Below are 55,017 nucleotides of genomic sequence, written 5' to 3'. Positions count from 1 at the left end.
GCCACCTGGTGCGCCCCTTGCCGAGAAGAGATGCCTCAATTGGGCAAGCTCTACGAGCGCTACCAGGGTGCCGGTTTCCAGCTGCTGGGCGTGAACGTGGACGAAGACCCTGCCGCGGCGGCCGCACTGGCGCAGAAGCTGGGCGTGAAGTTCCCGGTGCTGCTGGACAGTGCCAAGCAGGTCAGCAAGCTCTACGAGCTGAACTCGATGCCATCCACGGTGCTGATCGACCGCGACGGCAAGGTGCGCTTCCTGCACCGCGGCTACCGCGCAGGTTTCGAGCAGACCTACGACCAGCAGATCCGCGCGCTGCTGAAGGAGTGATGGAAATGAAGACCATGCGCGTCCTTCCTGCCCTCTCCGTGCTCGCCGCGGCCGTGCTCGCCGGCTGCAGCACGCCGCAGCCCTGGGTCCAACCTTACGAGCGCGAACGCCTGGCCGACCCGATCATGCAGTTCTCGCGCGACTCGCTGGCCGAGAAGCACCGTGACCACGTCTACACGGTGCGCGAAGGCGGCCGTGGCGCCACCGGCGTGCAGGGAGGCGGTTGTGGCTGCAACTGAGATCCTTCGCCGCATCGGTGCCGCGCTCGGCTCCCTGGGCGCCGGCCTTGCTGCATTGCTGGGTCATGGCGCCGCGCGTGCCGTGGACCTGCCTGCCGACACCGCCGAAGCCATGGTGCACATCTACGACGGCGGTGGCGTCAAGGCCATCGGCCCGGCCTTCCTGGTGCGCAAGAACATTGCCGACAAGGTCTCGCTCAGCGGCACCTATTACGTGGACATGGTCAGCAATGCGTCCATCGACGTGGTGACCACCGCCAGCGCCTACAAGGAAGTGCGCAACGAGTTCGACCTGAGCATGGCCTACGCCACGCGCGACAGCCTCATCACGCTCAGCGGCTCGCACAGCCAGGAGCCGGACTACGTCGCCAACAGCTTCTCGGTCGACGTGTCGCAGGAAATCTTCAGCGGCCTGAGCACCATCTCGCTGGGCTTCACGCGCGGCCAGGACCAGGTCGGCATGAAGGACAACCCGAGCTTTTCCGACAGCGCCCGCCACTGGCAGTACCGGGTCGGCGGCAGCCTGATCCTCAGCCCGCGCTGGGTCGCCAGCGCCAACCTCGAAGCCATTGCCGACGACGGCTACCTCGGCAGCCCGTACCGGCTGGCGCGTGTCTTCGGCTCCTTCATCCACGAGAACAACCCAAGCACCCGCGCCAGCCGGGCGGTCAAGTTCCGCGTGATCGGCGACGTGGGCGAGGCCGGTGCACGCAGCGCCGTGCATGCGGAATACAGGTACTTCTGGGACAACTGGGCGATTCGCGCCAACACGCTGGAGGCCGGCTACACCCGCTACCTGGGCGACGCTTTCCTGGTCGACGGCTTTGGCCGCTACAACCACCAGACCAAGGCCTTGTTCTACAGCGACAACGCGCCGACCGAGACCACCTACTTCACCCGCAACCGCCAGCTCGGCACCTTCAACAGCATGTCGCTGGGTGCCCACCTGAGCTGGAACGCGGCCAGCGTGCCAGGCAAGTACGACGTCAAGCTGCACGGTTCCTGGGAGATCGTGCGCTTCGACTACCAGGACTTCACCGACATCCGCACCGGCAAGCCCTATGCCTTCACCGGCCATGTGGTGCAGCTCTACATGACCGCCACGTTCTAAGCACCATGCCCAAGACCTTCCCCCAAGCGCTGCGCCATGCGCTGGCCGCTGCCGGCTGCCTGCTGGCCCTGGCCGCGCCACTCACCAGCTGGTCGCGGGCCGCCGTGCCCGAAGCTGCCGCATCCGCGCCCTCGGCAGCATCGGCCCCGGCCGATCCGGTGGCGCTGGACGCTCGCGTCGAAGGCCTGAAGTCCGACGTGATCCAGCTCAACCGCGACCTGCTGCTGCTCGAAGAGGAACTGCTGTTCCCGGCCAGCACCCAGGTGGCCGTGTTTGTTTCCAGCGACGTGGGCGACCTGTTCATGCTGGACTCGGTGCAGGTGCTGCTGGACGGCAAGGAAGTCGGCAACCACCTCTACACCGAGCGTGAGCTGGTGGCGCTGCGGCGCGGTGGGGTGCAGCGCTTCTACCTTGGCAACCTGCGCAGCGGCGAGCACACGCTGGTGGCGTTTTTCGTCGGCAAGGGCCCACACGAGCGCGACTACAAGCGTGGCACCACGTTGAAGTTCGAGAAGGGCAGCGAACCCAAGTACGTCGAGCTGCAGATCAAGGACTCGGCCCGCACGCTGCAGCCGGTGTTCGACGTCAAAGTCTGGCAGTGACCGCGGTTGTGAAAGCTCCTTTGCTGCGCCGTTGGGCGGCAGCAGCTGCCTGCGGTGCGTCGCTGGGCGGCATGCTGCCGTGCAGCTCGCTGGCGGCCGAGCCGCCCTCGCCCACCATCACCGTGCAGGCGCCGCACTATGGCGACGCGCTGTTCTATTTCTTCCAGGACCAGTACTTCACCGCCGTCACCGGGCTGATGGTCTCGCAGACGCTGCACCGGGTCGCCCCGCATGACGACGAAGCCGAAGTGCTGCGCGGCGGCCTGCTGCTGTCCTACGGCCTGCACCGCCAGGCCGCCCAGGTCTTCGAGCGCCTGATCGAGCGCGGCGCCGAGCCGGCCACGCGCCGCCGCGCCTGGTACTTCCTGGCCAAGATCCGCTACCAGCGCGGCTTGGTGCAACAGGCAGCGGACGCACTCGCCCGCATCGACGGCCCGCTGCCGCCACAACTGGCCGACGACCACGCGCTGCTGCAGGCCCAGGTGCAGATGGCGCTGGGCCAGTACGGCCCGGCCGCCGATGCGCTGCGTGGCCTGGCCGGCCGCAAGCCTGCCGCCCGGGCGTCGGGCTGGGCGTCCGTCTGGACACTGGGCTGGTTCGGCCAGCAGTACGCCGACGACGAGAACGACCGCGCCACCCGCTATGCCCGCTTCAATCTCGGCGTCGCGCTGATCCGCAGCGGCCAGCGCGACACCGGCGTGAAGATCCTCGACGAACTCGGCCAGCAAGCCGCCGGCAACGAGGAAATGCGCGCACTGCGCGACCAGGCCAACGTCGCACTGGGCTACAGCGCACTGCAGGCCGAAGAGCCGGAGAACGCCCGCAAGTGGCTGGAGCGCGTGCGCCTGAACGGTCCGGCGTCGAACAAGGCGCTGCTGGGGTTCGGCTGGGCCGCGCTGTCGCTCAAGCAGCCCAGGCTGGCCCTGGTGCCCTGGACCGAACTCGCCAAGCGCGACAGCGACGACGCCGCGGTGCTGGAAGCCCGCCTGGCCATGCCCTACGCGCTGACCGAGCTCGGCGCCATCGCCCCGGCTGCGGCACAGTACGAACAGACGCTGGGCCAGTATGCGCAGGCCGACCAGCAGCTCGACGACTCCATCACCGCCTTGCGCGACCCGCGCTGGCTGGACGCGCTGCTCACGCTGAATCCCGGCGAGGAGATGGGTGCGCTGCGCCAGATCTCGCGCCTGCCGCAGATGCCGGCCGCCGGCCACCTGCGCCTGGTGATGGCCCGGAACGACTTCCAGGAAGCCTTCAAGAACCACCGCGACCTGCGCTTCCTGCAGACCAACCTGGCCGACTGGCGCAGCAAGCTGGCCAGCTACCGCGCGATGCTGGACCACCGCCGCGAATTCTTCGACAAACGCCTGCCGATGCTGCACGCGCAGACCGGTGGCATTGACCTCGCACCGCGCAAGCAGCTGCGCGACCAACTGAGCGCCGAGCTGGCCCAGGCCAGCACCGATGGCGACGGCCTGGCCTTTGCCGACACCCGCCAGCGCGGCCTGCTCAGCCGCGCCGGCACCGCCCGCGACACGCTGGACCGCCTGGGCGCCGCAGCGGACGCCCCCGACACCGCCGCCCAGCGCGAACGCCTGCGCCTGCTGTCGGGCGTGCTGAACTGGGAACTGGCCGAAGCCTACCCCGAACGCGCCTGGCAGGCCCGCAAAGGCCTGCAGCAGCTGGGCAAGGAACTGGACTCCGCCGGCCACCGGCTGGAGGAACTGCTGCAAGCCGAAGGCAGCGAACGCCAGCGCCTGGATTCGCTGGGCCAGCGGCTGGACCTGATGGCCCAGCGCGTCGAGCAGCTCGCGCCTCAGGTTGCGGCCCTCAGCGGCGTGCAACAGCAAGCTCTGCAGGCCATGGCGATTGCCTCGCTGCAGCAGCAGAAGGAGCGCCTGGCCGGCTACACCACCCAGGCGCGTTTTGCGCTCGCCCAGCTGCACGACCAGGCGCTGGAACGCAGCCCCGGCACGAACGACAGCCCGGCCAAGCCGGAGGGCCCCAATGCGAAGCCCTGACGCGATGAACTTCCTGCACACGCCCTTGGCTGCCGCTGCCCTGGCCGTCCTGCTGACCGCGTGCGGTACCAAGCCCAGCTCGCCCGACAACGAACCCACGCTGAAGGCACTGGCCGGCCGCACGGTGGACCTGCCGGCGAGCGGCCAGCCGATGAAGAGCAGCGAGTCGCAGGCGATTGCCGCTTACACCGCGCTGCTGGCCGCCGGCCCGTCGCCCAAGCAGCGCGCCGAAGCGCTGCGCCGACTGGGCGACCTGGAAATGGACCGCAGCGACCGCGCCGCGGCCGCCGCCAGCGGCCCCGAAGCGACCCAGGAATACAAGGCCGCCATCACCCGCTACCAGGACTACCTGCGCGCCTATCCGCAGGACCCGGGCAACGACAAGGTGCTCTACCAGCTGGCGCGTGCGCATGAGCAGGCCGGCGACCTCGAAGCCGCGCAGAAGGTGCTGGACCGCCTGGTCGCCCAGTACCCGCAGACCCGCTACCGCGACGAGGCCGAGTTCCGCCGCGGCGAGCAGCTGTTCACCGCCCGCCAATACCCGGCCGCCGAGACCGCCTACGCCACCGTGCTGGCCGGCGCCAAGGACAACCCGTACCGCGAGCGTGCGCTCTACATGCAGGGCTGGGCCCAGTTCAAGCAAGGCCGGCTGGACCAGGCGCTGGCCTCCTTCCTCGGCGTGCTGGACGGCCGCCTGGCCGGCAAGCCCGACGACGTGCCGCTGGAAAAACTGCCCGACCTGACCCGCGCCGACCGCGAGCTGGTCGAAGACAGCTTCCGCGTCACCAGCCTGGCGCTGCAGAACCTGCAAGGCGCGGAAAGCATCCCGGCCCTGATCCAAAGCGACGCACGCCGCAGCTACGAGGTGCGGCTGTACCAGCAATTGGCCGCGCTGTACCTGAAGCAGGAACGGCCGAAGGACGCTGCCGACACCTACCTCGCGTTCGCCCGCCTGCACCCGCAGCACGGCCAGGCGCCGGTGCTGCAGGCGCGCGTGATCGAGATCTACGAAAAAGCCGGCTTCATGCAGCAGGCGCTGGCCGAGAAAAAGGCCTTTGTCGGCCTGTACGGCCCGGGCAGCGCGTTCCAGAAGGCCAACCCGGCCGCGTGGAAGCAGGCTCAGCCGCTGGTCAAGACCCACCTGGCCGCGCTGGCCGCGCACTACCATGCGCTGGCCCAGGCCAAGCCGGCCCCCGTCACGGCAGCCAACCGCGGCCCGACCGACGCCGAGCTGGCGGCGCAGCACACCGCCGCCGTCACCGAAGCCGTGCAGTGGTACCGCGCGCTGCTGGCCGCCTTCCCGGACGACACCGAAGCCGCACGCAACCGCTTCCTGCTGGCCGAGCTGCTGTTCGAGAACAAGCGCTTCGCCGAAGCCGCGACCGAATACGAGCGCGTGGCCTACGCCGCAGCGCCTGCGCCCGCCACCGCTGCCTCGGCGCCCGCTGCCACGCCAGCCGGCAACGCGGATGCCGGTTACGCCGGCTTGCTGGCCCACACCGAACAGGCCAAGGCCGCGGGCGACGACCAGCGCACGGCGCTGCAGCGCGAAACCGTCGCCAGCGGCCTGCGTTTTGCCAAGCGCTACCCGGCTGACCCGCGCACCCCCGCAGTGCTGGCGAACGCCGCCGACACGCTGCTGCGCCTGGGCGACGCGCCCGCCGCAGCCGATGCCGCCCGCCAGTTGCTCGCGCTGCAACCCGCCGCACCGGACGCCCAACGCCGCGTCGCCTTCACCGTGCTCGGCCAGACGGCGTTCGATGTCAAGGACTACGCCGCTTCCGAGAAGGCCTACCGCGACAGCCTCGCGCTCACGGCCGCGAACGCCGCCGACCGCAACGGCCTGAGCGAGCGCCTGGCTGCCGCCATCTACCAGCAGGGCGACCAGGCCCGCGCCGCAGGCCGCAGCGCCGAGGCAGCGGGCCACTTCGAGCGCGTGGCAGAAGCCGCGCCGCAGTCCAGCGTTCGTGTGAATGCGCAGTACGACGCCGCTGCCGCGCGCCTGGCGCAAAAAGACTGGGCCGGCGCGGTGCGCCTGCTGGAAGACTTCCGCCAGCGCTACCCGAACCACCCGCTGCAGAAGGACCTGCCGCCCAAGCTGGCATTGGCCTACACCGAACTGGGCCGCTGGGCAGAAGCAGCCGCCGAGACCGAACGTGTGGCCGCCGCCACGCCGGACGCCGAACTGGCCCGCGCCGCGCGCTGGCAGGCCGCCGAGCTGTACGAGAAGGCCAATGCCACGCCGCAGGCCGCTGCAGCCTGGGAACGTTATGTGCGCCAGTACCCTACGCCGCTGGACGCTGCCATCGAAGCCCGCTCGCACTTGGTCAAGCTCAACGCCGGCAACCCGACGCGCGCGCTGGCCTGGCAGCAGGAGATCCTGCAGGCCGACCGCGCCGGCGGCAGCGCCCGCACGCCACGCACCCGCGTGCTGGGCGCCCAGGCAGCGCTGGCGCTGGCCGAGCCGGTGGCGGCACGCTACCGCGCGGTGGCGCTGGTCGAGCCGTTGCAGGCCGCGCTGAAGCTGAAGAAAACCCGGTTCGACGATGCGCTCAAGGCCTATGCCCTGGCGACCGAAGACGGGGTGGCCGACACCGTGACCGCTGCCACCTACCAAACCGCCATGCTTTACCAGGACTTCGGCCAGGCCATGCTCAGCTCCGAGCGGCCCAAGAAGCTCTCGAAGACCGAGCGCGAGCAGTACGACGTGCTGCTGGAGGAGCAGGCCTTCCCGTTCGAGGAAAAAGCCGCCGAGCTGCACACGCTGAATGTCCAGCGCACCACGCAAGGCCTGTACGATGACAGCGTCAAGCGCAGCTTTGCCGCGCTGCGAACGCTGCGCCCGGCCCGTTACGGCAAGGCAGAACGCAGCAACGACGAGCTCAGCGCACTGCCGCCCCAGGCGACCGAAGCCGCGCGCCAGCGCGAGGCCGGCCAGCTGGCCGAGGCACTCGCCAGTGGAGATGCTGCGTTGACCGCCAAGCCCGACAGCGCGACCCTGCACGAACAGCGCGGCATCACGCTGCGCCTGATGGGCCGTTTCGCCGACGCACGCGCCGCTTACGAAAAAGCCCTGGCGCTGGATGCCAACCATGCCAACGCCGCGCTGAACCTGGGCGTGCTGCTGGACCTGTACCTGGACGATGCCGCCGGCGCCATGGCCCAGTACCAGCGCTACCTGGCACTCACGCCCGCTGGCGACCCGGTGGTGGCCAAGTGGGTCACCGAGCTGAAGAACCGCAAGCCGGCGCCTGGCGCCGCAAAGAAGGAGGCTACCTGATGCGCCCTGCCCGCTGCCTCACCTTGTTGAGCCTGGCCGCCGCCTGCGCCATGCCCGCGTGGTCCCAAACCAAACCGGCCAAGCCGGCGGCCGTGCCCGCCTCGGCCGCCGCGCCGGCGGACAGCGGCACCACCGACCACGCCGACCTGGAGACCACCCAGATCATCGGCAACCGCGAGCTGCCCAAGGTGCTTTACATCGTTCCGTGGAAGCGCCCGGTGCCGACCGCCTTGTCCGGCAAGCCGCCCGGCAGCGTGCTGGACGAGGCGCTGGCCCCGCTGGACCGCGACGTGTTCCGCCGCGAGGTGGCCTACGGCGCCAATGCGCCGGACGCCAAGGCGGCAGCGAAACCAGACGCGGCCAAGTGACGCCGAGCCGCGCCCACCCGATTCAGATTCCTCTTTTCTTCCTGACTTTGCCTGTACCCGGAGCCTCCCGATGAATGCCATCAGTATTGCCATCAAGTTCATCCAGGACTGCGGCCTGTTCATCTACCCCAGCCTGCTGATCATGGCGCTGGGCGTGTCGATCGCCATCGAACGTTTCATCTTCCTGCGCCGCGCGCGCAGCGAAAACCGCAAGCTGTGGGAGAAGGTGCAGCCGCTGCTGCAGGGCGGCCAGTGGAAGGAAGTCAACAGCCTGGCCTCGAAGAGCGACGCGGCCATCGGCAAGTTGGTGCACAACGGCCTGGCCCGCATGCAAAGCTCGCGCAAGCGCGACGACATCGACGCCGCGATGGAAGAAGGCATGATGGAGATCGTGCCGCGCCTGGAAAAGCGCACCCACTACATCGCCACCTTCGCCAACGTCATCACGCTGGTCGGCCTGCTGGGCACCATCATGGGCCTGATCAAGGCCTTCACCGCGGTGGCGCAAGTGAACCCGGCCGAGAAGGCAGAGCTGCTGTCGGCCTCGATCTCCATCGCGATGAACAACACCGCCGTCGCGCTGATGGTGGCCATTCCCTTCCTGCTGATCCACGCCTTCCTGCAGGCCCGCACCGCCGAGATCGTCGACGGCCTGGAGGCCGCGAAGATCAGCTTCCTGAATGTCGTGCAGCGCCTGGCGCCCGAAGGCAGCGCCAACCGCCCCGCCACCGCTGACAGCGCGGGTCGGCCGGCATGAGGGTGCGCCGACTCCGCAAGGAAACGGCGCACCTGGAAGTCACTGCGTTCATCAACCTGATCGTGGTGCTGGTGCCCTTCCTGCTGTCCACCGCCGTCTTCACCAAGCTGGCGGTGATGGACCTGTCGCTGCCCGCGCCGGCCGCCGGTGTGATGCAGCTGCAGGTCGACAAGCTGCAACTCGAGGTGGTGATCCGCCCGGACGCGCTGGACGTGGGTGACCGCGTGGGCGGCCTGATCCTGCACATCCCGAACACCGCAGACGGCGCCTACGACTTCAAGGCGCTGAACGCCGAGATGCTGGTCATCAAGCAGCGCTTCCCGGACGAAAAGGCCGCCAGCGTGCTGGCCCAGGCCAACACGCCGTACGAAACGCTGGTGCAGGCGATGGACGCGATGCGCGCCACGCCCACGCCAGACCCGGCCCACCCCGGCCGCTCGGTCAGCACCGAGCTGTTCCCGGCGCTGGCCATTGGCGACGCGCCGGTGAAGTCGGCCGGCGCCGCGGCGCCTGCGGCAGCCACCGCGCAAAAAGGCAAGTGAGGACCGCATGAAACTCACGCCGCTGCAAAAACGCGCCGCCCGCAAGGCGCGCAACCAGACCGGGTTGGACATGAACCTGGTCTCGCTGATCGACGTCTTCACCATCCTGATCTTCTTCCTGCTGTCCAACTCCACCGAGATCGACATCCTGCCGAGCAACAAGGCGGTGATGCTGCCCGAATCGGTGGCCGAAACCTCGCCGCGCGAGACGCTGATGGTGCTGGTCAGCGCCAGCGAGATCATCGTCGGCAGCAAGGTCGTCGCTTCGGTGCCCGAGGTGATGGCATCCAGTGAAGACCTGATCGCCCCGCTGCACGCCGAGCTGGTCGCACAGCAGGCCAATCGCAAGCCGGTGCAGACCGACGACCCTGCGAAGCTGGCCCAGTCCCAGGCCATCACCATCCTGGGCGACAAGGCCATCCCCTACCAACTGCTGCGCAAGGTGATGACCACCTGCGCCAGCGCGAACTTCACCAACGTGTCGTTTGCGGTGCGGCAGAAAGTGGGAGCCGCATCATGAGCGCTGCCATGACGTTCCGAGCTGGTGTGCTCGCCTGGGACCATGCGCCTGATGATTTGGCGCGGTATCGGCGCACGCAGGCCACGGTGCTGGCCATCGTCGCGCTGGTGCTGCTGCTGGCCCAGGTGCTGCCGCCGCCGGACATCCTGCGCGAGATCGTGCCGGCGCCGCTGCCGGCGCCCATGGCCAAGCTGATCCTGGAAAAGCCGGTGCCGCTGGTCCTGCCGGCGGCCAAGCCCAAGGTCGAAGCGCCGGTCGCGAAGGCCGAGGCCAAGCCGGTCGAGCCGGTGGTGCCGCCGAAGGCGCCACCGAAGCCACAGGTCGCCAGCCAGCATGACGGTGGCAAGCCCGTCATTGCCGAAGCGCGCAACCCGGTGCCGGACAAGCCGCCGGGCGAGGCCATCGACGCCGCGCGCCGCAAGGCCACCGGCGTCGGCCTGCTGGCGATGAAGGACACGCTGGCCGAGATGCATGGCGCACCGACTGCCGTGCAGCTGAACCAGAACATCAAGCCCGGCGCGGGCGTGGGCAGCGGCAGCGGCCCCGGCGTAGGCGCTGGCACCGAGCCCGGCCTGCCCAGCCGCGCGATGATCACCGCCAATGCCGGCCAGGGCAGCGGCGGCATCAACACCGGCAGCCTGAGCCGCGACAGTGGCGGCGGCGGCCTGGCCGGCCGTTCGACCACGCTGGTTGCTGGCGTGGCCGGTGGCGGCGGCGGCGGTGGCGCCGGTGTGGGCGGCAAGGGTGGCAGCGGTGGCGGCACCGGCAGCGGCGTGGGCACCGGGTCCGGCAACGGCGCCGGTGGCACGGTGCAGCGCGGTGGCGGCGGCAAGGCGGCGCGTTCGCTGGAGGATGTGCGCCTGGTGTTTGAGCGCAACAAGGGCGCGATCTACGCGATCTACAACCGGGCGCTGCGCGAAGACCCTTCGCTGCAGGGCAAGGTGGTGCTGGAGCTGAAGATCGCACCGAGCGGCCAGGTCGAAGGCCTGCGCATCGTCTCGACCGAGCTGAAGGCGCCCGAGTTGGAAGCCAAGCTGCTGGCCCGCATCCGCCAGTTCGACTTCGGCGCCAAGGACGTGGAGCCGATGAGCGTCAACTACCCGCTGGACTTCCTGCCGTCGTGAAGGCGGCCGCCAGCTGGCGGTTTCAGCCTTCGCGGCGGCTCAGCAGCTTGTCGCGCTTGAGCAGGGCCATCAGCGGCCGGTCCGCCTGGGCGCGCAGCACCGGCGCAACCCGCTTGAGGATGCTGCGGGCGCTGGCGCGGTCCCCGGCGGCATTCAGCGCAATGGCCTGGTCGCAGGCGCACAGCGCCAGCGCGGTCCACACGGCAGGTTGTTCGCTCTGGCGCAGGAACTCGGCCAGGGCCTGGTTCAGCACGTGGATGGCGTCGGCACTGCCACGGCGCATCGCGATCAGCCCTTGTGTCCACAGCACCTTGCCTTCGCTCTGCGGCGGCAGCACCGGTGCGGCGTCCACGCGCGCCATCAAGGCCTCGGCCTCGGCCAACTCGCCAAAGCGGGCCTGCGCCAGCGCATGGTCCAGCACCCGCGAGGCCTCGTCACCCGAAGCGGCCTGGGCCTTGCCCATCAGCCGCACGAAGCCGGTGCGGTTGCCGGCCGCGGCATGCACGCCCGCCACCCGCGCTTCATACGAGCCCGCGCGTTCGGACTGCTGGCTGCGCCACGGGGCCAGGTCTTCGAGCGCGCCGTCCAGGTCGCCCTGGCGCGCACGCAAGGTGGCCACGCGCACTTCCAGGTCAAAGTCCAGCTGGCTGGTGAAGCGGCCACTGGCGCGCAACTGCCCGGCCAGGCCCACCATCTCGGACCAGCGACCCAGCGCATCGGCCTTGAGCAATTGCTGGTAACGGTCCGCGCGGCGGTGGCGCCAGGCGGCCTGCGCAAATGGCAGCGCAGCCAGCGCAATTGCCAGCGCGGGCAGCCAGGGTCGGTCGCTCCAGAGTCCGTAGCCCGCCAGTCCTGCCGCCGGTACCCACACCGGCCAGCTGCGCTTGGCGGCAACCTGCAGCACCGGCACCAGGCCCGGCCGCTCGCGCCAGCGCAAGCCCAGGCGCACCAGGTCGGCCTTGGTTGCAGGGTCCAGCCCCGCTGCACCGGTTTTTGCCGCAACTGGTGCCGGGTCCACCGGAAGATCCTGACCGAAGACGATCTCTGCCGGCCCGTCGATGTCCACCCAGTCACTGGCATGGCGATCGCTGACCGCCTCGACAAATCCTTGTTGAGCGCGAGCGTCGGACATCTTGGGGCGAAACATCGAAGAAGCCATGGATCGTGAAGTGGGCGCAAAAGAGCTGACCAAACAGGGGCGGCAAGCGCCGTCAACCCGTCATCAGCAGATCGCGTACCTGACACAAACCGTCACCTTCGGCGCAGCCGGCACCCGGCCTTTCCGGCCGCCTGCTGCTTCACATCGGATTGCGCTCGCCATTGACGATCCAGGCCACGCCGAAGCGGTCCACCAACATGCCGTTGATCCGCCCGCCTTCGGCCAGGGCCTCGAAGGTGCGCCGGGCTTCGGCCACCGTGTCGCAGTTCTGGGTCAGCGACACGCGAACCGCGCACGGTCGCCACCTCCTGGTGCAGCACGACTTGCCGCAATCCCGGGCATCCGCCGTCCAGCCGCACCTGGCTGCCGCTGCTTTCAGCGCGTCTTCACCTTCTCCGGCAGTTCCTTGGGCGCCAGCGCGCGCACCTGCTGCACCAGGTTGTTGTGCGCGTCCAGGAAGGCGGCGGCGATCACTTTGCCTTCGTTGGTATTGCTCCAGCCCATGCCGCCGAGGCCACCACCGCCGCCAAAAGCCAGGCCGCCGACGCCCAGGTCGGTGGTGCGCGCGGCACCGGTGGCTGACGACAACTGCTCGGTGGTCTCGTTGTCGGTCAGCAGCAGCACGACCTGGGCTTCCTTGGTCTTCACCTGTTCCGCCGCGCCGGCGAACTTGTTCAACACCGGGATGGCCGCCATCACGCCGCCGAGCTGGCGGCCAGCGTCCTGCTCGGAGAACGTCAGGCTCGGCACGATGCTGTACTGCGCCATGATGCCGCGGCCCTTCTTGACGTTGCCGTCGGCGCGCAGCACGCCGGCGTCCTTCAGCTCCTGCTCCTGCACCGTGGACTTCAGCCCCGAGTTGCGGTCGACGATGCGGAAGCAGCCGCTCTGCTGCATGATGACCCGCACCAGCGGCAGCGGCGATTCCGGCAGCCCACCGCGGCCGATCCCGGTGTAGCCGCCCTGGTTCTCGACCAGCGAAACGACGGCCACCGGCGAGTCGCATTTCAGCAAGGCCTTGGCCGCATTGGTCGCGCCATTCGGCCCGCCACCGCCGCTCACCACCGAGCCGCCCTGGCCCAGTTCAACCCCTTGTTTGCCACAACCGGCCAAGCCCAAGACCAGCCCTGCGGCCAGCAGGCCACCACGCGAAAGCAACATCGTTTCTCCTGCAACACCCCTCAGCGAAAACCGCCTCGCACGGGCGCAGGGACTCTAGCAGCGGCAGCCGCCCTGCCTCTCCCTCTTCGGAGGGGGACGGTGTATCCAACCGTGTCAACGTTTTAGGGGGCTGTCATCACGCCAGCTGCAGGCACCCACAGAATCGCGCCGCAGTTCAACGAAGGCGCGGGAACCGGGAGGACGGCGAGAGCAGTGAAACGCCGATGCGGAAGCCGCGCTGCTTCATCCATCTTCGAACTTTCAAACATGAACCTGAAACTTCACTTCCGCGCCGCAGCAGTGGCCATCCTGATCTGCGCCATGCAGCCTGCCGCACAGGCCGCCCCGGGCTACAGCGTCAAGGACATCGGCACCGTCGACAACACCTACGGCCTCAAGCCCGCGTCGATGAACGACAAAAGCTGGGTCACTGGCCATGGCGAGGTGCCACCAAGCGGTGAAAGCCGCGCCTTCATCACCGGCCCGGGCGGCAAGAACCGCCGGTCGCTGGGCGACCGACTTACCGCGTATGCCATCAACAACCATGGGGCGGTGGCCGGCACGATGCAGGACGCCAATGGCAATACCCGTGCGTTCACGTCAGGCAAGCAGGGGAGCAACCCGCACGAAATCGGCACGCTGGGCGGTCTGAACAGTTCGGCAATGGCCGTCAACAATCATGGTGTGGTGGTGGGCTACTCCGAGACGAGGCCTGACTCCTCCAACATCCGTGCGTTCGTTTACGACGGCAACACCGGCAAGATGACATCGCTTGGCAACTGCCCGGTGGATGCCAGCAATGCAATGGCTGTCAACGACAAGGGCATGATCGCAGGCAGCTATTTTTGTGAAGAGACGGACGCCATTCGTGTTTTCACCGCGTCGCCGCCGGACTATGGACTGGTTCCCTACACCAGTCCCGGCAGCCTGAACCTCCGGGTCACGGCCATCAGTCCGAAGGGCACCGTACTGGGCACCTCAACGGTCGCCAACGGCCTGATTCGCCTGTTCACGATTCGTCCCGGCAAGCAGATCGAGTTGCTGAACACGCCCCAAGAACTGATGGCCGTGTTTGCCAATGCGCTCAATGATGCTGGCACCATCGTCGGCACGTTCGAGCCGCCGAACAGCTGGGACCTCCACGCATTCGTTTGCAGCGGTGACTGCAGCGATTTTGTGGACCTCAACTCCGTCGCAACAGCACCGCCAGGAGTGGTCTTTGCACAGGCCGCCAGCGTGAATGCTTCAGGCCAGATCCTGGCCACCGGTTCGGATGGGCACGGGTATCTGCTGACGCCCAAGAAGTAAGTTCCAAGCGTCCTTCTGCTGCGGTTGGCTTGAGCTTTGTTGAACCGGCCGCGGGAGGGATCGAACGACGAAAGGGGCGACGCGCGTTCTCCCCACTTGGAGGGGACGATGTATCAAGGCGTATCAACACACTAGGGGGAACCGGGCTTACGACAGATCGAGGCCTTCAGAATCGCTGTCCGCATGTCCATAGAACGAGTCCGCCATGTCCCAACGCCTGCTCCTGTCCGCCCTGTTGCTGTCCATCGGCGTCGGTTCCGCATCCGCCCAGACCAGCCTTGTCACCAGCACCGGCTACACCGTGAAGGACATTGGCACGCTCGGTGCCTACCCGGTCACGCCGGTCCAGCTCAATGACAAGGCGTGGATCACCGGCCGTTCGCCCAAGGGCCAGAACCAGGCGGTGCAGGGTTTCCTCACCGGCCCGAACGCCAACAAGATGCGCCCCCTGCCCCGGCTTGACGGCAAGGCCAACCAGCCCAATGCGCTGAACAACCACGGCGTCGTGGTCGGGCGAAGCAACATCGGCCAAGGCGGGATGCATGCCTTCATGACGGGCGCGCAAGGCGTGGGCATCCAGGACCTGGGCGCGTTGGGCGGCAACAAGAGCGAGGCCCTGGCCGTCAACAACCTGGGCCAGGCGGTGGGCTACGCCGAAACCTCGCCTGACTCGCCCAACGTGCGCGCCTTCCTGTACGACAGCGGCAGCCAGACCATGCGCCCGCTGGGCCAGTGCCTGTCGGACGCCAGCACAGCGAGGGTCATCAACGACCAGGGCGTGGTCGCCGGCACTTTCGCCTGCCAGCCCGACCCTTCGGTGCGCGTGTTCGTCGCTTCGCCGCCGGACTACGTTTTCGTGCCCTACGCGCTGGACGACCGCTTCGGCTACCAGGTCACCGGTATCGACCCACAAGGCGTGGTGCTGGGCTATGTGTCCGACCGCAAGTCCCGCACCCGCTCCTTCTTGATCCGCCCCGACATGGGCATGCAGGAACTCGCCACGCCCAGCAACTTCACCACCGTCGTCGCCTGGTCCCGCAACGAAGCCGGCACCATCGTCGGCCACGCGCTGAACGGCCACGACAACGCCGCCCGCGCCTTCGTCTGCAGCAGCGACTGCAGCGACCTCACCGACCTGAACACCTTGGCCACGCTGCCCGAAGGCGTGAAGCTGGTCGACGCCCGCAGCGTCAACCAGTCCGGCCAGATCCTGGCCAGCGGGTCGGATGCACACGGGTACTTGCTGACGCCTAAGCCCTGAGCTGAGGCGGCCACAGGTCGCCAATGTCGCTTTCACCACCCCGATCTCGTTCTCCTCCATGACCAGGTCCATCGGACCCGGTCCACAGGGGAGCAGGCATGGATGGGATTTACAAGGCGGTGCTGACGGCGGGCGTGGTGTGGCTGGTGATGGCTGTGGCACGGCTTGGCGGGCACCGGGTGGCGGGGGTGGCGGCGGCGCTGCCGACCATCACGGCGCCAACGCTGGCCTGGCTGGCGCATGAGCAAGGCGTGGCTTTTGCGACCAGCGCGGCGGTGGCCAGCGTGGCGGCTTGCGCCATGCTGGCGGTGTTTGCGATGGGCTATGCGCTGGCCGCGCGACGCGGCGGTGTGGTGTTCGCGCTGGTGGGCGGTGTGGCGGGCGCTGCGGCGCTGGCCTGGCCGGTGTTCGCGGCCAGCGAAGCGTTGGGCAACGCCCTGGCGCTGGCGCTGGGCAGTTGCGCCATCGCCTGGTACGCGATCCAGCGGCGCGGCGAGCAGACCGGCACCCAGCAGCGCTCGCGCTGCACCCAGGCCTGCACTGCCACCGCAGTGGGCGGCCTGACGGCCCTGACCACCACGCTGGGTCCGCTGATCGGCAGTTTTGCGGCCGGGGTGATGGCCTCGCTGCCGCTGATCAGCGGCGCGGTCGCGGTGGTCGAACATTCGGCCAGCGGCCCGGCCGCCGCGTCGCGCTTCCTGCATGGCTATGTCGGCGGGCTGTTCGGCAAGGCGGCTTTCGGCACGGTCTTCGCGCTGCTGGCTGCGCCCATCGGCGCGCCGTGGGCCCTGCTTTGGGCCTGCGCCAGCGCCTGTGCAGTGCCGCTGCTGTTCGCGCCTTCGCAGGCGCCAGTTCCCGCATGAGCAGGTTCAATGCCGCCGGGCAACCCTGCCTGAAACAAGGCCGGCTATCGTTTTCGCTACCATCCGGCTTCCACAACCACGGGTGGAAGACACGCCGGCATGGGAGAAGTCACGCTTTTGATCGGACGCGCACGCGAAGGCGATCGCGCAGCCATCGACAAAATTTTCGAGCTGCTCTACCCGGAGCTGCGGCAGATCGCGCATCGCCGCCTGTCGCGCAACAGCCGCGACGGCCTGATCGAGACCACCGCGCTGGTCAACGAGTGCTACATGAAGTTCGTGCAGCGCGACCGGCTCGCACCCGCGGATCGCGCACACTTCCTGGCCTACTCGGCCACGGTGATGCGCTCCATCATCGTGGATGCAGCCCGCGCCGCGCAGAGCGACCGCCGCGGCGGCGACGTGCAGCAGGTCACGCTGGATTCCGAACTCATCGGCAGCATTGCCGACCCGGCTGGCGAGATCCTCGACGTGCATGCCGCGCTGCAGGACCTGGACGCGGTGGACGCGCGCCTCGCTCGCGTGGTCGAGATGCGCTACTTCGGCGGCATGGAAGACGCCGAGATTGCCGAGGCGCTGGGCCTGTCCCGCCGTACCGTGAGCCGCGACTGGGACAAGGCCAGGCTGCTGCTGGCCCACGCGCTGCGCGGCTGAGCCCGCCCAAAGCCGCCACATGAAGCCGCTCGCGCCGTTTGCGGCCCAGTGGTCGGCCATCAGTGCCTTGCTCGACGAGGCGCTGAACCTGCCCGCGCCGCAGCGCGAGGCCTGGCTGGCAGGACTGAGCGGCGAGCAGGCCACGCACGGTGAGGCCCTGCGTGGCCTGCTCGCCCGTCAGGCCGAGATCGAGACCGATGACTTCCTCGAAGCGCTGCCCCGGCTGGATCCGCCGTCCGCGGCGCCTGGCCAGGGCCTGGGCCTGGGCCCCGGCAGCGAAGTCGGCGCCTATCGTTTGATCGAGGCGATCGGCCAAGGCGGCATGGGCTTGGTCTGGCTGGCCGAGCGCGCCGACGGGCTGATGCAGCGCCAGGTCGCGCTGAAGCTTCCGCGCGTGGCCTGGGGCGACGCCTTCGCCGAGCGCCTGGCGCGTGAACGCGAGATCCTCGCCTCGCTGGCCCATCCGCACATTGCCCGGCTCTACGACGCTGGCGTCGACGCGCACGGCCGCCCCTTCCTGGCCATGGAATACGTGCAGGGCGAGGCCATCGATGCTTACTGCTGCCACCATGCGCTGCCGCTGCGCGAGCGCGTGGCGCTGCTGCTGCAGGTCATGGCCGCGGTGGCCCATGCCCATGCGCGGCTGGTGGTGCACCGCGACCTGAAGCCGAACAACATCCTGGTCACGCCCGAAGGCCAGGCCAGCCTGCTGGACTTCGGCATTGCCAAGCTGCTGGACGGCGAGCTGACCCAGGCCACCGCGTTGACCGAGCAGTCTGGCCGCGCCTTGACGCTGGACTACGCCAGCCCCGAGCAGATCCGCGGCGAGCCGCTGGGCACCGCCAGCGACATCTACAGCATGGCCGTGGTCGCCTACGAGGTGCTGGCCGACGTGCGCCCCTACCGCCTCAAGCGCGGCAGCGCCGCCGAGCTGGAGGAAGTGATCGCAGGCGCGGAAGTGCCATTGGCCAGCAGCGCCAGCACCGACCCGGCGCTGCGCAAGCAGCTGCGTGGCGACCTGGATGCCATCCTCAACCATGCGCTGAAGAAGTCCGCAGCGGAGCGCTACCCGACGATGGAAGCCTTCGCGCAGGACCTGCGGCGTTGGCTGGACGGCGAGCCGGTGCTGGCCCGGCCAGATCGCTTCGCCTACCGCGCAGCAAAGTTCATCGGCCGGCATCGGTTGCCGGTCGCCGCCGGCGCAGCGGTAGCGGTGGCGCTGGTAGCGGGCGCATCGGTCGCGCTATGGCAGGCGCACGAAGCCCGCCTCCAGGCACAGCGGGCCCAAGCCGAAGCGGCCACCGCACAAGCCGTGCAAGGATTTCTCGAAGGTGTATTCCTTGCCAGCAGCGCCGATCAGACAGACCCGAAAAAAGCACGCGACATGACGGCACGTGAGTTGCTCGACAGGGGCGTGGATCGCATCGATGTAGAACTGACTCACGCACCGCTGGCCCGGGAGCGGCTGCTGGACGTGCTTGCGTCGATATACGGCAACATGGTGCTCACCGACAAGGAGATCGAGCTGCGCCGCAAGGTCCTGGCTCAGAGTCGCTCGCTCCACGGTGCAACAAGCGGTGAAGCAGTGATCGCGATGGCGAAGCTGTCGCACGCACTGACCCTCAACGACAAACGGCCGGAAGCTTTGTCATTGTTGAAAGAGGCTGCCACTGTGCTCGATGGGCGGCAAGAGCAAGGAACGCGGGCCCGCTTCGAAGTCGACGTCATGCAGGCTGCATTTGAGCGGCGCAGCAACCCGCGGCAGGGTTTGGTTTATGCGGATCGGGCGATCGATTACGCGCGCAGCTTCGGAACAAACGACGATCTCGCCAATGCCCTGCAGATGAAGGCCGACAGCGCCCATTCACTGCACGACTACGCATTGGCGAGCGAGGTCTACGCTGAATTGATCCGCCTGTGCGAAGCACATCCACCGCTGGGCGCCGGCGGCCTGGCCGTCATGTACGAATCCCTGGGCGACGCGCAAACCGAACTGGGCCATTACGCCGAAGCGGAGCGCAACATCCGCAAGGGCATTGAACGCGATGAAAAGCGAGGGGCCAGTGAGGTGACCGTGCACATGGGCCACGCATTCTTGTCCATCTTCTTGCGCAGGACAGGACGGCCGCACGAGAGCATCGACGTCATCACAGGTGCTCTGCGCTGGGCCAGGAGTCCTGCGGGGGAGTCGCAGCAGTCCCTGGCGCACGCCATACGCGTACACCACGCCATGGCACTGCTGGCCTTTGGTCGAGCCAAAGATGCGCTGCAGGAATCGGATGACGACGTCGCCCTGAAGGTAGACGCGAAGTCCGTGACGGCACTGGATTTCGGGTTGCTTGCCATGCGCGCTCGCGCTTTGATACAGCTCGGGCACCTGGCTGAGGCTCATGAGTTACTTGACCATGCTCGTTCCTTGAGGAATGACATGGTTGGAAAGGTGCCCACTGCTTCGATCGACCAAGCCGAGCGCGCCTGGCTCGTGGCGAATGGCCAAGGGGCAGAGGCGCTTGCCGACGCCAAAGCAAAACGCGTGGCTGAAAAGCTGGCACCGGAGCCGGGCCCGGACGCTCCGGTTTCAGAACTTGTCGAATGGGCGGGCTACGAGTTGGCTGCGGGCCACTTCGAAAGGGCGCGAAGCCAGGCGGACCGAGCCCTTGAGTCCATTGCTCGGGGTGGGCAAGTCAATTATCAACGTGACAAAGAGGCGCGTGCAACGCTGATCGTTGGAAGAGCGCTGCTGGGCAATGGACAGGTGAAGGATGCCGTGCCAGTGCTGGAGCGTGCCGTTGCGATGTACAGCGCGCTGTTCGATCCGGCAAGTCCGGAGCTGGCCGAGGCGGCGCGCATTCTTGCTCAGAGCCGGCGTTGATGGGTCAGACCAGCAGCGCCATGCCAGCCGTCTTGGCCGCGCCCACGTCAAAAGTCATCGTGCGTCCGCAGCCTGCAGCATTGGCCATGCGCTCAATCAGGCAGTCGGCAAAGTCGGCATTGCCCGCGCGGTAGACCCGCAAGGCACGCATCACCTGGTCCGCGCTGTCCACCACCAGTTGCGAGGGAGCGCAGCAGGACGCCCAGCACCCAGCCACAACCGACGAACGGCGAACGGCAGATTGCGCCGTGCCAATGTCACTTTCACCCGCCGCACTCCGTATGGGAAGACAAGGACCCTCGCCTTTGTGCCGGGTCCGCCACTTCCACACGGAGCTGCGATGAACCGACTCGACAGGCGCTGGGCCAAAAGCCTCCGCCACGCCGTCCCAACCGCCATTGCCGCGAGCGCCATGCTCGCTTGCAGCCTGACCACCCACGCCCAGACCCGGGACTTCGATTTTTCGCCGGAGGCCAACGGCAGCGCGGCAGTGGGCTGGCAATTCAGCCTCGGCTTCGGCGCCGGCGCCAACCGCGGCAAGACCGATTGCGTGGACGGCTACAGCTGCGACCACAGCAGCGCCCACGGCAAGCTATTCCTCAATTACCGGCTGGACGAGGCCTGGGACCTGCAGGCGCTGGGCTTTGCCGGCAGCCGCTTCAAGGGCGGCGACACGACCGACGACGGCACCACCTTTGGCGGCAGCTTCCGCGTCGCCGGGCTGGGCTTGGCCGCGGGCTACCGCGTGCCGCTGGCACCGGACTGGTGGCTGCGCGGGCAACTGGGTGTGGCAGCGGTGCGCACGCGGTTCAGCTACGCGGCACCGTTCGACGGCGACGTGAGCAAGACGCAGGCGCAGCCACTGGCGGGCCTGAGCGCCGGCTATGCCATTGCACCCGGCTGGCTGCTCTCGCTGGACTACGACTTCACCCGCTTCAAGGTGCACAGCACCCGCGGTTCGCTGCACCTGCTGGGCCTCAGCGCCCAGATGGCCTTCTGATGCCGAGGAACCCCATGTTCGACACGCTCCGCCTCGCGCTCATCATCGCCCACGCGCTGCGCCGCTTCGCCGCAGCCAGCGTCAGCCTGCTGCTGGCCAGCTTCTTCGCGCTGTTCCTCGCCGCCTGCGGCGGCAGCGCGGACGCGCCACCGCCCGGCTCCAACCCGGCCGGCGGCCCGCAGCCACCCCAGATCACGCAGCAGCCAGCCGACCTGAGCGTGACCGCCGGCCAGCCCGCCAGCTTCACCGTCGCCGCCACCGGCAGCGACCCGCTGAGCTACCAGTGGCAGCGCGACGGCAGCGACATCGTGGGGGCGACCTCTGCAACGTATTCACTCGCGACCACCGCGAACACTGACACCGGCGCGGTCTTCCGTGCGGTCGTCAGCAACGTCGCCGGCAGCGCCACCAGCAACAGCGCCACGCTGACCGTGACCACCGTGCCACCGGTGCTGACGATCACGCAGCAACCCGCCGACGCCAGCGTGATCGCCGGCAGTCCGGCCAGCTTCACCGTTGGCGCCACCTGCAGCAGCGGCAACCTGGGCATTCAATGGGAACGCGCCGGCGGGTCGGGCTTCACCGCCATCCCGGGTGCAACAGCGCTGACCTACGCCTTCACCAGCGCCGCGGCAGACAACGGCGCGCAGTTCCGCGCCACGCTGGATTGCAGTGGCCAGTCGGTCACGGCCAGCAATGCCGCCACGCTCAGCGTCGGCACCGCTGGCGGCATCACCGTGGGCCTCTTGAACATCGCCAATCGTGCCGCCCAGGCCGGGGTCAGCCAATTGCGAGGCGTGGACGTGCTGGCGGATGGATCGACCGTCTACAGCAGCGGCAACAACATCATCAAACTGTCCGCCGACAGAACCAGCATCACCGTGGTGGCGGGCAACCAGGGAACCCCTGGCAGTACCGACGGGCCGGGCGCGACGGCATTGTTCAGCACGCCCAGCAGCATCGTTCACGATGCATCCGGCGCGCTGTGGGTGCTCGACACCGGCAATTCGGCGGTTCGCCGCATCGCCAATGACGGCACGGTAAGCACGGTCGCGAGTGGGTTGAGTTTTCCTACTGCCATGGCGCTCGGACCGGACGGCAACTTCTACATTGCCGTCGATGGCTTCATCCTTCGCATGACACCCGCCGGTGTGGTCTCGACTTATGCAGGTTCGGGCTACGGAGATCTCGACGGCCCTGCGTCGACCGCCAACATCGGCGCCGTCCGCGGCATGGTCATCGCGGCAAACGGTGATCTTTATTTCAGCCAATGGAGTACGAGCACGGTCCGGCGGGTCGTGCGCAGCGGCAACGTGGCGGGCAACGTCGAGACCGTCGCCGGCATTCGCGGCTACACGACAGTCCCCGGCATTGACGGCGTCGGCACCGCCGCAGGCATTCCGGGGCCGACGGGTCTCGCCATCTCGGGCTCGACGCTGTATGTGCGCGACACCAGCCTGATTCGCGCCATGGACCTGACCACGTTCACTGTCACCACGTTCAGCGGCAACCGGACGGGCCCACTGCGACTCAAGGATGGCCCGGCAACGGAGTCGAACTTCGATGCGCCGGCCAATGGTGGGGCCAACGTGCTGGTCCCGCTGCCCGCGGGCGGATTCATGCTCGGCGACGGGCTGGCCATCCGCACATCCGACGCTGCAGGCACCATCACGACCATCGCGAGTGCCTTCAACCAGATCATCGCCCCGGGTGGCACTGCGGTGACCGACAAGCTGCCGTTCGCCGCGGGCAGCCTGCCGGTCAGCCTCGCGGTCGACGGCCAGCACCGCGTCGTCGTCGGCACCGACCTGGGCCTGTTCGTGCGTCGCATCGACACCGCGGGCAACCTGGAGATCCTGGCCGGCAATCCGGCGTCCGACGATGATTTCCCTGCCGACGGCGTCGGCAACGCGGCAGCTTTGAGAACGCCTGGCACCTCGATCGCGGCGGCGCCTGACGGGACGGTCTACTTCTCGGACTACCTGAGCGTGCGTCGCATCGCTGCAGACAAGACGGTGAAGACGATCGCGGGCGGCTACTACCAGGGCACGGCTGCCAATGTCGACGGACCGATCGGGACATCGCGCCTCACACGAGTCCCGACCAGCATGACGATGGGCATCGATGGCAGTGTCTATTTCTCCAGCGGAGGCTCCAGCATCCGGCGCGTCGATACCGCCGGCAACACCACGAGCTTCGCCGGCAGGGAAGGCACCACGACTTCGGTCGACGGTCCACTCGCCACCGCGACCTTCGCAGGCGTGGGCGCCATGGCGACGGCGGCGGACGGCACGATCTACGTCGCCGACGGGCCGGTGATCCGCAAGATCACGCCGGCCGGCATCGTCTCCACGCTGCACAGCGCCGCGCTGGTCAACGCCATGGCGCTGGACCCTTCGACCGGGCTGCTTTACGTCACGCTGGCGCAAGGTGACGGCATCACGGTGGTGGACCCGGTCGCCGACACGGCCCGCGTGTTGATCCGCTCGGGTGGCGCCCTGGTGACGGGCAATGTCGAGCCGCGTGTGGGCGCAGTGCGGACACTGGCGATGTTGGGACCCAAACAGCTCGTGATCTGCACCGACGTCGACGTGCTGGCGGTGGTCACGCTGCCTTGATGCGGGCGGCGGCCTACACTGGGTTCAACCCAAGCCGCCGCACGCCCCATGACCGAACCGCTGGACCTCGACCGCTACAGCCTGCAGATCCTCTCCGAGCTGCAGCGCGACGCGCGGCAGACGGTGCAACAGTTGTCGGAAGCGGTGGGCCTGTCAGCCACGCCGTGCTGGAAGCGCGTCAAGGACATGGAAGCCGCGGGCGTGATCCGCGGCTACACCGCGCTGGTGGACCGCGAAAAAGTCGGGCTGAAGCTGGCCGTCATCGTCGAGGCCAACCTGAGCCAGCACAACGAGGACCTGGTGGCCCGCTTCGAGCAGGCGGTGGCCGCCAGCCCGCAGATCGTGCGCTGCCTGTCCACCACCGGCCAGGCCGACTACCTGCTCACCGTGCTGGTCGAAGACATCAAGCACTACGAACAGTTCCTGCACGACACCATCTTCAAGCTGCCCGGCGTCACGCACGTGCGCTCCAGCATCGTGCTGAAGGAAATCAAATCCGAGGTGCGCCTGCCGGTGGGCGACCCCGCCAGCCCGGCCGCGAAACGCCCGGTGCGCGCGCCGCGCGGCAAGGGCTGAGCTTCAGGCTGGCTGCGGCCCGTCGTAACCTTCGACGATGATCACGTCGGCCGTGGACACCGGCTTGCGCAATGCCAGCGCACGCTGGTACTCGGGCGAATCCCAGCAGGCCTGCGCCTGTGCGTAGCTCGCGAACTCGATCACCACGTTGCGCGCCCGGTTGGCCCCCTCCACGCAGGCGAACTGCCCGCCCCGCACCAGGAAGCGCCCGCCGTATTTGGCAAACGCCTCGGCATTCGCGGCCACGTAGTCCTTGTACTTTTCCGGATCGGCCACATCCACGTGCGCAATCCAATATCCCTTGGGCATGCGACTGTCTCCTGTATCAAAAGGCGAAGGCGGCCATTTTGCCGCGAGGCATCCAGCCCTGTGTCGCCCGCTGGGCGGGCAGGTCATGCACGGCCGAGGGAACTTGACGCGGACATAATCGGTCGCACGCCAGTGGGCGGTTTGTGCCCAGGAGAAGCCGTTTGCCCTTGCCTTTGCTCTTGCCCGATGCAGCCCCTTCCCGCCGTCCAGCCAGGGCCGCGGTCCCGCGGGCGGCTGCCTGCGGGCTGTTGATGCTGGCGGTGGCTGGGGCGCTGACCGGCTGCGACACGGTGATTCCGAAGAGGACTTCGGTCTACCAGAACGAGCAGTTCAAGTCGGACGAGACGTTTTCTCGGCTGTTCGACGCGGAGCCGGACGACACCTGCGAGGCGGCGCGGCGCGCGCTGCTGAGCCAGGGTTATGTGATCAACACACTGAAGCCGGACCTGGTCAATGGCAGCAAGCGCTTCCAGCCCGAGGGCGAGGTGCACGTCGAGATCTCGTTCACCGTGGTCTGCACGCCGGAAGGCCGTTCGGGCAAGGTGTCGACCGCCTATGTCAGCGCCATGCAGGACCGCTACGCGCTGAAGAAGAGTGCCAACTCGGCCAGCCTGGGCCTGCCGGCGCTGGGCTCGCTGTCCATTCCACTGTCGGCCAGCGACGATTCGCTGGTCAAGGTCGCCAGCGAGACGATTCCGGCTGGCCAGTTCTACGATCGCTTCTTCATCCTGATGCAACGCTACCTGCGTGAGTCGGTGGGCGACAGCCGGCAGCAGGACCGGGCGACCACGGCAGCCCTCGTGCCGCAACCCCTGACCGCACCGCCGCTGCCGGCTGCGGCCGCTTCGGCGCCTGCCGCAGCGGCATCCGCGCCTGCACCCGCCGCCCCGGCCAATTGAATTGAGCCGGCCTGTGGCACTGGATGTGGCGCCATCGAGACCCATGGCCGTGAAGCCTTTCCTGCGATCACCCGCGCCGCGCTGGACGCCATGCGACATCGCGAGCCGGAAATTGCCTGAATCGGCTTGACCGACCCCAGCGGCAAGGCATTGGCTGCCAACGACGGCCTGCTCGAAGGCGTGGACGTCTCCAAACGTCCCTGGTTCCAGGACGACAAGTCCACGCTGTTCCACGGCGACGTGCATGCTGCCGTGCTGCTGACCCGCGTCGGCGGCGACGAATTCGTGCTGGTCTGCGAAGGCGTGGCCAATCCCGAGCAAATGCAGGTGCTGGCCGACAAGGTGCTCACTGCCCTAGACTCGTGCCAACGAGTCGGAATTTCGATGGGCAAACGCATGCTGTTCAGCAAGTCGTTCAAAGCCGGCACAGGTCTTCGCCAGTGCTGGGCCGCTTCGCGCAAAGCGGAGGGCCAGCGTTGAGCGGTGGGTCGGTGCCTCAGCTGGAATTCGCGTGGAACCCGCAGAAGGCGCGGTCCAACCTGGCCAAGCACGGGGTATCGTTCGCCCAGGCGGCAAGCGTGCTGCACGATGCGCTGGCCCTGACGGTGTTCGACGAAGCCCACAGCAACTTCGAGGAGCGTTGGTTCACACTGGGCCTGGCCAGTGACGGCAAGTTGCTGGCGGTGTCGCACACCCACGATGCGACTGGACCGGACAGTGCCAAGGTCAGGATCATTTCGGCGCGAGAGGCCACCAAGGCCGAGCGCCGGCACTACGAGCAAGAACCGCGCTGACCCGATGAGGGCCAGCCCAGCAGCAAGGTGATGAAGATGGGAACACAAGCCAGCTCGCTCGACGACGACATGCCCGGCGAGATCGACTTCTCAAAGGGCACTCGCGGCAAGTTCCATCAGCCTGGCGCCAAGCTGAGTCTGCCCGTCTACCTGGACGATCAGGTGCAGGCCAAGCTCGCAGCCCTTGCCAGCGCCAAAGGCATTGAACTCTCGACCCTGGTCAACGACTTGCTGCGCAAGGACATCGAGCTGATGGAACTCAGCCGCTGAGGCCCGGCCCTCAGCGCGCCAGCTGAGGCAGCCGCAGTTCGCTCAAGCGCCAGTCGGCAAAGCCGTGGCGCGCCAGCACGAAGGCGGTGGCCTGCTCGCGCGGGGTGCCGGGCTTGAGGGCGAAGGCGACGAAGCGGTCGGCGCCTTCGCGTTCGGTCTGCCACTGCAGGCGCTCGCCTGCGGGCGGTGGCGGGGTGCCGTCTGGCGACGAGGCCGAAGGCTTGTGGTGGTGCAGCGAAGGCAGCAGCCTGCCGTCCTGCATCGCCCGCATCACGGTTTCGGGGCGGACAAAGGCGTCAATGGCCTTGTCGGCGACGAACATGCCCAGCAGGCCGCCAATGGCCGAGCCGACATTGTTGCCGTCCGACCCGCCCATCTGGTCCGCCAGCAGCGTCGAGACCTGGCCTTTCAGGCTTTCGCGCAAGCGCGGGTAGTCGACATGGGCGTTGAAGCTGGCCGCATCACCGGACTTGGCGGCAGACTGCATCTGCCACAGCGTGAGCCAGGGTGATTCGTACCAGTACACGGCGAGGCCGGCGGCAAACACCAGCGCCAGTGCGGCCCAGGTCCTGGTCTTCATGGTCGGTCCGTTTTCCGGCGAGCGCTCAGCGCCGCCCGCCGCGGTTGCCACCACCACCACCGCCGCCGCCGCCACCCCCACGGGCCTGCCACAGCGGCTTCTTCCCCTTGAGCTGGCGCTCGATGCCGTCATTCAGCTCGCTGCGCAGCGCCACCACTTCTTCCAGGTGACCGTAGATGCCGGGGAAGCGCAGGTCCAGCCACAGCCACAGCGTGCAGGCGCGCAGCGTCTGTTCCATGCGGTCCAGCCGGCTGAAACCATCGACTTGGCCGAGGAAGTCCGGCCGGCCTGCCTGACCGGTGCGGGCATGGTGCCAGGCCCAGCCGAAGAACTCCTGAACCAGCGATTCGGTGCGCGTGTCCACAGGGGCCTGGGCATAGATGAAGCGCTCCTTCAGCGTCAGCGTGCCGGCGTTGTGGTCCAGCTCGGCGGCCAGCGCCAGCATCTGTTCCAGCTCGGCCACCTGGAAGTGCGCGTTGTCCAGCTCCAGCTGGGCCATGAAGACGCTCAGCACTTCGTGCAGCTTCTGCTTGCCCAGGCGCTGCGAGATGGTGCTGACATGCCACCAGTTCGGCGCCACCGGGGCCTTGAAGTGCAGCGGCGCGCGCGGGGTGCGCGGCAGCAGGTCCTTCAGCGCGCGCGCCGCACTGGGCTCGGCTTCGTGCAGCACGCCGGTGAAGCCTTCCTCGTGGATGCCGTAGCGACCCGCGCGGCCGGCAATCTGGTGCACCTCGGACTCGCTCAGCACCCGGTCGCCCACGCCATCGAACTTGGTCATGGTGGAGAACAGCACGCGGCGGATCGGCAGGTTCAGGCCCATGCCGATCGCGTCCGTCGCCACCAGGATGTGCGACTCGCCAGTGGCGAAGCGCTCGGCCTCGCGGCGCCGCACCTCGGGCGGCAGCGCGCCATAGATCACCGAGACCGGGTGGCCGTTGGCGCCGATCTGGTCGCGCAGCATCAGCACCTCGCGGCGGCTGAAAGCCACCACCGCGTCGCCTTTCTTCAGCGCCGGAATCGGCACCGGCGCCTTCAGCAGCTCCACATGCTGCTTGCGTTCGAACTGGCGGATGACAGGGCTCTCGCCACACAGCCCCAGCAGGCTCTCGATGGCCGGCACCGCATAGGCCGAGCAGATGATGATCAGCTCGCGCGCCGGCACACCCACGATGGCCTGGGTCCAGGCCCAGCCGCGCGAGGCGTCGAAGATCATCTGCGCTTCGTCGATCACGGCCACGTCCACCGCGTCGCGCGTGCCAACCATCTCGATGGTGCTGGAAACCACGCGCGCGCCGTTGGCCGGCACGTTTTCCTCGCCGGTCAGCAGCGAGCACGGCACGCCGCGCGCCACCAGCCGGTCGCGCCCTTCGAGCGCCAGCAGGCGCAGCGGCGCCAAGTAGGCGCCGTCCAGCGCACCGGCCAGGCGCTCGAAGGCCGAGTAGGTCTTGCCGCTGTTGGGCGGGCCCACATAGAGCGAGACCTTGCGCTTCAACTGCCGCGCCAGCGCGAAGCTGTCCGGGTAGCCCTGGAAGCCCAGCTCGCGGTTCAGGCCCACCATCGTCTGCTGCTCGTTGACCTGGTGTTCCCAGCGGTCTTGCGCGCGGGTGCAGGCGGCCATCAGCTCGTCTGGCCCTTGCGGGCGCGAGCACTCGGCCTGCAGCCGGGCCACCAGCGAGCCCATGCTGCGGCTGTCGCAGAGGTCGCTGCGCTCGGCCAGCGCGTCCAGGTGCCGGGCCAGCGCCTCGGCGTGCGGCCAGGGCACCGCCGGCCCGAGCGAGCCCAGCAGCGCACGCTCGTCGCCATTGCGGAAAAAGGACCACACCGGCTCGGCCGGCAATGGCGCCAGGTAGGCCACCTGCAGCGCCGTGCCATCGGGCCAGGCGTCGCTCTTCAGCGGCAGCGGTTGGCGCATCAGCCGCTCCCAGCCACTGCCCTGGCGGTGAATGCCCAGGACATCCAGCGCCGCGCTGCGCTCGATCAGCACCGCGCGCATTTCCTTGCCGGCCCCGACCTCGTCGAGGTGGCGCAGCGCCGAGTCGATCAGCTCCGGCGCGATCCAGCGGCTGGGCCGGTGGCCAGGCACCGCCTTCTGCAGCTTGATCAGGCCCAGCGTCTCCAGGTGGTTTTCCAGCCCGGGCGCGTCTTCCGGCAGGTAATCCGTCGGCTTGACCACCTGTGGCAGGTTGTAGGCCGCCTGCCGCACCCGCTCCATCGCCTCCGGCGTGACGTGTTCCGGCACGCGATCCACGTGGTGGCGCTGGGGCAGCCGGAGGGAAACGGGGGTGGAATCAGGCATGCAGGACGGAAAAACGAAGCAGGAAATCGGAGGTGCCGCCGGATGAAACTGCCCGGCAGCGGCGCTTGGCATTGTGCCTCTGCGCCGGGCCAATGGCCCTGGCAGCCGCTATGCTCACCCACGACCGCCATGCGAAGCGGCCGGTCACTGCACAAAGAGGAGATTCCCCATGCGCCCCACCCTGTCCCGCCGCCGCCTGCTGCAGGCCGCCCTGCCGCTGCTCGCCGCGCCCGCCTGGCCGCTGGCGCACGCCCAAAGCGCCTATGCCGGCGGCAAGCCGCTGCGCCTCTTGGTGGGCTTCCCCGCAGGCGGTGGCACCGATGCGATTGCCCGCATCCTGGCCGAGCAGCTGAAGGACGAACTCGGCGTGCCGGTGGTCGTGGAGAACAAGCCGGGCGCCGGTGGTCAGCTCGCCGCGCAAACGCTGAAGACGGCGGCGCCAGACGGCAGCACGCTGTTCCTCAGCCACGACCACACGATTTCCATCCTGCCGCAGGTCGTCAAGACACCCGGCTTCGACCCGGCTCGGGACTTTGTGCCGGCCGGCGGTTTCGCGACCTTCGTCAACGCCTTCGCCGTCTCCGGCGGCACGCCCGCCAAGAGCTTCAATGACTACGTCGCCTGGGCCAAGGCACAAGGCGGCAAGGGCTCGGTCGGCATTCCGGCGCCGGCCTCGGTGCCCGAATTCCTGGTCAAGGTCATCGGCCAGAAATACCAGCTGGACCTGGTGCCGGTGCCCTACCGCGGCAGCGCACCGATGATGGCCGACATGCTGGGCAACCAGATCGCCGCCGGCACCGGCTCCATCCCCGACTTCATCGAGAACCACAAGAGCGGCAAGCTGCACGTGGTCGCCGTGCTGGGCAACACCCGCCAGGCCGTGATGCCCGAGGTGCCCACCTTCGCCGAACTCGGCCTGGCCGGCTTCGAGGACGTGCCCTACTACGGCGTGTTCGCGCCCGCCGGCACGCCCAAGGCCACGCTGGACCAGTTCTCCGCAGCCCTCGCCAAGGTCATTGCCCAGCCCGCCGTGCACGAACGCCTTACCGCGATGGGCCTGACGGTCGGCCACATGAGCCCGGAAGCGCTCGGCGCACGCGAGAAGGCCTACACGGCAACCTGGACCCGCATCATCAAGGCGAGTGGCTTCCAGCCGCAGTGAGCGAAGGCACCCGCGTCTGTGCGGTGACCAGCGGGTGCCAGATACGAGCAGGCAGGGTGTCATCGGACAATGCATGGTCCTCTGACATGTCTGAAACCATGACTGACCTCGCCGCCATCCGAATCGTCCCCGCCGATCCCGCCGCGAAGCTGACCCCCGAGCAGAAGCGGTTCAACACCCTGATCCGGCAGATCGAGCAATCGCGCAAGACCCTGGCGGCCTGGCAAGACAACATCGTCCTCTATGCCAAGGCGCACGCGCAGGTGCACGCCCCCTTGCTGGAGGAACAGCAGGCTTTGCAGCGGCGCTGGGCTTTCGCGCTGGATTCGGCGCTTGCACGCAAAGGCTGGACGCGCACCGAGCGCGAAACGATGCGTGAACTCGTCTGCAATGCCGCGGCAGAGCTGCTGCAGGCCAACGACGACGACGCCGAACTCAAGGCGCTGTTCGCCAGGCACGCAGACGTGGACTTCGACACCGACCGCGCGCAAGCATTGCTCGCGATGAAGGACCTGGCCGAGCTGGCGACGGGGCTGGATCTGGGGGATGACGAGGGCATCGCCAGCGAGGAAGACCTGATGCAACGCATGCATCAACAGATGCAGGCGCACACGCAGGCCGCCGATGCCGAGCAGGAGGCCAAGTCATCCCGCAGTCGCAAAAGCGCCGCGCAGCAGCGCCGCGAGGCCGAAGCCCAGCAGGCCACACAGTCGGTGCGCGAAGTCTTCCGCAAGCTGGCCAGCGCGCTGCATCCAGATCGCGAGACCGACGCCGAGCAGCGCACGATCAAGACAGCGCTGATGCAACGGGCCAACCAGGCCTACGAGAACAACGACCTGCTCACGCTGCTGGAGCTGCAGTTGCAGATCGAACAGGTCGACGCCGGGCACATGGCCAACGCAGACACCAAGCGGGTGAAGCACTACAACAAGGTGCTGGCCGAGCAGCTCGCCGAACTCAAGACGGAGATCGGCCAGGTCGAGTTCGGCTTCTGCATGGACTTCGGGCTGGCGCCCGGGCGGGGCTTGAACCCACTCAAGCTGGGCGCGCAACTCGCGCACGAGACCCGGCGCCTGCGCTTTGAACTGGCCGAGATGGCCAGGGAGATCAGCCTGCTCGGCGACGTGGCTGCCACCAAGCGCTGGCTCAAGCTCGCGCGCCAACGGCTGGCAGACGACGCCCTCGACATGGACCCGTTCTTTTGAGCAGCAACGGCATTGGTTTAAAACCCCGCTCTCCGTGACCCCAGAACGGAACAACCCGTGAGCACTTCACTGACAGGCGGCATTGCCCTGTTCGACACGCCCGTCGGCGCCTGTGGCCTGGCCTGGGGCGACGACGGGCGGCTGAGAGGCTGCTACCTGCCGGAAGCCGACCCAGCGCACACGGCGCGCCGCCTGCGCCACCAGTTTCCAGACCCGCCCTGGCACGACACGCTGCCGCCGGCGATGGCGGTGGTCGCCCGGCGCTGGGTGGCGGTGCTGACCGAAGGCAGCCGGGACACGCTGGCGGATGTGGCGCTGAACTTCGATGGGCATGCGCAGTTCCATGTGGCCGTGTGGCAGCTCGCGCGGCAGATTCCGCCGGGGCAGACGCGCAGCTACGGCGAGATGGCCAGGCTGCTGGATCAGCCGCCGGCCGTGGCGCGTGCGGTCGGCCAGGCGCTGGGGCGCAACCCGTTTGCGCCCATCGTGCCCTGCCACCGCATCCTGGCGGCAGGCGGGCTGGCCGGCGGTTTCTCGGCCACTGGCGGGGTGCCGCTGAAGCTGCAGCTGCTGCAACTGGAAGGTGCGGGCCTCGGAGCCGCGGCGTCACCGGACCAGCCGGGGCTTTTCTGAGCACTGCCGGGCCGGCAGACCCGCCTCAATCCACCGATTCTTCGGCCTCGATCACCAGCTTTTGCCGGCGGGTGCCGGGGCCGATTTGCGTGACGGCGCGGATGCGCAGCGCCTGGCCGGCGGGCAGCTCGCGGCGGCAGTGGTAGTCCAGCGAATCGGTGCTGGTGCCTGGGTGGGTGGGCAGGCGGCGGGACCATTCGCGCCGGCCATCCAGTTCCACGCTGAGGGCGTGCCAGGTTTCCGGATCGTGGGACGGGTTGCGCACGACGAAGCGCACGTCGACCTCGAACACGCGGTGCTGCAGCAGCACGGCCGGGATGGTGAGCACGGCGACGTCGCTGTCGCCGGCGTCGAGCGCCCAGCGCTCGGGTCGGTTAGCAGGCATGCGCGGCTCAGCGCGGCTGGCGGGGCAAAGCGGGCGCGGGCGCGTCCGCAGCGGCCGGCACCTCGCGGGCCTGGATGTCGACCACCTCGGCGCTGTTGGCGGACGGCTGGCGGCCAGTGGCCCAGCCGGGCATGCCACGTGCGCCGCGGCCCCAGCGCAGGTTCATCGGCGATGGGCGGCGGCCGCGCAGCAGCGCCCACAGCAGCAGGATGAGGCCCAGCGTGAGGCCCACGAGCAGCAGGATGGCGACGAACACCAGGCCGGCCAGCGTCAGCACCACACGCCGGATGGCCAGCGCCACGCGGGCCAGGAAAAGAGACAGGGAGGACATGGACCGGATTTTGAAGCCTGCGCGGCCATGCGCGGCCGAGAAGCCGCAAAAACCGTCCGCCAGCCAAGGGCAGGCCGACAGGGCCAAGATGGGCGCCATGATTCCTTTGTCCGTCCTCGACCTCGCCCCCATTGCCGAAGGCAGCAGCGCCCGCGAGGCGCTGCAACACAGCCTGGACCTGGCCCAGCATGCGGAAGCCTGGGGCTACAAGCGCTACTGGCTGGCCGAACACCACAACATGGATGGCGTGGCCTGCTCGGCCACGGCGGTGCTGATCGGCCACGTGGCCGGTGGCACGCAGCGCATTCGCGTGGGCTCCGGCGGCGTGATGCTGCCCAACCATGCGCCGCTGGTGATTGCCGAACAGTTCGGTACGCTGGCCACGCTGTACCCCGGCCGCATCGACCTGGGCTTGGGCCGCGCACCCGGCACCGATGGCCCCACCGCCCGCGCGCTGCGCCGCGGCCCGACGGCCACGACCGAAGACGACTTCCCGCGCGAGGTGCAGGAGCTGATGGCCTACCTGGCCGACGCCAAGCCCGGCCAGGCAGTGCGCGCGATTCCCGGCATGGGCACGCACGTGCCGGTGTGGCTGCTGGGTTCCAGCCTGTTCAGCGCACAGCTCGCCGCCTGGCTGGGCCGGCCGTTTGCATTTGCCTCGCATTTCGCGCCGGACCTGCTGCTGCAGGCACTGGACGTGTACCGCGACAGCTACAAGCCCTCGGCCGAATGGCCCAAGCCGCACGCGATGGTGGGCGTCAACGTGATCGCGGCCGACAGCGACGCTGAAGCGGCGCGGTTGTTCACCTCGATCCAGCAGCGCTTCCTGGGCATGCAGCGCGGCCAGCGTGGCCCGCTGCCGCCGCCCATCGACCCGGCGGAGATGGAGGCCATGTGGCAGCCGCATGAGAAGCACAGCGTGCAGCGCATGCTGGCGGCCAGCGCGGTGGGCGGCGCGGAGACGGTGCGCGCGAAGCTGCAGGCCTTGCAGAAGGAAACCCGTGCCGACGAGTTCATCGTCGCCGGGGCCTTGCATGCGCACAGCGCCAGGCTGCGCTCCTACGAGCTGCTGGCGCAGGCCTGGCCACTGGACCGGCAGCCAGCCGGCTGAAGCCGGCCGGCGGCTGATCTTCAGGGCAGCGTGTTGGCAAGCACGACGTTGTCCTGCGTGCTGCCATGGCGCACGTCGAGCAGCTGCACGTTCAGGCCGTCGTCGCTCGGCAGGCTGATCAGCAGTTCATCGTCGTCGTCACCCACGGTCATGCTGGCGCTGTAGAACGGCGTCTTGGAGCCGGCGGGCGTGAGGCGAACCTGGTAGGTGCCGCTGCCGATGAAGACCGAGTTGGCGCCTGAGGCCGGCACCACGGCCTGGCTGGCCACCGAAGCCATGTTGGGCGAGACGGTGGCAAGGTCGGTGCCGGGCGGCGTGATGTAGACGTCATAGGTGCCCGTCAGCGGCGAGCCGTTGAGGATGCGCACGCGGGCACGGTTGGAGTCCACCGGCTTATCGTAGGGGTCCGAGATCGTCATCAGCTTGTAGCCGGTGCCGTCCGGCAGGGCCACCAGCGTGTAGTAGGTGGCGTTTTCGGTGTTCAGCGAGGTGGTCGCCAGCACGGCGCCGGTGGTCGAGTCGTGGATGGCCCAGTCGGAGGTCACGCTGGGCGTGTCGTAGTACTTGGAGGTACCTTCATAGGCCTGCACGCCCGCGCTGGACTCGTAGTCGCCCTTGCGGTAGAGCGTGAGGCTCGGGCTGCCGGGCGCAGCGTTGACAAAACGGGCCTGGGCGGAGCCGAGGTTCAGCGAGTCGGCAGTGTCACCGCCGCCGCAGGCGGACAGCGCGGAGACGGTGAGCAGGGCGCAGCCCAACAGGGCAAGTTTGGAGCGAATGGTCATGGGACAGCCTCTCGTTGTGATAACGGATGAACAGCGCAGGCGCGGTGTTCGCAGTGCTGAAAGTAGACCGTTGACGCCGCCCGCAGGCGTGTGAGTTGCTGCCGCACGGCCTTGTAGGCGCAGGCCGGCAATCCGTGTTTCAGGCTGTGTCGTACCGAGCGGCAAGGTGTCAGTCTTCCAGGCCGGCGCGTGAACCTTCGCCGGGCCGCGCCTTCAAGAGGCTTGTCGGCATTGCCGCTTCCATTGCGGCGCGGGCGCGGGTCCAGCTGGCCGCGCCAAATGCCGCCAGTCGCTGGCTCGCGGCGTCAGGCTGATCGGGCCGGTAGACATGGTGGTCGACCGCAAACCGCAGCGGCAGCGCCTCCAAGGCGCAGTTGCCTGCGGGCCATATCTCGACGCCCTCGGGCACGAAGGGTTCGAAGTCCATCAGCGCCCGGCGCGTGATGTCGCCCGTGAGGTGCAGCCGCACGGCCTGGGCGCCCGACTGGATCGCCTGCAAGGCTTCTCGCAGCGAATAGACGTGCGGGACCACGAACAGGCGCAGGCGCAGCCCGAGCAGCAGCAACTCGGGCTCGAAAGCCTGCGCCACCACCAGGCGACCGCCCACATGGACCACGTCCAGCACCTGCGACGCATCGTTGACGCCGGTGGCGCCGACCACGCAGTCGGCCGGGAGCGCGCGCACCAGTTGCTGCAGCGTGGCCAGCGTGGCGAGTCCCGCCCACGGCACGGCCATCACACGGAACCCGGCGGCGTAAAGCGCCATGCCGGTGCGAGCGGCGTCCTGGGCGCGCAGTCCGGGCAGCGTGACAAGCAGCGGCAGGCCCGAAGGCCAGGTCTGCGGCACCCACGGCGTCATCTCGTTCAAGGGTGTGTCCATGATCTGCTCCTGAGTGGCCGAATCACATTTGGTCCCGGGCCTGCTGCATGGCGAGGTGGGTCGCGCCGACTGCCAGGTGGGTGCGAACCTCACCAGCGATGCGCTCAAAGGAGTGGCCCATGCCGTCGACCGATTCGCGCAGGGCATTGCCCAGCAGCTCGGCCTCCGGCCCAGGCAGCAGCAAGGCAAATCGAGCGGCCTGCGGCGCGATGGCGACCAGGCGTTCGCCAAGCCATTCACCTGGCCCTTGCTCACCACGCGCTGCCATGCTGACGATGCAGACAGCGCCGATGGCCGCGGCAGGCGGCAACGCCGCCTGCTGCGAATCCAGGTCCGGCGGGGTCAGGTGATGGGCGTCCAGGTCGAGGCTGCGCAGGATGCGCACCATCAGCTCGGTGGCCAACTCGTCGCCTGGCAAACCCATGCCCACACAAACGACGCTGCGCATTGCGGGCGCGGCCAAGGAGGGCTGTTGAATGACCGCCTTCGGCCGTGCACGCTCACGCGCCAGACGCTTGTGGCGCAACAGCAGGCCTGAACTCAGGCCCTCCGCCTGTGCATCTGGCTTGGGACGGCCGGCCGCCATCACGGGCTCACGCCGGGCGCCCTCCAGCGCCTCCACCACATCGACCACGGCCGACCGGATCCTGGCCTGCTGGCGCAAGCTGATGGCGCCAACTTCGAAGTCACGCCCACCCAGCTGCATCGCGGGCATCAGCACCGCGTCGCAATACGCGGCCAGCGTGCGGCGTTTCATGAAGCCCTTTGCATCGCCGATGATCTCGTCGGAGTCCCCGGACAAGGCCCGTTGGTAGAACTTCTGCGCCATCGTCAGCGCCGGGCCGTTGCCCAGCAGGATGTCGAGGAAGCCCAGTGAGCTGGCGTGGCGCCCGGCCACGGCCAGGCACAGCATCAGCGGTGTGGAGATGAGCACGCCAACAGGCCCCCAGAGCAGGCCCCAGAACAGCGTGGCCAGGATGATGGACAGCGGCGACAGCCCCGTGGCCCGGCCGTACAGCCGGGGCTCGATGAGCTGCGAGGTGACAAGCTGCACAGCCGCAAAGGCTGCCGCCGTCATCAGCACCAGATGCCAGCCGGCAGAGGCGCCTAGCGCCAGCCCCATGGCCAGCAGCGCCGCCAGGGGCACGCCGGCAAACGGCACGAAGCGCAGCACGGCCGTGAACGCTGCGGCGACAAAGGCTTCGGGCAGGCCGATCAGCGACAAGGTCATCCAGACCGCCACGCCCACGCCCAGGTTGACGATGAACAGCCGGGCCAGGTAGCGCGACAGCCGCTGCGTCGCATCGTCAATGGCGGCCGTGGTGGCGCGCAGGTCCGCTTGGCCGATCAGGCGGATGAAGCGGTCCCGCAACGAGGCCCGCTCAAGCAGCACGAACACCATGACGATGCCCACCACCGCCGTGCTGACCATCGGGCCCCACAGCCAGGCCAGCAACTGCTGCAGGCGGCGAAGCGGCGTGGTCATCGGCACCATGCGCGTTGCAGACGGCCCCACGGCGACGGCCTGCAAGGGCCTCGCCTCGCCGGCGCCTGGCTGCTGCGCGTCCAGCAGTGCGTCGGCCGCGTCCCAGGTCCTCTGCAGCGGCAGCAGCGCACCCGAGCGCAAGGCGTCCAGGTTGGCGCTCAGGTTCGCCTGATAGGCCGGCAAGCGCTCGGCCATGTGCAGGGCATGGGTGCCGATCAGCACCAGCAGCCACACCACCGCCAACACCACGGAAGCCACCGCCGCGAATACCGCCGACCGCGGCCCCAGGCCCAGATGACGCAGCATGCGCACCCAGGGCGTCACTGCGAAGCTGAGCACCACGGCCAGCGTCACAGGCACCAGGATCGCCCGGCCGAAGTGAAGCAGCACCAGCCCAGCGGCGAGCGCCAGGATGACGATGGCGGTCTGCAGCACGGGCGGCACCGCGCGCGGGGCTGCATCGGCAGGACGTGACATGGTGGGCGGCCTCGCGGGTCTTGCCGTTGCGGAGTGTCAGCCTCCCGCTTCGTTCAGGATCTCGGTGTTCGACTGCGTCTTGCCAGCCGGGATGTCGAGGATCTTGACCTCGCCGCTGGCGGCACCGGGCAAGGTGATCAACAGCACGTCGTCGTCGTTGCCCAGCTTGAAGGTGCCGGAGAAGAAGACGGACTTCGAGCCTGCGCCGGTGAGGCGAATCTGGTAGGTGCCGTCGCCGGTCATGAAGGAATCCGAGCCGGAGGCAGGGCTGGGCATCTGACCGGCGACGCCGGCCATCGCGGGCGTGGCGCTGCCGATGTCTGCGCCCACCGCGGTGATGTAAACGTCGAAGCTGCCCACCTCCGGCGTGCCGTTGACGATGCGCACCCGGGCCCTGTCGGAATCCAGCGGCTTGTTGTAGGGGTCGGAGATCTGCAGCAGCTTGTAGGCGCTGCCGGAACCCGGGAGGGCGACCAGCGTGTACAGCGTGCCGTTCTCGACGCGCATGGACGTGACGCCCAGCTGCGTGCCCGTGGTGGCGTCGCGCGCGCTCCAGTCGGAGGTCACGTTGACGGTGTCGTAGTACTTCGATGCACCTTCATAGGCCTGCACACCGGCCTCGTTTTCCATGTCGTCCTTGCGGTAGAGCGCAAGGCTGGGGCTGGCCGGCACGGCGTTCACGAAACGCACCTGGCCAGGGCCGACATTCAGGGATTCGGCGGTATCGCCACCGCCGCAGGCGACAAGAGCGAGGACGGTGCTGCCGAACAGGGCGGCCTTCGAGAGGAAGTTCATGCGGGTGTCCTTGAAATGAGGAGCAATGACGGGAAAGAGGTGCAGGAATCAGTTGTCCTGGAGGTAGCTCACCAGTTCGTCGGCACCACTGCGGATGCCGGCCTTCGCGGCGTTCAAAGCGCCGATGCCCGCCTTGAGGTCCCAGGCGCCGGGGTATTGCTTGGAGACGTAGGCCGCCAGCAGCACCTGGGTGTCGGCGTCGAAGACCTCGACGGCATAGGTCACCGAGCCGGTGAACGCCCCTTCCTTGCCACGCGCGGCCTGCACCGCGTTGTAGGGGCCGCCCACCAGGTCGAAGCGCGACAGCGTGCTCAGCACCGCAGTGCTGCTCTTGGCGCCGGTGAGCGTCACCTGGATGCGCAAGGCCTTGCCAGCCGCACCCGACGCATGGCGGGCGTAGCCATCGAGCCTGTCGGAGAACTGGCGCTGCATGTAGGCCGCCAGTTCGCGCTTGTCGGATTCGGCGATGTCCTCGAACTGGTTGTCGGCGCCGCGGTAGATGAGCACCGGATCCAGGCTGACGCTGCCGTAGCGCCTGAGCGCCACCCCGGACCGATAGGCCAGCGGGATGCGCCCGGTCTCGTCCAGCGTGTTCTGGTGCAGACGGTCGGACGAGGTGATGCCGGCATAGGGCACCGGCTGGGTGCCGGCACAGGCTGTCAGGCCGACGCACAGCGCCAGCGCAGCGCCGGAAAACCAAGGCTTGGAAGGTGACATGGCGGTTCCTGGGTGAGGTCGCGTTGAAGAAGCGGTCAGCGGCGACGAGGCCACGAAGCCGCCGAGCCGGCCCGTTTGGCTGCCTGCATGTGCAGCCCGGCCAACATCGGTGAAATCAAAACCGATCCGTACAGTTCATTATTTGTTTGCTTTTCTGGCGCGTCAAGAAAAAAGTACCATCCGGTTCACTTTTGAGGAGCAAGGATGAAGGTACGCACGGAGGCGCGCCGCAGCGCCATCGTTCTGGCAGCGGCGGAACTGTTCCAGGAGATGGGCTACGAGCGGGCTTCGATGAATGAACTGGCCCGGCGTTTCGGCGGCTCGAAGGCCACGCTCTATGGCTACTTCCCGTCCAAGGAAGCGCTGTTCGTGGCCGTGGTCGAGACGCTGGCGACGGCCAACCTGGCAGACGCGGTGGATGACCTGTCACAGGCCAATGAAAAGCCCGTTCCGCTGCGCGTGCAGCTCACCCGCTTTGGCGAACGCATGCTGCACGTGCTGGTCAACGACGAGAAAGCCATCGCGGTCTACCGCATGGTCGTCGCGGAGTCGGGCCACTCCGTGGTGGGTCAGTTGTTCTACGAATCCGGGCCTGCGCAGAGCATCGAGGCCATTGCCAAGCTGATCTCGGCGGCCATGGCACGCGAGGAACTGCGCCGGACCGATCCGAAGGTCATGGCCCAGCAGTTTTTTGCGCTGCTGACGGCCGAAATCAACAATCGGGTGTTCCAGAACCCGCCACCCCCGGTGTCCGAGACCGAGGTGCGCGCCAAGGTCAAGCTGGCGGTGGAGATGTTCCTGCTCGGGGCAGTTCCCCGCTGACACGCGGGTCGGGAGGCGGCTGGCACAATTCGGGCGAACCGCAACTGCGGCATGGTGGCCTGGGCCACCCTCTTGTTGCCCCGTGCCCGCCCATGTCCGCCGCTCCCGAGTTCAAGGTGTTGAGCCTCATCCCCCCGATGACGCAGCTCAACACGCCCTACCCGTCCACCGCCTACCTGACCGGCTTCCTGCGCTCGCGCGAGATTGCTGCGGTGCAGGAAGACTTTGCGCTGGCGCTGGTGCTGCGGCTGTTTTCGCCGAGCGGGCTGGACCAGGTGCTGGCCGCCTGCCTGGCGCTGCCCGAGGCGCGGCGCACCGGCCAGGTCAGGCACTTCATCACCGAGTTCCGCCGCTACCGGGCCTGCATCACCTCGCTGATCCGCTTCCTGCAAGGCACCGATGCCACGCTGGCGCACCGCATCGTCACCCGCTTCTGGCTGCCCGAAGGCGCGCGCTTCGCGAGCCTGGAACACTACGTCGATGACGGCAGCGGCGACCCGCTGCACTGGGCCTTTGGCGCGCTGGGGCTGCAGGACCGCGCGCGCCACTTGGCCACGCTGTGCCTAAACGACCTGGCCGACGTGCTGCGCGACGCGGTGGACCCGCGCTTCGAGTTCGTTCGTTATGCCGAGCAGCTGGCCACCAGCCAGCCGCATTTCGACCCGCTGGCCGACGCGCTGGCGCAAGCACCCAACCTGCTGGACGACACGCTGGCCGCGCTCACGCGTGAAGCGCTCGCGCGCCACCAGCCGCAGCTGGTGCTGCTCTCGGTGCCCTTCCCCGGCGCGGTGTACGCCGCGCTGCGGATTGCGCAGACCATCAAGCGCGAGTTCCCTGGCGTGGCCATTGCGCTGGGCGGTGGCTTTGTCAACACCGAGCTGCGCGAACTGGGCGAGCCGCGGCTGTTCGACTTTGTCGACTTCGTGACGCTGGACGCCGGCGAGCGCCCGCTGCTGGCATTGATCGAGCATGTCAAAGGCCAGCGCTCGCGCCAGCGCCTGGTGCGCACCTTCGTGCGCGACGCCGAATCGGGCGAGGTGCGCTACCAGAACATGATGGAGGCCGACGTGGCCTTCACCGAGGTTGGCACGCCCACCTGGGACGGGCTGCCGCTGGGCCAGTACCTGTCGCTGCTGGACATGCTCAATCCGATGAACCGGCTGTGGAGCGACGGCCGCTGGAACAAGCTGACGGTCGCCCACGGCTGCTACTGGAAGAAGTGCAGCTTCTGCGACGTGAGCCTGGACTACATCTCGCGCTATGAAGGCGCCTCGGCCGAAGTACTGGCCGACCGCATTCAGCAGATCGTCACCGAGACCGGCCAGACCGGCTTCCACTTCGTTGACGAAGCCGCACCGCCCAAGGCCTTGAAGACACTGGCGCAGGCGCTGATCCAGCGCGAGCTGGGCATCTCGTGGTGGGGCAACATCCGCTTCGAGAAGACCTTCACGCCGGACCTTTGCCAGCTGCTGGCCGACAGCGGCTGCGTGGCGATTTCCGGCGGCCTGGAGGTGGCGTCGGACCGGCTGCTGCAGCTGATGAAAAAAGGCGTGTCGGTCGAGCAGGTTGCGCGCGTCACGAAGGGCTTTGCCGATGCCGGCATCCTGGTGCACGCCTACCTGATGTACGGCTTCCCGACGCAGACGCTGCAGGACACCGTGGACGCGCTGGAATACGTGCGCCAGCTGTTCGAGAACGGCTGCATCCACAGCGGCTTTTTCCACCGCTTCGCCTGCACCGTGCACTCACCCGTCGGCCAACAACCGGCGGACTACGGCATCACGCTGCTGCCGCTGCCGGACGGCAAGTTCGCGAAGAACGACGTGGGCTTCCTGGACCCGACAGGCACCGACCACGACGCCCTCGGCCGCGGCCTGAAAAAGGCCATCTACAACTACATGCACGGCAACATGCTCGAAGAAGACGTTCGCGCCTGGTTCGACGAGGTCAAGGGCAAGGTGCCGCGGCCGACCGTGGGCCGGCAGCGCATTGCCAAGGCACTCGCCGAGCGGGCCTGAGAGCGCCCCCAGACCCGCCGCTTCGCGTCAGGCCCCCCGAGGAGGATGAGAAAACCTGGGGCGACCCTTCGTTTTCTCATGAGGCCGACACGGGAAGCGAAACGCCCTGGATGATCATCAAGGCGCGTAGACCGGGAACTGCTTGCCGGTCTCGATCTCCACGCCGGTCTGCAGCGGCACGTTCGGCACCACCACCACCTGCTTGTTCACGTCCGTCAGCCGGAAGTCGTACGGGCCTGGGCCCATGCCGTCCTGCTTGACGAAATAGTTGTAGTCGGTTCGCGCCACCGTGGTCCACGCGCCACCTTGCGCGCTGAGGCGGTACTGCAGCTTGTTGATGCGGTAGCGATGGTGCCGCACCTGCACTGCCGTGTAGTACTGGCTGGAACCGTCGGCAATGAAAAGCTGCATGCTGGGCTGGTCGTACGGCACGTATTTCCAGCTGATGTTGATGATGCCCTGCGCCGGATCGGCGATCTGCTTGAAGGCTTCGGCAGAGAGGTCCAGATTGCCCGCGGGACATCCGGGGCACTGGTCGTCGATCCGCACCTTCACCGTCTGCCCGGTGTCGCTGTTCTTCACCAGCACGTAGCCGCCACAGGCCTTGGAGCCCTGGTAATCGGTCCCGTTGATGGCAGCGGTGTACACGTCGCCTGGCACCGGCAGCATGCAGTTGCCCCCGCCGCTGTAGCCGTAAAAGGTGGCCTGCCCGGTCTTCGCCGCGCAGGCGGGTGCGGTCGCCAGGCCCAGCAGGGCAAAGCCAGTCAGCAGACTGGCGCGAAACAGCGTCTTGGTGTTCATGTGATCCCTCCGGGCCATGGCCGGCACATGCGCGGCCCGGCGCGATGATCCGGGCGCAGACTCCGCGGCGTCAATCATCGCCACCCCAGCCTGCAGCCCGGCATTTCAGGCGCTGCCCCGTGCGCCGAAGCCGAGCGCTTACATTCATTCAATTCCTTACACCCTCCGTGTCGCAGAGCACACACTGCCCACCTGGATGCGCACCTCATGCACGACCTCCATTTCTACGAGACCGCCAAAGGCCACGGCCTGCCGCACGACCCGTTCAACGCCATCGTCGGCCCGCGGCCGATCGGCTGGATCTCCTCGATTTCCGCGGCCGGTGTGTTGAACCTGGCGCCCTACAGTTTCTTCAACGGCTTCAACTACACGCCGCCCATCGTCGGCTTTGCCAGCGTGGGCGAGAAGGACAGCCTGCGCAACATCCGCGCAACCGGCGAGTTCTGCTGGAACCTGGCGACCGAGCCGCTGGCCGGGGCGATGAACGCGTCTTCAGCCATGGTCGCGCCGGAGGTCGACGAGTTCGGGCTGGCGGGTTTGACACCGCTGGCCTCGCGCCTGGTGAAGCCGCCGCGGGTGGCCGAGAGCCCGGTCAGCTTCGAGTGCAAGCTGACGCAAATCGTCCAGCTGCAGAGCGCCGCGGGCGAACTGGTGCCGACCTGGCTGATCCTGGGCGAGGTGGTGGGCGTGCACATTGCAAAGCGCCTGCTGGTGAATGGCGTGTACGACACGGCGGCCGGCCAGCCCATCCTGCGTGGCGGCGGCCCGGCGGACTATTTCCGCATAGCGCCGGAGCAGAAGTTCAAGCTGCGGCGGCCGGGCTGACTGACCGATTGACGGCAGCGGGCGCTCAGCCGCGCTGCATCACCAGCTTGACCTTGCGGCCGGTCAGCCATTGCCAGGCCTTGCGGGCCACGCGACGCCAGGCCGGCGTCTGCAGGTCCCAGAGCGGGGCCCAGGCGTGAGTGTTGGAGACTTCGATGCCGGGCATCACGCCGTTCCATTCGCGCGGCTGCACCACGTGCCAGTCGCGGCCCAGGCGCACCGCGCCTTCGCGGTCCAGCAGCACCACCATCGAGCCCTTGATGGCCGGGGTGATCAGGCGGTTGAAGCCTTCGCTGCGCATCATGCTGGCCACTTGCGCATCGCTCAGGCCGTCGAACATGCAGGCCAGCATGCGGGCCAGCTCGGAGGTGTCGCTGCGGCGGGTGTCGGTGGGAGCCAGGTGTTCGATGCTGCCGTTGTGCATCAACATGAGGCCTTCGCGCACCTGGTAGGGGTGGGCCATCTCATGGTTGACGTGGCCGTAGGTGGCCTTGCGCAGATGCAGGTAGACCTCGCAGTCCAGCGGCAGGCCCTGGTTCAGCGCCAGCAACTCGTTGAGCTGCATGCCCTTGGTGGTGGCGAGGTGGCCGCTGCCGTCGAGGTAGAAGAAGCCCCAGCCGTCGTGGTTGCCACGCCAGGCGTTTTCAAGGAAGTCGGCGGTAATCTGCCGGCCCCGGGGCTTTTTGATGATCAGGCACATGGCGGTTCAGGCGGAAGCTCGGTCCAATGCTGACATTGAAGCAGGGCAAGCGAGCGTGCACACACCGAAAAAGCTAGCAAGTTCGGGGCCGACAATTGCTTTTGGGCAACAGTCTGCTGGCCGACCCCCCGTGCTGCGAAAAACCTCCTCGGGGCACCGAGGCAAATCGCTTTCCACATTTCGAGCAGCCTTGGCACGGCTGCTCGCGGCAACCCCAGCCTGGCGAGGCCTAATCGGGTTGCCATGCGGTGGCCTTGAAATTGGCGTCCAATGACGCACTTTCCGGGCAAGCTGCCATCCCAGTGCAACGCGACAGCAGCCGACTGGATGACCGCCAAGTCGGCTTTGAACTAGAAAATCTGCCGAGGAGGCATCGGTGAGCTTTGAATCCCTGCAACTGAAACTGCAAGCGCTGAGCGCGGCCCGCCTGGCCGGCATGCGCCGCGGCATTGAAAAAGAGAGCCTGCGCACCCAGGCCGATGGCCAGCTCGCCGCCACGCCGCACCCTGCCGCTTTGGGCGCGGCGCTCACGCACCCGCACATCACGACCGACTTCAGCGAGTCGCAGGTCGAATTGGTGACCGGTGCCAACACCACCGTGGGCCAGACGCTGGACGAGCTCGCCACGCTGCACCAGCTGAGCTACCGCGCCATTGGCGACGAGCGCCTGTGGGTGGCCAGCATGCCCGGCCGGCTACCGCCGGACGCGCAGATTCCCATCGGCCAGTACGGCCGCTCGAACGTCGGCCAGGCCAAGACCGTCTACCGCCACGGCCTGAGCCACCGCTACGGCCGCCGCATGCAGACGATCTCCGGCATCCACTACAACTGGTCGCTGCCAGGGCTGTCGAACGACGAATACTTCGGCCTGATCCGCAATTTCCGCCGCCATTCCTTCCTGCTGCTGTGGCTGTTCGGCGCCTCGCCCGCCACCAGCACCGACTTCGGCGCCGGCCTGCAGCATGGCCTGGACGCGATGGGCACCGACACGCTGTACCTGCCCTACGCCACCTCGCTGCGCATGGGCCGCCTGGGCTACCAGAGCGATGCCCAGGCCAGCCTGCGCGTCAGCTACAACCACCTGGCCGGCTACGGCGCCTCGCTGCAGGACGCGCTGACCCAGCCCTACCCGGCCTACGAAGCGTTGGGCGTCAAGGGTGCCGACGGCCGCTACCAGCAGCTCTCGACCTCGCTGCTGCAGATCGAAAACGAGTTCTACGGCACGATTCGTCCGAAGCGCACGATCCAGAGCGGCGAACGCCCGCTGCATGCGCTGCGCCAGCGCGGCGTGGAATACGTCGAAGTGCGCTGCATGGACCTGGACCCCTTCGAGCCGGCCGGCATTGGCGCGCAGACCTCGCATTTCCTCGACGCCTTCCTGCTGCACTGCCTGCTCAGCGACAGCCCGCAGGACACGCCCGAGGAAGTCGCTGCGCTGGCCCGCAACCAGCACCGCACGGCGGCCCGCGGCCGTGAACCTGGGCTGCTGCTGGAACGCGGCGAACAGACGCTGACGCTGACCGACTGGGCCGCCGAGCTGCTCACTCAGATGGGCCCGATCGCCGATCTGCTGGACCAGCGACTGGCCGGCGACGGCAGGCCGCACCAGGCCGCGCTGGCCGCCGCCCGGCAGATGCTGGCCAACCCGGCGCTGACGCCTTCGGCCCGCGTGCTGGCGGCCATCCAGGCGCGGCCGGACGCCTCGTTCGTCGGCTGGGTGCGCGAGCGCTCGGACGCCGTTCGCACCCATTTCCTGGCCCAGCCGCTGCCCGCCACTGCGGCCGAACGCTGGGCCGCGATGGCCCGCGAGTCGCTGGCCGAGCAGGCCCGCATCGAAGCCGCCGAAACCCAGAATTTCGACGACTTCCTGAAGGACTACCTGTCGCCCAGCCAGCTCGGCTGAGCGGGGCTGGGCGACCCTGCGGGCTTTTGCCGGTCAGCCGGCTTGCACCTGGATGCGCCGGGGCTGCGCATGCTCGGCCTTGGGAATGCGCAGGCGCAGCACGCCGTTGGACAGGTCGGCGGCAATCTTGCCGGTGTCCAGCTCCTTGCTGAGCGTGAACACCCGGTGATAGCGGCCCAGACTGACCTCGCTGTGACTGGACCGCAGGCCTTCCGGCACCGTCAGGCCGGATTCGGCCTCGATGGTCAGCGTGTCGGCCGTGACCTGCAGGTTCAGCTTGTCACGCGACACGCCGGGCAAGTCCGCATACAGCGTGATGCCCTGCGAGTCCTCGATGACATCCACCGGCGGGGTCAGCGCGGCGTCGCTGTAGTTCGGCTTGCCTTGAGACTGGTCCTGCGGCCTGTCCACCGCCTGGTTGCCGGGGCGGGTTGCAAGCGACGAGCTGTTGGGCGTTTTGGACGAAAGATTGAAGCTGTTCATGATGGTCAATCTCCTGGATGCTGAAGTTCAGGAAAGACGGCTCACTGCACCGTGATGCGGCGCGGCTGCGAGGCCGCACGGCGCTGCACCGTGATGTGCAGCACGCCGTCCTTGCAACGCGCCTGCACGGCTTCCGGATCGGCATCTTCCGGCAGGGTCAACACGCGCCGGAAGGTGCCGGCAAAGCGCTCGTTGATGTGGACCGCGGACTTGCTGTCACCGGCCTCGGCCAGTGAGTTCTTGCGCTCGCCGGCAATCGTCAGCAGCCCGCGCTCGAGCTGCACCTCCAGCGTGGCCGGGTCCAGGCCCGGGGCGAATGCATAGATCTCGACGGTCTGCGGCGTGCCGCCGACGTTCAAGGCCGGGAAACTCTGGCGGCCGAAGCCGCGGATGCTGGGAGACAGGTCGAAGGCCTGCTGCATGTCGCGTTGCAGGCGATCCAGCTCGGCGAACATGTCGCGGGGAAACAGGGATCGGTACATGGCGAAACCTCCATTCGTTCTTGCGTCAAACAAGGGTGGAACGAAGCGCCGAAGACTGGCCCCCAGCGCTTCCGGCTCCAAAACTAGGAGCGCCGCGCCAGGTTTTCAAGAGACTTTTTTCGAGATTTTTTTCAGTCGTCGGATTCGGCCAGCGTGACCGTCAACTTGCGGGTCGCGCCGCTGCGCCAGACGCTCAGCGTGCAGCTGTCGCCGGGCTGCAGGCGCTCCAGCGCGGTCAGCATGTCGTCCTGCGTCTCGACCGGCTCGCCATCGACCGCGGTGATCACGTCGCCGGCCAGGATGCCGCCGTCGCCCCGGCTGAAGGCCTTGAGCCCGGCCTTGGCAGCCGGGCCGTTGCGCTGCACCCGCACCAGCGCCACGCCCTTGGGCAGGCCCAGCGCACGGTTGATCTCCGGCCCGCCGCCGGTCACGCCCAGCGAAGGCCGCACCATGCGGCCGTCGCGGATCAGCCGCGGCACGATGCGGTTGACCTCGTCCACCGGGATGGCAAAGCCGATGCCGGCGCTGCCGCCGGACGGGCTGTAGATCGCCGTGTTGACGCCGATCAGCCGGCCGGCGGAATCCAGCAGCGGGCCGCCGGAGTTGCCGGGGTTGATGGCCGCATCGGTCTGGATCGCGCCCTTGATCGTGCGATGCGTGACCGACTCGATCTCGCGGTTCAGTGCGCTGACGATGCCGGTGGTCAGCGTCTGGTCCAGGCCGAATGGATTGCCGATGGCATAGACCTTCTGGCCAACCTGCAGGTCGCGGCTGGTGCCCACGGTCACCGGCTTGAACTTGGCCACCGGCGCAGGAATCTTCAGCACCGCGATGTCCCGGTCCGGGAAGGCGCCGACCAGCTCGGCCTTGTAGCTGGACTGGTCCGCCAGCGTCACCCGCGCGCCGCTCGCGCCCTGGATCACGTGGAAATTGGTGACGACGTGGCCTTGCGTGTCCCACACGAAGCCGGTACCGGTGCCTTGCGGCACCTGCTGCACGTTGAGCGAGAAGAAGTCCCGCTCCAGGCCCAGCGCCGTGATGTTGACCACCGAAGGCGACACGGCCTTGAAGACCGCGATGTTGTTCAGCTCGTCGGCGCCCAGCGCGCCGCGCGAGGTGACGGGCCGCGGCGGTGCGTCAGGCTTGGCTTGGGCAATGCCGGTGGCAAGCGGCAGCACGGACAGGAGACACACGAGGCACGCGAAGCGAATCGGGCGCATGGCAGACGGCAGGAGTGGAACTGGCCCGAGATGATAGGCAAGACCGCGTGCCCTCAACCCTCCGGCGGCCCACCGAACACTGCCAGGAAGGCCTCGGCGAAACGCGCCGAGACCGCCAGCGTCAGCGTCACCGCATGCCACTGGCCTTCCACGCTGACCTGCAGATCCTCGTCCCAGTCGCCACCATCGTCGGCCGGGCCGTGGCTGTGCGGGAAGTGCTGCCAGGCCCAGTCCAGCACCTGCTGCACCTCGGCCAGCACCGCAGCGTGCTGCACGGCGGAGGTCGACGCCAGCGCCTCCAGCGTGCTCACGCCTTCATCGTTGTCGCTGAGGTCGAAGCCCAGGTAGCGCAGCGACGGCATCAGAACGGCGACGAGGTGTCGCCGCCTTGGGCCGCGTACTGCAGCTGCGAGTGCAGCTCGGCCACCTGCTGGCGCAGCGCGGCGTTTTCCGCGGTCAGCGCGGCCACGCGCTGGCGCAGCGAGTCGACGTTGTTGTCGGTGTCGTCCGCGGGAAGCGTGGGCGCAGCAGGTGCCGCGGGGATCACCGCGACTTCGACCGGCATCTTGCGCTTGGCGTCGCGCACGCGCTTGGCAGCCTGCTTCAGCTCGTCCTTGCCAGCGGCGGCAGCGGCCACCTGCTCCTCGGCCGGCAGGCTGGCAACCGCCGCCGCAGCGCTGAGGGACAGCGTGCCCGCGCGCACCGCGGCCACCAACTCGGGAGCGGCCTGCTTCTGGATCTTTTCGATCATCACGACCTGGCTGCTGCTCAGGCGCGCGGCCTTGGCCAGTGCCTCGCGGGTTTCCAGCGTGTCGGCGGGCTTGGGCGTGGGCAGGCTCTCTGGCGGCACGAAACGCTCGTCGCCCACGGGCGCCCTGAACTCCGCGGCCGGTTCGGCCTGCTTGCGCAGCCGCCGGTTCGCGACGATCTCGCGCTTGCGCAGCGCCAGCACGCCACGCTGGAAGTCCGACACGCTGCGCCGGCCCAGGTGCTGGTCGATCATCCACAGGTGCACGTCTTCCAGGCTCTGGAAACGCGTGTTCTGCACCGTCTGGAACGGCACGCCGTGCTGTTGGCAGATGCCGTAGCGGTTGTGCCCGTCCACCAGCACATTGCCCCACAGCACCAGCGCGTCCCGGCAGCCTTCGGCCAGGATGCTGCGTTCCAGCGCCTCATGTTCTTCCGCGGTCAACGGGTCGATGTAAGCCTTGAGTTCTTCGTTGACGACGATGTCCATGTGCGCGATGTAAGGGAAAACGGGGAAAAGGGGCGCGATTGTAGGGAGCCGACCGAGAAGCCCCGCTGGGATGGAGAGCAGGTTACAAGGACATCGATGGCCGCAGCGCCATCGCCGCCCGCCAGCGCAGCAGGTTCGGATGCTGCTCGCCGGGCTTCTGTTTCACGACCCGCGCGAAGTCCACCGCGACCACCGCGGTGATGTCGGCCAGGCTGAAGCGCTCGGTCGCGATGAACTCGCGCCCGGCCAGGCGCTGGTCCAGGTCCACAAAAAACTGCTGCACCCGGGCCAGGCCGCGCGCGGCGAGTTCGGGAATCTGCGCGTGGTCCACCGGGCCCGGCAGCGCGCGGTTGACCATGGCCGGCGAGCTGTTGCGCAAGGCATCGGCAATTGCCATCAGCCCCTCGAACTCGATGCGCCACTGCCAGCTGGCGATCTCGGCCTTCTCCAGCGGTGTGCTGCCCAGCAACGGCGGCTGCGGAAAGGCGGCTTCGACCCAGGCGGCAATCGCTGCGTTGTCGGTCAGCAGCGGCCCGCCGTCACCGGTGCGCAGCGCCGGCACAGTGCATTGCGGGTTGATGCGGCGATAGGCCTCGCCGAGTTGCTCGTTGGCCCGCAGGTCGACCTGCACCGTTTCGTGGGCCACGCCCTTCTCGGCAAGCAGGATGCGCGCGCGGCGCGGGCTGGGGGCGGTGGCGCAGTCGTAAAGCGTGATCATGGTCATGTGCCCAGCTTGTCTTGTGTCTTGGTGTCGAAGTCACTGGCCTCGTGCCGCTCGTGCAATTGGCTGGACGGCTGGCCCCAGGTGCGGTTGACCATGCGGCCACGCTGCACGGCGGGACGCCCGGCGATCTCGTCGGTCCAGCGCAGCACATGCTTGTATTCGTGAACCTGCAGGAACTCGCCCGCTTCGTAGAGCTGTCCCTTGACCAGCGTGCCGTACCAGGGCCACACGGCCATGTCGGCAATCGTGTAGTCCTCTCCCGCCAGGTAGCGGTGCTCGGCCAGGTGCCGGTCCAGCACGTCGAGCTGGCGCTTGACTTCCATCGCGTAGCGGTCGATCGGGTATTCGAGCTTGGTCGGCGCGTAGGCATAAAAATGCCCGAAGCCACCACCGAGGAACGGCGCGCTGCCCATCTGCCAGAACAGCCATGACAGGCACTCGGCTCGCGCCGCGCCGCCGGCCGGCAGGAAGGCACCGAACTTCTCCGCCAGGTACTGCAGGATGGCGCCGGACTCGAACACGCGCACCGCCGCCGCACCGCTTCGGTCCATCAACGCCGGGATCTTGGAATTCGGGTTGACCTCGACAAAGCCGCTGCCGAACTGCGCGCCTTCGTTGATCGGGACCAGCCAGGCGTCGTACTCCGCGCCCGCATGTCCCAGCGCCAGCAGCTCCTCCAGCATCACCGTCACCTTCACGCCATTCGGCGTGGCCAGCGAATACAGCTGCAGCGGATGCCGCCCCACCGGCAGCGGCTTGTCGTGCGTCGCTCCCGCAATGGGGCGGTTGATGCTGGCAAACCTGCCGCCGTTCTCGCGCTGCCAGGTCCAGATGGCGGGTGGGGTGTAGTTGGGCGAATCGGCCATGCAGCAAGCTCCGGGAGAAGGCTTTGGGTCCGGCGCAGTGTATGCAGCCGGCCTGTTGCCCGCTGCCGCCCGGTCTTCGCCCCCACCGCAGGGCCAGCCTTTACCGCAACACGTCGAATCAGAGGCCAATGGGCAGCGCACGCTCGCTTAAAGTCGGACTTTTGGGCGGTTTGTGAAGAAGGCGGAGGGCGGGTTGCAGGACTTGGATGGGCTGACAAGAGCCGCACCCGAATCGCCGCCCAACGCGGCCTGGCGCATCGGGCATTTCGTGTTCGATCCGGCCGCGCGCACGCTGACGGCAGGCGGCAGCAGCGAGCGCATTTCCGGCAAGGCCGCTGCGGTGCTGCTGAGGCTGGCAGAGCACGCCGGCAAAGTGGTCAGCCGCGAGCAGTTGATCGCCGAAGTCTGGGCCGGCAACGCCTACACCGGCTCCAGCGGCCTGACGCACACCGTTTCGCAACTGCGACGCAGCCTGCGCAAAGCGCCGTCCGCCGAGCCGGCGCAGCCAACCGGCGAGGCCGAAGAAGACACCGGCCCGATCGAGACGATTTCCAAGTCCGGCTACCGGCTGCTGTGGCCGGCCAGCCAGGTCACTGGCGAAGAAGCGGAAGTACCGCCCTCTGCACCCGAGCGAAGGTCGAAGCTGGCTTGGCTGGCCGGTGGAGCGTCTCTGCTGCTGGTCATGGCCTTGGCGCTGGCCTGGCAGGCTCGCCACGGCGCGAACACCGTCGCGCAGCGCTCGCTGAGTGCCATCACCACGCTGGAAGGCATCGAGGAGGCGCCCGCTTATTCGCCGGACGGGCACTCGCTGGCCTACGTCTGGCGGCGCACGGGCGCGCCGCCGCGGCTGCGCATGGTCGACCTGCAACGGCCCGAGGCGCCTGCGCGCGAGCTGACCGATCCGCAGGACCGCATCTACCGGCCGGTGTGGGTGGACGACCATCACCTGGCCTACCTGCAAGGCCAGCACGGCGAAAGCTGCCGGGTCATGCTGGTGGACCTGCGCGACGACAGCCGGCGCGACCTGGCCGAGTGCCACTACCTCACCGGCGCCGCCACGCTGGCCGCTTCGCCGGACGGCCAGTGGCTGGCCTTCTCGCGCCGCTCGCCCAGCGCACCTGGCGGCCTGGCGCTGCTGCTGCACCACATGGCAGACGGCCAGGAACGCGTGCTGGCGCAGGCCGGCGAAGGGCTGGGTTACGGCGAGATGGCCTGGTCGCACGATGGCCGCCACGTCGCGGTGCTGCAGTTGAAAGACACCGTGGGCGACCTGGTGCGGCTGGACGTGCGCAGCGGCGAAGCGCTGCGGCTGACGCGCGAGACCGCGCCGGTCTGGGCACTGGCCTGGCGGCAAGGCGACCGCGACCTGGTCTTCTCGGCCGGGCTGGCGGGGGACTTCGCGCTCTGGCGCGTGGACGCCGACGGCGGCACGCCCAGCCGCTTCGCGCGCATCGACCACGTCGGCAGCCTGGCCGCGATCCCCGATGGTTCAGGCGACGTGGCCGCCAGCGTGCTGCGCTACGACGACCACATCGAGCTCTACGCGCTGGCCGACGGCGCGCTGCGCAGCAGCATCCGCTCCAGCGGCCGCGACCTGTATGCCGATGCCTGCCAGGACGCCGGGCACCCGATCTTCGTCTCGTTCCGGGCGCGGCGCATCGGCGTCTGGTACCGCGACGGCGCCAACGCCGAGGCCCGCGAACTGCCCTTGCCCGCCGGCACGCCCGAGCCGCCCGCCTGCAGCCCGGACGGCAGCCGCTACGCCACCGTGCTGAGCCCGAGCGACGGGCCGAACCAGCTGGTGATCGGCGACTTGAACGGCAGCGCAACCCCGACCGTGATCCCCGTGCAAGCCGAGGTCGCCAGCCCGAGCTGGGGCGCGGACGGCCGCACGCTGATCGTCTACAGCACCCGCGAGAACCACCCCGAACTCTGGCGCTTCGACCCCGCCACGCAAACCTTCAGCCGGCTGACCGACGACCACGCCCACTTCGGCCGCGAAGTGCAGCTGGGCCCACAGCGCTGGCTGTACTACGCCAGGGAAAACCAACGCGGCCTGTGGCGCCGCCAGCTGGACGACAACGGCCGCCCCGCCGGCCCGGGCGAGCGGGTGCTGGACGACCTGGCCCAACAGGATTGGGGCAACTGGGCCTGGCACAACGGCGAACTCTGGCGCGTCTCGCGCAGCGGCGCTGGCGACCAGCTCATCCGCCGCGACGCCACCGGCCACGACCACCCCCTGCTCACGCTGCCCAGCGCCTCCATCGGCCCGTTCCGCTCGCTGGCCATCGACAAGGCCGGCCTGGCCCTGGTGACCCGCCACGGGCCGACGCAAGGCGACCTGGTGCGCGTGCCGGCCGATGGGCCTTGAGCTTCAAGAACCGCCGCCGCCCGCGCCCTGCACGCGCTGGGTCTTGAGACGCTCGAACCACGCGGTGTCGGCATCGATCTGCACCCGGCTTCGGCCTTCCTCCTCGGCATCCAGGAAGTGGGTGCTTCGGAGCCGGGACCTCACCGTGGACAACGAGATCAGCCCGGCGGCAACGCCAGCGCGGATCCACCGCAAGTCACGCGGCTCGCTTCTCGCGTATTTCGAAACCGCGGCGTCGTTCGGGTCCAGGAACCACAGACGCAGCCCAGCGCGCTCGACCCTCGTCAGACGCAGCTCCCAGTCATCGGGCAGGCTGGGCAAACTGGGCGAAACCGGGTCCAGGTAGTAGCCGTGGTTGGCATGGAAAGCCGAGTCTTCGCCGAGCAAAGCTTTCAGATCAAAGACACGGGGCGGATCGGCCTTGGTGTAGCAGTCGATGTCGATGGACATCGACATGTCGCTCGGAACCGGACCGTCTTCCTCGACACCCAGCACCGACAGGCTGCCGATGACCACATAGTCGCGGTGGCCGCTGATCTGCCGCGCCTGCTCGAACACCTCGAACAAGTGGTCGAGGTTCACCGTGCCACGCCAGACCAAGGCGAGTTCTGGCGCAGCGCGGGCCCCCAGCCGTCAGCGTTGGAGGTCATGGCCACGGCGAGATCACGCACCGGCAAGCCCAGCATCGCTTCCCATTTCTCGATGTAGTCCTGGCTGCAAAGGCCTTCGGACCGCCACCGCGCCACCGCGGCCAATGCCTGCTGAACCAGCGCATCCCGCGCCAGTTCAGGCAAGGTCAGCAGATCGATCGCGATCTGCTGGTGCTTGATCAGGCGATCCTTTTCCACCATCGCCTGGTTCAGGCGCGCAACGCGCCGCGCCGCCAACTGAGCCTCTTCCTGGCTCATCTGGGAGAAAAACTCCGGCGATGCCACGATGGCTTTGATCTTCCGATGCTTCTCGATGGCCACCGGCCCCAGGGCCGCTGCCTCAAGCAGTTCCCCGAAGGACTGCTTGGCTTGCGTGGAAGACATCTGCTGCATGGCGCGGGCTCCTGTTTTGTCCATTTTCATCTCTTTTGGACAAATTAGCC

At 68.1% G+C, this 55,017-nt stretch carries 57 protein-coding genes (1 of these 57 running past the window's edge); 32 read left to right on the top strand and 25 right to left on the bottom strand.

Annotated features, from left to right (window positions below):
* From ACAH41_RS29050 to ACAH41_RS29000, 11 genes are all read left to right on the top strand, one after another.
* Positions 1–324 carry the 3' portion of a TlpA disulfide reductase family protein gene (locus tag ACAH41_RS29050; protein ID WP_325655464.1) on the top strand. Its footprint begins 189 nt before the window's first position, so only the last 324 of its 513 coding nucleotides appear in the window; the start codon falls outside the window, past its left edge; it ends in the stop codon at positions 322–324.
* A 5-nt stretch (positions 325–329) separates the two neighbouring features.
* The gene (locus ACAH41_RS29045) at positions 330–563 is read left to right on the top strand and encodes a DUF4266 domain-containing protein (protein WP_370538750.1); all 234 of its coding nucleotides are present in this window, start codon (positions 330–332) and stop codon (positions 561–563) included.
* The gene (locus tag ACAH41_RS29040) at positions 550–1,674 is read left to right on the top strand and encodes a DUF3570 domain-containing protein (protein ID WP_325655462.1); all 1,125 of its coding nucleotides are present in this window, start codon (positions 550–552) and stop codon (positions 1,672–1,674) included. Before ACAH41_RS29045 ends, ACAH41_RS29040 begins: the two co-directional genes overlap by 14 nt.
* Positions 1,675–1,679: 5 nt before the next feature.
* On the top strand, positions 1,680–2,276 hold the full coding sequence (locus ACAH41_RS29035; protein WP_325655461.1) for an AraC family transcriptional regulator: 597 nt from the start codon (positions 1,680–1,682) through the stop codon (positions 2,274–2,276).
* An 8-nt stretch (positions 2,277–2,284) separates the two neighbouring features.
* Positions 2,285–4,297, top strand: a complete 2,013-nt coding sequence (locus ACAH41_RS29030; protein WP_325655460.1) for a hypothetical protein — start codon at positions 2,285–2,287, stop codon at positions 4,295–4,297.
* A complete protein-coding gene (locus tag ACAH41_RS29025; RefSeq protein WP_325655459.1) occupies positions 4,284–7,577 on the top strand; it encodes a tetratricopeptide repeat protein in 3,294 nt (1,097 codons plus the stop codon). Before ACAH41_RS29030 ends, ACAH41_RS29025 begins: the two co-directional genes overlap by 14 nt.
* Entirely contained in the window at positions 7,577–7,945 is a 369-nt protein-coding gene (locus ACAH41_RS29020) for a hypothetical protein (protein WP_325655458.1), read from the top strand. The genes ACAH41_RS29025 and ACAH41_RS29020 overlap by 1 nt, the downstream gene beginning before the upstream one ends.
* A gap of 70 nt (positions 7,946–8,015) precedes the next feature.
* The gene (locus tag ACAH41_RS29015; RefSeq protein ID WP_325655457.1) at positions 8,016–8,702 is read left to right on the top strand and encodes a MotA/TolQ/ExbB proton channel family protein; all 687 of its coding nucleotides are present in this window, start codon (positions 8,016–8,018) and stop codon (positions 8,700–8,702) included.
* Positions 8,699–9,244, top strand: a complete 546-nt coding sequence (locus tag ACAH41_RS29010) for a biopolymer transporter ExbD (RefSeq protein WP_325655456.1) — start codon at positions 8,699–8,701, stop codon at positions 9,242–9,244. The genes ACAH41_RS29015 and ACAH41_RS29010 overlap by 4 nt, the downstream gene beginning before the upstream one ends.
* Before the next feature lie 7 nt (positions 9,245–9,251).
* A complete protein-coding gene (locus tag ACAH41_RS29005) occupies positions 9,252–9,764 on the top strand; it encodes a biopolymer transporter ExbD (RefSeq protein WP_325655455.1) in 513 nt (170 codons plus the stop codon).
* Between the two features lie 8 nt (positions 9,765–9,772).
* Positions 9,773–10,888, top strand: coding sequence for an AgmX/PglI C-terminal domain-containing protein (locus tag ACAH41_RS29000; protein ID WP_325655454.1), 1,116 nt, complete (start codon positions 9,773–9,775; stop codon positions 10,886–10,888).
* 22 nt (positions 10,889–10,910) lie between these two features.
* Here the strand turns inward: ACAH41_RS29000 and ACAH41_RS28995 are convergent, their stop codons facing one another.
* From ACAH41_RS28995 to ACAH41_RS28985, 3 genes are all read right to left on the bottom strand, one after another.
* On the bottom strand, positions 10,911–12,035 hold the full coding sequence (locus ACAH41_RS28995) for a hypothetical protein (protein WP_370538749.1): 1,125 nt from the start codon (positions 12,033–12,035) through the stop codon (positions 10,911–10,913).
* A gap of 151 nt (positions 12,036–12,186) precedes the next feature.
* Positions 12,187–12,330, bottom strand: coding sequence for a hypothetical protein (locus ACAH41_RS28990; RefSeq protein WP_325655452.1), 144 nt, complete (start codon positions 12,328–12,330; stop codon positions 12,187–12,189).
* A 92-nt stretch (positions 12,331–12,422) separates the two neighbouring features.
* A complete protein-coding gene (locus ACAH41_RS28985) occupies positions 12,423–13,208 on the bottom strand; it encodes a CsgG/HfaB family protein (protein WP_325655451.1) in 786 nt (261 codons plus the stop codon).
* Positions 13,209–13,475: 267 nt separating this feature from the next.
* On the opposite strand from ACAH41_RS28985, the gene ACAH41_RS28980 reads away from it, so the two are divergent.
* From ACAH41_RS28980 to ACAH41_RS28960, 5 genes are all read left to right on the top strand, one after another.
* Positions 13,476–14,516, top strand: coding sequence for a DUF3466 family protein (locus ACAH41_RS28980; protein WP_325655450.1), 1,041 nt, complete (start codon positions 13,476–13,478; stop codon positions 14,514–14,516).
* Positions 14,517–14,721: 205 nt separating this feature from the next.
* On the top strand, positions 14,722–15,777 hold the full coding sequence (locus ACAH41_RS28975; RefSeq protein WP_325655449.1) for a hypothetical protein: 1,056 nt from the start codon (positions 14,722–14,724) through the stop codon (positions 15,775–15,777).
* 98 nt (positions 15,778–15,875) lie between these two features.
* Entirely contained in the window at positions 15,876–16,640 is a 765-nt protein-coding gene (locus ACAH41_RS28970; RefSeq protein ID WP_325655448.1) for a hypothetical protein, read from the top strand.
* A 99-nt stretch (positions 16,641–16,739) separates the two neighbouring features.
* Positions 16,740–17,294, top strand: a complete 555-nt coding sequence (locus ACAH41_RS28965; protein WP_325655447.1) for an ECF-type sigma factor — start codon at positions 16,740–16,742, stop codon at positions 17,292–17,294.
* A gap of 295 nt (positions 17,295–17,589) precedes the next feature.
* On the top strand, positions 17,590–20,166 hold the full coding sequence (locus tag ACAH41_RS28960) for a protein kinase (RefSeq protein WP_370538748.1): 2,577 nt from the start codon (positions 17,590–17,592) through the stop codon (positions 20,164–20,166).
* 4 nt (positions 20,167–20,170) lie between these two features.
* On the opposite strand, the gene ACAH41_RS28955 is transcribed toward ACAH41_RS28960, so the two are convergent.
* Complete coding sequence (locus tag ACAH41_RS28955; RefSeq protein WP_325655445.1) at positions 20,171–20,338, bottom strand: hypothetical protein; 168 nt, start codon at positions 20,336–20,338, stop codon at positions 20,171–20,173.
* Positions 20,339–20,506: 168 nt separating this feature from the next.
* Here ACAH41_RS28955 and ACAH41_RS28950 point away from each other — a divergent pair, with 168 nt between their 5' ends.
* Genes ACAH41_RS28950 through ACAH41_RS28940 form a run of 3 tightly spaced genes read left to right on the top strand, consistent with a single transcriptional unit; the run spans position 20,507 to position 24,360 of the window.
* Entirely contained in the window at positions 20,507–21,166 is a 660-nt protein-coding gene (locus ACAH41_RS28950) for an outer membrane beta-barrel protein (protein ID WP_325655444.1), read from the top strand.
* 14 nt (positions 21,167–21,180) lie between these two features.
* Positions 21,181–23,784 carry a hypothetical protein gene (locus ACAH41_RS28945; protein ID WP_325655443.1) on the top strand — a complete coding sequence of 868 codons (2,604 nt, stop codon included), beginning with the start codon at positions 21,181–21,183 and terminating at the stop codon, positions 23,782–23,784.
* 48 nt (positions 23,785–23,832) lie between these two features.
* A complete protein-coding gene (locus ACAH41_RS28940; RefSeq protein ID WP_325655442.1) occupies positions 23,833–24,360 on the top strand; it encodes an Lrp/AsnC family transcriptional regulator in 528 nt (175 codons plus the stop codon).
* Between the two features lie 3 nt (positions 24,361–24,363).
* On the opposite strand, the gene ACAH41_RS28935 is transcribed toward ACAH41_RS28940, so the two are convergent.
* Entirely contained in the window at positions 24,364–24,669 is a 306-nt protein-coding gene (locus ACAH41_RS28935; protein ID WP_325655441.1) for a DUF1330 domain-containing protein, read from the bottom strand.
* A 251-nt stretch (positions 24,670–24,920) separates the two neighbouring features.
* Here ACAH41_RS28935 and ACAH41_RS28930 point away from each other — a divergent pair, with 251 nt between their 5' ends.
* The 4 genes from ACAH41_RS28930 to ACAH41_RS28915 all read left to right on the top strand — a co-directional run bounded on the left by ACAH41_RS28930 (position 24,921) and on the right by ACAH41_RS28915 (position 26,632).
* Positions 24,921–25,568 carry a DUF2242 domain-containing protein gene (locus ACAH41_RS28930; protein ID WP_325655440.1) on the top strand — a complete coding sequence of 216 codons (648 nt, stop codon included), beginning with the start codon at positions 24,921–24,923 and terminating at the stop codon, positions 25,566–25,568.
* Positions 25,569–25,694: 126 nt separating this feature from the next.
* A complete protein-coding gene (locus tag ACAH41_RS28925) occupies positions 25,695–26,048 on the top strand; it encodes a hypothetical protein (RefSeq protein ID WP_325655439.1) in 354 nt (117 codons plus the stop codon).
* 11 nt (positions 26,049–26,059) lie between these two features.
* Positions 26,060–26,362: a BrnT family toxin gene (locus tag ACAH41_RS28920; RefSeq protein ID WP_325655438.1), complete on the top strand. Its 303-nt coding sequence runs from the start codon at positions 26,060–26,062 to the stop codon at positions 26,360–26,362.
* A 36-nt stretch (positions 26,363–26,398) separates the two neighbouring features.
* On the top strand, positions 26,399–26,632 hold the full coding sequence (locus ACAH41_RS28915) for a hypothetical protein (protein WP_370538747.1): 234 nt from the start codon (positions 26,399–26,401) through the stop codon (positions 26,630–26,632).
* A gap of 10 nt (positions 26,633–26,642) precedes the next feature.
* Here the strand turns inward: ACAH41_RS28915 and ACAH41_RS28910 are convergent, their stop codons facing one another.
* Both ACAH41_RS28910 and ACAH41_RS28905 read right to left on the bottom strand, forming a co-directional pair.
* The gene (locus ACAH41_RS28910) at positions 26,643–27,212 is read right to left on the bottom strand and encodes a DUF2939 domain-containing protein (protein ID WP_325655436.1); all 570 of its coding nucleotides are present in this window, start codon (positions 27,210–27,212) and stop codon (positions 26,643–26,645) included.
* A 25-nt stretch (positions 27,213–27,237) separates the two neighbouring features.
* Entirely contained in the window at positions 27,238–29,508 is a 2,271-nt protein-coding gene (locus ACAH41_RS28905) for a helicase-related protein (RefSeq protein WP_325655435.1), read from the bottom strand.
* 169 nt (positions 29,509–29,677) lie between these two features.
* On the opposite strand from ACAH41_RS28905, the gene ACAH41_RS28900 reads away from it, so the two are divergent.
* The 3 genes from ACAH41_RS28900 to ACAH41_RS28890 all read left to right on the top strand — a co-directional run bounded on the left by ACAH41_RS28900 (position 29,678) and on the right by ACAH41_RS28890 (position 32,508).
* Positions 29,678–30,670, top strand: coding sequence for a Bug family tripartite tricarboxylate transporter substrate binding protein (locus tag ACAH41_RS28900; protein ID WP_325655434.1), 993 nt, complete (start codon positions 29,678–29,680; stop codon positions 30,668–30,670).
* A gap of 98 nt (positions 30,671–30,768) precedes the next feature.
* Positions 30,769–31,875, top strand: coding sequence for a molecular chaperone DnaJ (locus ACAH41_RS28895; RefSeq protein ID WP_325655433.1), 1,107 nt, complete (start codon positions 30,769–30,771; stop codon positions 31,873–31,875).
* 57 nt (positions 31,876–31,932) lie between these two features.
* Positions 31,933–32,508: a methylated-DNA--[protein]-cysteine S-methyltransferase gene (locus ACAH41_RS28890; RefSeq protein ID WP_325655432.1), complete on the top strand. Its 576-nt coding sequence runs from the start codon at positions 31,933–31,935 to the stop codon at positions 32,506–32,508.
* Positions 32,509–32,533: 25 nt separating this feature from the next.
* Here ACAH41_RS28890 and ACAH41_RS28885 read toward each other — a convergent pair whose 3' ends face one another.
* Positions 32,534–32,893, bottom strand: coding sequence for a hypothetical protein (locus ACAH41_RS28885; RefSeq protein ID WP_325655431.1), 360 nt, complete (start codon positions 32,891–32,893; stop codon positions 32,534–32,536).
* A 7-nt stretch (positions 32,894–32,900) separates the two neighbouring features.
* A complete protein-coding gene (locus tag ACAH41_RS28880; RefSeq protein WP_325655430.1) occupies positions 32,901–33,224 on the bottom strand; it encodes a hypothetical protein in 324 nt (107 codons plus the stop codon).
* A 97-nt stretch (positions 33,225–33,321) separates the two neighbouring features.
* On the opposite strand from ACAH41_RS28880, the gene ACAH41_RS28875 reads away from it, so the two are divergent.
* A complete protein-coding gene (locus ACAH41_RS28875) occupies positions 33,322–34,335 on the top strand; it encodes an LLM class flavin-dependent oxidoreductase (protein ID WP_325655429.1) in 1,014 nt (337 codons plus the stop codon).
* Between the two features lie 20 nt (positions 34,336–34,355).
* Here the strand turns inward: ACAH41_RS28875 and ACAH41_RS28870 are convergent, their stop codons facing one another.
* The 5 genes from ACAH41_RS28870 to ACAH41_RS28850 form a co-directional block, all read right to left on the bottom strand.
* Positions 34,356–35,117 carry a DUF4397 domain-containing protein gene (locus ACAH41_RS28870; protein ID WP_325655428.1) on the bottom strand — a complete coding sequence of 254 codons (762 nt, stop codon included), beginning with the start codon at positions 35,115–35,117 and terminating at the stop codon, positions 34,356–34,358.
* 169 nt (positions 35,118–35,286) lie between these two features.
* The gene (locus ACAH41_RS28865; RefSeq protein WP_325655427.1) at positions 35,287–35,997 is read right to left on the bottom strand and encodes a hypothetical protein; all 711 of its coding nucleotides are present in this window, start codon (positions 35,995–35,997) and stop codon (positions 35,287–35,289) included.
* A 22-nt stretch (positions 35,998–36,019) separates the two neighbouring features.
* The gene (locus ACAH41_RS28860; protein ID WP_325655426.1) at positions 36,020–37,960 is read right to left on the bottom strand and encodes an AI-2E family transporter; all 1,941 of its coding nucleotides are present in this window, start codon (positions 37,958–37,960) and stop codon (positions 36,020–36,022) included.
* A gap of 36 nt (positions 37,961–37,996) precedes the next feature.
* Positions 37,997–38,755, bottom strand: coding sequence for a DUF4397 domain-containing protein (locus ACAH41_RS28855; protein WP_325655425.1), 759 nt, complete (start codon positions 38,753–38,755; stop codon positions 37,997–37,999).
* Positions 38,756–38,803: 48 nt separating this feature from the next.
* Positions 38,804–39,472: a DUF3313 domain-containing protein gene (locus tag ACAH41_RS28850; protein WP_325655424.1), complete on the bottom strand. Its 669-nt coding sequence runs from the start codon at positions 39,470–39,472 to the stop codon at positions 38,804–38,806.
* 204 nt (positions 39,473–39,676) lie between these two features.
* Between ACAH41_RS28850 and ACAH41_RS28845 the strand changes: the two genes are divergently transcribed.
* Together ACAH41_RS28845 and ACAH41_RS28840 are read left to right on the top strand one after the other, a co-directional pair.
* Complete coding sequence (locus ACAH41_RS28845; protein ID WP_325655423.1) at positions 39,677–40,294, top strand: TetR/AcrR family transcriptional regulator; 618 nt, start codon at positions 39,677–39,679, stop codon at positions 40,292–40,294.
* 92 nt (positions 40,295–40,386) lie between these two features.
* A complete protein-coding gene (locus ACAH41_RS28840) occupies positions 40,387–42,312 on the top strand; it encodes a B12-binding domain-containing radical SAM protein (protein WP_325655422.1) in 1,926 nt (641 codons plus the stop codon).
* 117 nt (positions 42,313–42,429) lie between these two features.
* Here the strand turns inward: ACAH41_RS28840 and ACAH41_RS28835 are convergent, their stop codons facing one another.
* A complete protein-coding gene (locus ACAH41_RS28835) occupies positions 42,430–43,113 on the bottom strand; it encodes an expansin EXLX1 family cellulose-binding protein (RefSeq protein WP_170200807.1) in 684 nt (227 codons plus the stop codon).
* Between the two features lie 207 nt (positions 43,114–43,320).
* Between ACAH41_RS28835 and ACAH41_RS28830 the strand changes: the two genes are divergently transcribed.
* Positions 43,321–43,938, top strand: coding sequence for a flavin reductase family protein (locus ACAH41_RS28830; RefSeq protein WP_325655421.1), 618 nt, complete (start codon positions 43,321–43,323; stop codon positions 43,936–43,938).
* 25 nt (positions 43,939–43,963) lie between these two features.
* Here the strand turns inward: ACAH41_RS28830 and ACAH41_RS28825 are convergent, their stop codons facing one another.
* The gene (locus ACAH41_RS28825; RefSeq protein ID WP_325655420.1) at positions 43,964–44,638 is read right to left on the bottom strand and encodes a hypothetical protein; all 675 of its coding nucleotides are present in this window, start codon (positions 44,636–44,638) and stop codon (positions 43,964–43,966) included.
* Between the two features lie 376 nt (positions 44,639–45,014).
* Here ACAH41_RS28825 and gshA point away from each other — a divergent pair, with 376 nt between their 5' ends.
* Positions 45,015–46,541 (top strand): glutamate--cysteine ligase, encoded by a 1,527-nt coding sequence (gene gshA, locus ACAH41_RS28820; RefSeq protein WP_325655419.1) that lies wholly within the window; start codon positions 45,015–45,017, stop codon positions 46,539–46,541.
* A gap of 33 nt (positions 46,542–46,574) precedes the next feature.
* Here gshA and ACAH41_RS28815 read toward each other — a convergent pair whose 3' ends face one another.
* The 7 genes from ACAH41_RS28815 to yghU form a co-directional block, all read right to left on the bottom strand.
* The gene (locus ACAH41_RS28815; RefSeq protein WP_325655418.1) at positions 46,575–47,024 is read right to left on the bottom strand and encodes an Hsp20/alpha crystallin family protein; all 450 of its coding nucleotides are present in this window, start codon (positions 47,022–47,024) and stop codon (positions 46,575–46,577) included.
* Positions 47,025–47,065: 41 nt separating this feature from the next.
* A complete protein-coding gene (locus ACAH41_RS28810) occupies positions 47,066–47,506 on the bottom strand; it encodes an Hsp20/alpha crystallin family protein (protein ID WP_325655417.1) in 441 nt (146 codons plus the stop codon).
* A 131-nt stretch (positions 47,507–47,637) separates the two neighbouring features.
* Positions 47,638–48,726, bottom strand: coding sequence for a trypsin-like peptidase domain-containing protein (locus tag ACAH41_RS28805; protein WP_325655416.1), 1,089 nt, complete (start codon positions 48,724–48,726; stop codon positions 47,638–47,640).
* 53 nt (positions 48,727–48,779) lie between these two features.
* Positions 48,780–49,088 carry a hypothetical protein gene (locus tag ACAH41_RS28800; protein ID WP_325655415.1) on the bottom strand — a complete coding sequence of 103 codons (309 nt, stop codon included), beginning with the start codon at positions 49,086–49,088 and terminating at the stop codon, positions 48,780–48,782.
* On the bottom strand, positions 49,088–49,963 hold the full coding sequence (locus tag ACAH41_RS28795) for a plasmid replication/partition related protein (protein ID WP_325655414.1): 876 nt from the start codon (positions 49,961–49,963) through the stop codon (positions 49,088–49,090). Before ACAH41_RS28795 ends, ACAH41_RS28800 begins: the two co-directional genes overlap by 1 nt.
* Positions 49,964–50,045: 82 nt before the next feature.
* On the bottom strand, positions 50,046–50,681 hold the full coding sequence (locus ACAH41_RS28790) for a glutathione S-transferase N-terminal domain-containing protein (RefSeq protein ID WP_325655536.1): 636 nt from the start codon (positions 50,679–50,681) through the stop codon (positions 50,046–50,048).
* 2 nt (positions 50,682–50,683) lie between these two features.
* Positions 50,684–51,553 (bottom strand): glutathione-dependent disulfide-bond oxidoreductase, encoded by an 870-nt coding sequence (gene yghU / locus ACAH41_RS28785; protein WP_325655413.1) that lies wholly within the window; start codon positions 51,551–51,553, stop codon positions 50,684–50,686.
* A 193-nt stretch (positions 51,554–51,746) separates the two neighbouring features.
* On the opposite strand from yghU, the gene ACAH41_RS28780 reads away from it, so the two are divergent.
* On the top strand, positions 51,747–53,924 hold the full coding sequence (locus ACAH41_RS28780) for a winged helix-turn-helix domain-containing protein (RefSeq protein ID WP_325655412.1): 2,178 nt from the start codon (positions 51,747–51,749) through the stop codon (positions 53,922–53,924).
* Positions 53,925–53,927: 3 nt separating this feature from the next.
* Here ACAH41_RS28780 and ACAH41_RS28775 read toward each other — a convergent pair whose 3' ends face one another.
* Both ACAH41_RS28775 and ACAH41_RS28770 read right to left on the bottom strand, forming a co-directional pair.
* Positions 53,928–54,482 (bottom strand): DUF6036 family nucleotidyltransferase, encoded by a 555-nt coding sequence (locus ACAH41_RS28775; RefSeq protein ID WP_325655535.1) that lies wholly within the window; start codon positions 54,480–54,482, stop codon positions 53,928–53,930.
* 20 nt (positions 54,483–54,502) lie between these two features.
* The gene (locus ACAH41_RS28770; RefSeq protein ID WP_325655411.1) at positions 54,503–54,895 is read right to left on the bottom strand and encodes a type II toxin-antitoxin system Phd/YefM family antitoxin; all 393 of its coding nucleotides are present in this window, start codon (positions 54,893–54,895) and stop codon (positions 54,503–54,505) included.
* Positions 54,896–55,017: the final 122 nt, after the last annotated feature.

This window comes from Ideonella sp., from assembly GCF_041287625.1.
Taxonomy (GTDB): domain Bacteria; phylum Pseudomonadota; class Gammaproteobacteria; order Burkholderiales; family Burkholderiaceae_C; genus Ideonella.
The sequence above is the reverse complement of the archived record's forward strand: the minus strand, read 5'-3'. Positions and strand labels throughout refer to the sequence as shown.

Coding starts and splice junctions, on each gene's coding strand:
- ACAH41_RS29045 (WP_370538750.1), top strand. CDS start 330: ATGAAGACCATGCGCGTCCTTCCTGCCCTCTCCGTGCTCGCCGCGGCC.
- ACAH41_RS29035 (WP_325655461.1), top strand. CDS start 1,680: ATGCCCAAGACCTTCCCCCAAGCGCTGCGCCATGCGCTGGCCGCTGCC.
- ACAH41_RS29025 (WP_325655459.1), top strand. CDS start 4,284: ATGCGAAGCCCTGACGCGATGAACTTCCTGCACACGCCCTTGGCTGCC.
- ACAH41_RS29020 (WP_325655458.1), top strand. CDS start 7,577: ATGCGCCCTGCCCGCTGCCTCACCTTGTTGAGCCTGGCCGCCGCCTGC.
- ACAH41_RS29015 (WP_325655457.1), top strand. CDS start 8,016: ATGAATGCCATCAGTATTGCCATCAAGTTCATCCAGGACTGCGGCCTG.
- ACAH41_RS29010 (WP_325655456.1), top strand. CDS start 8,699: ATGAGGGTGCGCCGACTCCGCAAGGAAACGGCGCACCTGGAAGTCACT.
- ACAH41_RS29005 (WP_325655455.1), top strand. CDS start 9,252: ATGAAACTCACGCCGCTGCAAAAACGCGCCGCCCGCAAGGCGCGCAAC.
- ACAH41_RS29000 (WP_325655454.1), top strand. CDS start 9,773: ATGACGTTCCGAGCTGGTGTGCTCGCCTGGGACCATGCGCCTGATGAT.
- ACAH41_RS28995 (WP_370538749.1), bottom strand. CDS start 12,035: ATGTTTCGCCCCAAGATGTCCGACGCTCGCGCTCAACAAGGATTTGTC.
- ACAH41_RS28985 (WP_325655451.1), bottom strand. CDS start 13,208: ATGTTGCTTTCGCGTGGTGGCCTGCTGGCCGCAGGGCTGGTCTTGGGC.
- ACAH41_RS28980 (WP_325655450.1), top strand. CDS start 13,476: ATGAACCTGAAACTTCACTTCCGCGCCGCAGCAGTGGCCATCCTGATC.
- ACAH41_RS28975 (WP_325655449.1), top strand. CDS start 14,722: ATGTCCCAACGCCTGCTCCTGTCCGCCCTGTTGCTGTCCATCGGCGTC.
- ACAH41_RS28970 (WP_325655448.1), top strand. CDS start 15,876: ATGGATGGGATTTACAAGGCGGTGCTGACGGCGGGCGTGGTGTGGCTG.
- ACAH41_RS28965 (WP_325655447.1), top strand. CDS start 16,740: ATGGGAGAAGTCACGCTTTTGATCGGACGCGCACGCGAAGGCGATCGC.
- ACAH41_RS28950 (WP_325655444.1), top strand. CDS start 20,507: ATGAACCGACTCGACAGGCGCTGGGCCAAAAGCCTCCGCCACGCCGTC.
- ACAH41_RS28945 (WP_325655443.1), top strand. CDS start 21,181: ATGTTCGACACGCTCCGCCTCGCGCTCATCATCGCCCACGCGCTGCGC.
- ACAH41_RS28940 (WP_325655442.1), top strand. CDS start 23,833: ATGACCGAACCGCTGGACCTCGACCGCTACAGCCTGCAGATCCTCTCC.
- ACAH41_RS28935 (WP_325655441.1), bottom strand. CDS start 24,669: ATGCCCAAGGGATATTGGATTGCGCACGTGGATGTGGCCGATCCGGAA.
- ACAH41_RS28930 (WP_325655440.1), top strand. CDS start 24,921: ATGCTGGCGGTGGCTGGGGCGCTGACCGGCTGCGACACGGTGATTCCG.
- ACAH41_RS28915 (WP_370538747.1), top strand. CDS start 26,399: ATGGGAACACAAGCCAGCTCGCTCGACGACGACATGCCCGGCGAGATC.
- ACAH41_RS28910 (WP_325655436.1), bottom strand. CDS start 27,212: ATGAAGACCAGGACCTGGGCCGCACTGGCGCTGGTGTTTGCCGCCGGC.
- ACAH41_RS28905 (WP_325655435.1), bottom strand. CDS start 29,508: ATGCCTGATTCCACCCCCGTTTCCCTCCGGCTGCCCCAGCGCCACCAC.
- ACAH41_RS28900 (WP_325655434.1), top strand. CDS start 29,678: ATGCGCCCCACCCTGTCCCGCCGCCGCCTGCTGCAGGCCGCCCTGCCG.
- ACAH41_RS28895 (WP_325655433.1), top strand. CDS start 30,769: ATGACTGACCTCGCCGCCATCCGAATCGTCCCCGCCGATCCCGCCGCG.
- ACAH41_RS28885 (WP_325655431.1), bottom strand. CDS start 32,893: ATGCCTGCTAACCGACCCGAGCGCTGGGCGCTCGACGCCGGCGACAGC.
- ACAH41_RS28880 (WP_325655430.1), bottom strand. CDS start 33,224: ATGTCCTCCCTGTCTCTTTTCCTGGCCCGCGTGGCGCTGGCCATCCGG.
- ACAH41_RS28875 (WP_325655429.1), top strand. CDS start 33,322: ATGATTCCTTTGTCCGTCCTCGACCTCGCCCCCATTGCCGAAGGCAGC.
- ACAH41_RS28870 (WP_325655428.1), bottom strand. CDS start 35,117: ATGACCATTCGCTCCAAACTTGCCCTGTTGGGCTGCGCCCTGCTCACC.
- ACAH41_RS28865 (WP_325655427.1), bottom strand. CDS start 35,997: ATGGACACACCCTTGAACGAGATGACGCCGTGGGTGCCGCAGACCTGG.
- ACAH41_RS28860 (WP_325655426.1), bottom strand. CDS start 37,960: ATGTCACGTCCTGCCGATGCAGCCCCGCGCGCGGTGCCGCCCGTGCTG.
- ACAH41_RS28855 (WP_325655425.1), bottom strand. CDS start 38,755: ATGAACTTCCTCTCGAAGGCCGCCCTGTTCGGCAGCACCGTCCTCGCT.
- ACAH41_RS28850 (WP_325655424.1), bottom strand. CDS start 39,472: ATGTCACCTTCCAAGCCTTGGTTTTCCGGCGCTGCGCTGGCGCTGTGC.
- ACAH41_RS28845 (WP_325655423.1), top strand. CDS start 39,677: ATGAAGGTACGCACGGAGGCGCGCCGCAGCGCCATCGTTCTGGCAGCG.
- ACAH41_RS28840 (WP_325655422.1), top strand. CDS start 40,387: ATGTCCGCCGCTCCCGAGTTCAAGGTGTTGAGCCTCATCCCCCCGATG.
- ACAH41_RS28835 (WP_170200807.1), bottom strand. CDS start 43,113: ATGAACACCAAGACGCTGTTTCGCGCCAGTCTGCTGACTGGCTTTGCC.
- ACAH41_RS28830 (WP_325655421.1), top strand. CDS start 43,321: ATGCACGACCTCCATTTCTACGAGACCGCCAAAGGCCACGGCCTGCCG.
- ACAH41_RS28825 (WP_325655420.1), bottom strand. CDS start 44,638: ATGTGCCTGATCATCAAAAAGCCCCGGGGCCGGCAGATTACCGCCGAC.
- ACAH41_RS28815 (WP_325655418.1), bottom strand. CDS start 47,024: ATGAACAGCTTCAATCTTTCGTCCAAAACGCCCAACAGCTCGTCGCTT.
- ACAH41_RS28810 (WP_325655417.1), bottom strand. CDS start 47,506: ATGTACCGATCCCTGTTTCCCCGCGACATGTTCGCCGAGCTGGATCGC.
- ACAH41_RS28805 (WP_325655416.1), bottom strand. CDS start 48,726: ATGCGCCCGATTCGCTTCGCGTGCCTCGTGTGTCTCCTGTCCGTGCTG.
- ACAH41_RS28800 (WP_325655415.1), bottom strand. CDS start 49,088: ATGCCGTCGCTGCGCTACCTGGGCTTCGACCTCAGCGACAACGATGAA.
- ACAH41_RS28795 (WP_325655414.1), bottom strand. CDS start 49,963: ATGGACATCGTCGTCAACGAAGAACTCAAGGCTTACATCGACCCGTTG.
- ACAH41_RS28790 (WP_325655536.1), bottom strand. CDS start 50,681: ATGATCACGCTTTACGACTGCGCCACCGCCCCCAGCCCGCGCCGCGCG.
- yghU (WP_325655413.1), bottom strand. CDS start 51,553: ATGGCCGATTCGCCCAACTACACCCCACCCGCCATCTGGACCTGGCAG.